Origin of the sequence: Pedobacter aquatilis, from assembly GCF_032678425.1 — a bacterium.
GTDB classification, from domain to species: Bacteria; Bacteroidota; Bacteroidia; order Sphingobacteriales; family Sphingobacteriaceae; genus Pedobacter; species Pedobacter aquatilis_B.
In genome coordinates this window covers 230,687-288,357 of the sequence record NZ_JAVTSG010000005.1, presented here as the reverse complement: position 1 = coordinate 288,357, position 57,671 = coordinate 230,687, and the positions used below count along the sequence as shown (strand labels likewise).

The 57,671-nt window shown below is 40.5% G+C and carries 57 protein-coding genes (2 of these 57 running past the window's edge); 6 read left to right on the top strand and 51 right to left on the bottom strand.

Features of this window, described 5'->3' with window-relative positions; all coding sequences use genetic code 11:
• A protein-coding gene (locus tag R2Q16_RS16355) for a site-specific integrase (protein ID WP_316738498.1) crosses the window boundary here: on the top strand, positions 1-246 show its final stretch. Its footprint begins 963 nt before the window's first position; the window shows 246 of its 1,209 coding nt (coding positions 964-1,209); the start codon falls outside the window, past its left edge; it ends in the stop codon at positions 244-246.
• A gap of 331 nt (positions 247-577) precedes the next feature.
• Positions 578-919, top strand: a complete 342-nt coding sequence (locus R2Q16_RS16350) for a helix-turn-helix domain-containing protein (RefSeq protein ID WP_316738497.1) — start codon at positions 578-580, stop codon at positions 917-919.
• 110 nt (positions 920-1,029) lie between these two features.
• Here R2Q16_RS16350 and R2Q16_RS16345 read toward each other — a convergent pair whose 3' ends face one another.
• From R2Q16_RS16345 to R2Q16_RS16325, 5 genes are all read right to left on the bottom strand, one after another.
• A complete protein-coding gene (locus tag R2Q16_RS16345; protein WP_316738495.1) occupies positions 1,030-1,329 on the bottom strand; it encodes a PAAR domain-containing protein in 300 nt (99 codons plus the stop codon).
• Positions 1,330-1,334: 5 nt separating this feature from the next.
• Entirely contained in the window at positions 1,335-3,074 is a 1,740-nt protein-coding gene (locus R2Q16_RS16340; RefSeq protein ID WP_316738494.1) for a phage baseplate assembly protein V, read from the bottom strand.
• A 235-nt stretch (positions 3,075-3,309) separates the two neighbouring features.
• A complete protein-coding gene (locus R2Q16_RS16335) occupies positions 3,310-6,555 on the bottom strand; it encodes an error-prone DNA polymerase (RefSeq protein ID WP_316738492.1) in 3,246 nt (1,081 codons plus the stop codon).
• A 17-nt stretch (positions 6,556-6,572) separates the two neighbouring features.
• Entirely contained in the window at positions 6,573-8,081 is a 1,509-nt protein-coding gene (locus R2Q16_RS16330; RefSeq protein WP_316738491.1) for a DNA polymerase Y family protein, read from the bottom strand.
• Between the two features lie 2 nt (positions 8,082-8,083).
• Positions 8,084-8,818 carry an Error-prone repair protein ImuA gene (locus R2Q16_RS16325; protein ID WP_316738490.1) on the bottom strand — a complete coding sequence of 245 codons (735 nt, stop codon included), beginning with the start codon at positions 8,816-8,818 and terminating at the stop codon, positions 8,084-8,086.
• Between the two features lie 251 nt (positions 8,819-9,069).
• Between R2Q16_RS16325 and R2Q16_RS16320 the strand changes: the two genes are divergently transcribed.
• The 3 genes from R2Q16_RS16320 to R2Q16_RS16310 all read left to right on the top strand — a co-directional run bounded on the left by R2Q16_RS16320 (position 9,070) and on the right by R2Q16_RS16310 (position 11,359).
• Positions 9,070-9,522: an MbcA/ParS/Xre antitoxin family protein gene (locus R2Q16_RS16320; RefSeq protein ID WP_316738489.1), complete on the top strand. Its 453-nt coding sequence runs from the start codon at positions 9,070-9,072 to the stop codon at positions 9,520-9,522.
• Entirely contained in the window at positions 9,522-9,989 is a 468-nt protein-coding gene (locus R2Q16_RS16315) for an RES family NAD+ phosphorylase (protein ID WP_316738488.1), read from the top strand. The genes R2Q16_RS16320 and R2Q16_RS16315 overlap by 1 nt, the downstream gene beginning before the upstream one ends.
• A 179-nt stretch (positions 9,990-10,168) precedes the next feature.
• The gene (locus R2Q16_RS16310) at positions 10,169-11,359 is read left to right on the top strand and encodes a WG repeat-containing protein (protein ID WP_316738487.1); all 1,191 of its coding nucleotides are present in this window, start codon (positions 10,169-10,171) and stop codon (positions 11,357-11,359) included.
• Positions 11,360-11,497: 138 nt separating this feature from the next.
• Here the strand turns inward: R2Q16_RS16310 and R2Q16_RS16305 are convergent, their stop codons facing one another.
• The 36 genes from R2Q16_RS16305 to R2Q16_RS16130 all read right to left on the bottom strand — a co-directional run bounded on the left by R2Q16_RS16305 (position 11,498) and on the right by R2Q16_RS16130 (position 43,568).
• Positions 11,498-11,638: a hypothetical protein gene (locus R2Q16_RS16305; RefSeq protein WP_316738486.1), complete on the bottom strand. Its 141-nt coding sequence runs from the start codon at positions 11,636-11,638 to the stop codon at positions 11,498-11,500.
• Positions 11,639-11,900: 262 nt separating this feature from the next.
• Complete coding sequence (locus R2Q16_RS16300; RefSeq protein WP_316738485.1) at positions 11,901-14,633, bottom strand: ATP-binding protein; 2,733 nt, start codon at positions 14,631-14,633, stop codon at positions 11,901-11,903.
• Positions 14,634-15,049: 416 nt separating this feature from the next.
• Positions 15,050-15,472, bottom strand: a complete 423-nt coding sequence (locus R2Q16_RS16295; RefSeq protein WP_316738484.1) for a helix-turn-helix domain-containing protein — start codon at positions 15,470-15,472, stop codon at positions 15,050-15,052.
• A gap of 618 nt (positions 15,473-16,090) precedes the next feature.
• Positions 16,091-16,489 (bottom strand): LytR/AlgR family response regulator transcription factor, encoded by a 399-nt coding sequence (locus tag R2Q16_RS16290; protein WP_316738483.1) that lies wholly within the window; start codon positions 16,487-16,489, stop codon positions 16,091-16,093.
• Positions 16,490-17,105: 616 nt separating this feature from the next.
• On the bottom strand, positions 17,106-17,924 hold the full coding sequence (locus tag R2Q16_RS16285; protein ID WP_316738482.1) for a DNA adenine methylase: 819 nt from the start codon (positions 17,922-17,924) through the stop codon (positions 17,106-17,108).
• A 10-nt stretch (positions 17,925-17,934) separates the two neighbouring features.
• On the bottom strand, positions 17,935-18,135 hold the full coding sequence (locus R2Q16_RS16280) for a hypothetical protein (protein WP_316738481.1): 201 nt from the start codon (positions 18,133-18,135) through the stop codon (positions 17,935-17,937).
• 4 nt (positions 18,136-18,139) lie between these two features.
• The gene (locus tag R2Q16_RS16275) at positions 18,140-18,991 is read right to left on the bottom strand and encodes a hypothetical protein (RefSeq protein ID WP_316738480.1); all 852 of its coding nucleotides are present in this window, start codon (positions 18,989-18,991) and stop codon (positions 18,140-18,142) included.
• Positions 18,992-19,014: 23 nt separating this feature from the next.
• Positions 19,015-19,335: a hypothetical protein gene (locus tag R2Q16_RS16270; protein WP_316738479.1), complete on the bottom strand. Its 321-nt coding sequence runs from the start codon at positions 19,333-19,335 to the stop codon at positions 19,015-19,017.
• 29 nt (positions 19,336-19,364) lie between these two features.
• The gene (locus tag R2Q16_RS16265) at positions 19,365-20,099 is read right to left on the bottom strand and encodes a DUF4099 domain-containing protein (protein WP_316738478.1); all 735 of its coding nucleotides are present in this window, start codon (positions 20,097-20,099) and stop codon (positions 19,365-19,367) included.
• A gap of 74 nt (positions 20,100-20,173) precedes the next feature.
• Entirely contained in the window at positions 20,174-20,638 is a 465-nt protein-coding gene (locus R2Q16_RS16260; protein ID WP_316738477.1) for a M23 family metallopeptidase, read from the bottom strand.
• On the bottom strand, positions 20,635-21,069 hold the full coding sequence (locus R2Q16_RS16255; RefSeq protein ID WP_316738475.1) for a hypothetical protein: 435 nt from the start codon (positions 21,067-21,069) through the stop codon (positions 20,635-20,637). The genes R2Q16_RS16260 and R2Q16_RS16255 overlap by 4 nt, the downstream gene beginning before the upstream one ends.
• Before the next feature lie 24 nt (positions 21,070-21,093).
• Positions 21,094-23,130 carry a type IV secretory system conjugative DNA transfer family protein gene (locus R2Q16_RS16250; RefSeq protein ID WP_316738474.1) on the bottom strand — a complete coding sequence of 679 codons (2,037 nt, stop codon included), beginning with the start codon at positions 23,128-23,130 and terminating at the stop codon, positions 21,094-21,096.
• A 153-nt stretch (positions 23,131-23,283) separates the two neighbouring features.
• On the bottom strand, positions 23,284-23,925 hold the full coding sequence (locus R2Q16_RS16245; RefSeq protein ID WP_316738473.1) for an RloB family protein: 642 nt from the start codon (positions 23,923-23,925) through the stop codon (positions 23,284-23,286).
• A complete protein-coding gene (locus R2Q16_RS16240; protein ID WP_316738472.1) occupies positions 23,909-25,273 on the bottom strand; it encodes an ATP-binding protein in 1,365 nt (454 codons plus the stop codon). Before R2Q16_RS16240 ends, R2Q16_RS16245 begins: the two co-directional genes overlap by 17 nt.
• Positions 25,274-25,376: 103 nt before the next feature.
• Complete coding sequence (gene traN, locus R2Q16_RS16235; protein WP_316738471.1) at positions 25,377-26,213, bottom strand: conjugative transposon protein TraN; 837 nt, start codon at positions 26,211-26,213, stop codon at positions 25,377-25,379.
• A 5-nt stretch (positions 26,214-26,218) separates the two neighbouring features.
• Positions 26,219-27,424 carry a conjugative transposon protein TraM gene (traM, locus tag R2Q16_RS16230; RefSeq protein WP_316738470.1) on the bottom strand — a complete coding sequence of 402 codons (1,206 nt, stop codon included), beginning with the start codon at positions 27,422-27,424 and terminating at the stop codon, positions 26,219-26,221.
• Between the two features lie 3 nt (positions 27,425-27,427).
• A complete protein-coding gene (locus R2Q16_RS16225) occupies positions 27,428-27,820 on the bottom strand; it encodes a hypothetical protein (RefSeq protein ID WP_316738467.1) in 393 nt (130 codons plus the stop codon).
• On the bottom strand, positions 27,810-28,430 hold the full coding sequence (traK, locus tag R2Q16_RS16220) for a conjugative transposon protein TraK (protein WP_316738466.1): 621 nt from the start codon (positions 28,428-28,430) through the stop codon (positions 27,810-27,812). Before traK ends, R2Q16_RS16225 begins: the two co-directional genes overlap by 11 nt.
• Positions 28,431-28,434: 4 nt before the next feature.
• The gene (locus R2Q16_RS16215) at positions 28,435-29,571 is read right to left on the bottom strand and encodes a plasmid transfer protein (RefSeq protein ID WP_316738465.1); all 1,137 of its coding nucleotides are present in this window, start codon (positions 29,569-29,571) and stop codon (positions 28,435-28,437) included.
• A gap of 2 nt (positions 29,572-29,573) precedes the next feature.
• Positions 29,574-30,350 carry a hypothetical protein gene (locus R2Q16_RS16210; RefSeq protein ID WP_316738464.1) on the bottom strand — a complete coding sequence of 259 codons (777 nt, stop codon included), beginning with the start codon at positions 30,348-30,350 and terminating at the stop codon, positions 29,574-29,576.
• Positions 30,350-30,997 (bottom strand): hypothetical protein, encoded by a 648-nt coding sequence (locus tag R2Q16_RS16205; protein ID WP_316738463.1) that lies wholly within the window; start codon positions 30,995-30,997, stop codon positions 30,350-30,352. Before R2Q16_RS16205 ends, R2Q16_RS16210 begins: the two co-directional genes overlap by 1 nt.
• Positions 30,998-31,016: 19 nt before the next feature.
• Positions 31,017-31,685, bottom strand: coding sequence for a hypothetical protein (locus R2Q16_RS16200; RefSeq protein WP_316738462.1), 669 nt, complete (start codon positions 31,683-31,685; stop codon positions 31,017-31,019).
• On the bottom strand, positions 31,682-32,344 hold the full coding sequence (locus R2Q16_RS16195) for a hypothetical protein (RefSeq protein ID WP_316738460.1): 663 nt from the start codon (positions 32,342-32,344) through the stop codon (positions 31,682-31,684). Before R2Q16_RS16195 ends, R2Q16_RS16200 begins: the two co-directional genes overlap by 4 nt.
• 21 nt (positions 32,345-32,365) lie before the next feature.
• Positions 32,366-34,819 carry a TraG family conjugative transposon ATPase gene (locus R2Q16_RS16190; protein WP_316738459.1) on the bottom strand — a complete coding sequence of 818 codons (2,454 nt, stop codon included), beginning with the start codon at positions 34,817-34,819 and terminating at the stop codon, positions 32,366-32,368.
• Entirely contained in the window at positions 34,791-35,099 is a 309-nt protein-coding gene (locus R2Q16_RS16185; protein ID WP_316738458.1) for a DUF4133 domain-containing protein, read from the bottom strand. The genes R2Q16_RS16190 and R2Q16_RS16185 overlap by 29 nt, the downstream gene beginning before the upstream one ends.
• Positions 35,100-35,411 (bottom strand): DUF4134 domain-containing protein, encoded by a 312-nt coding sequence (locus R2Q16_RS16180; RefSeq protein WP_316738665.1) that lies wholly within the window; start codon positions 35,409-35,411, stop codon positions 35,100-35,102.
• Between the two features lie 100 nt (positions 35,412-35,511).
• Positions 35,512-35,841 carry a DUF4134 family protein gene (locus R2Q16_RS16175; RefSeq protein ID WP_410478164.1) on the bottom strand — a complete coding sequence of 110 codons (330 nt, stop codon included), beginning with the start codon at positions 35,839-35,841 and terminating at the stop codon, positions 35,512-35,514.
• Positions 35,807-36,154, bottom strand: coding sequence for a hypothetical protein (locus R2Q16_RS16170; protein WP_316738456.1), 348 nt, complete (start codon positions 36,152-36,154; stop codon positions 35,807-35,809). Before R2Q16_RS16170 ends, R2Q16_RS16175 begins: the two co-directional genes overlap by 35 nt.
• The gene (locus R2Q16_RS16165; protein WP_316738455.1) at positions 36,151-36,492 is read right to left on the bottom strand and encodes a hypothetical protein; all 342 of its coding nucleotides are present in this window, start codon (positions 36,490-36,492) and stop codon (positions 36,151-36,153) included. Before R2Q16_RS16165 ends, R2Q16_RS16170 begins: the two co-directional genes overlap by 4 nt.
• Complete coding sequence (locus R2Q16_RS16160; RefSeq protein ID WP_316738453.1) at positions 36,485-37,120, bottom strand: ParA family protein; 636 nt, start codon at positions 37,118-37,120, stop codon at positions 36,485-36,487. The genes R2Q16_RS16165 and R2Q16_RS16160 overlap by 8 nt, the downstream gene beginning before the upstream one ends.
• 5 nt (positions 37,121-37,125) lie before the next feature.
• Positions 37,126-38,292, bottom strand: a complete 1,167-nt coding sequence (locus tag R2Q16_RS16155; protein WP_316738451.1) for a relaxase/mobilization nuclease domain-containing protein — start codon at positions 38,290-38,292, stop codon at positions 37,126-37,128.
• Positions 38,293-38,297: 5 nt separating this feature from the next.
• Positions 38,298-38,696 carry a hypothetical protein gene (locus R2Q16_RS16150; RefSeq protein WP_316738450.1) on the bottom strand — a complete coding sequence of 133 codons (399 nt, stop codon included), beginning with the start codon at positions 38,694-38,696 and terminating at the stop codon, positions 38,298-38,300.
• A gap of 439 nt (positions 38,697-39,135) precedes the next feature.
• Complete coding sequence (locus tag R2Q16_RS16145; RefSeq protein ID WP_316738447.1) at positions 39,136-40,068, bottom strand: hypothetical protein; 933 nt, start codon at positions 40,066-40,068, stop codon at positions 39,136-39,138.
• 651 nt (positions 40,069-40,719) lie between these two features.
• The gene (locus tag R2Q16_RS16140) at positions 40,720-41,586 is read right to left on the bottom strand and encodes an RteC domain-containing protein (RefSeq protein WP_316738446.1); all 867 of its coding nucleotides are present in this window, start codon (positions 41,584-41,586) and stop codon (positions 40,720-40,722) included.
• Between the two features lie 66 nt (positions 41,587-41,652).
• Complete coding sequence (locus R2Q16_RS16135) at positions 41,653-42,276, bottom strand: TetR/AcrR family transcriptional regulator (protein WP_316738445.1); 624 nt, start codon at positions 42,274-42,276, stop codon at positions 41,653-41,655.
• A gap of 35 nt (positions 42,277-42,311) precedes the next feature.
• Positions 42,312-43,568, bottom strand: coding sequence for an aminotransferase class I/II-fold pyridoxal phosphate-dependent enzyme (locus R2Q16_RS16130; RefSeq protein ID WP_316738444.1), 1,257 nt, complete (start codon positions 43,566-43,568; stop codon positions 42,312-42,314).
• Positions 43,569-44,068: 500 nt separating this feature from the next.
• Here R2Q16_RS16130 and R2Q16_RS16125 point away from each other — a divergent pair, with 500 nt between their 5' ends.
• Positions 44,069-44,296, top strand: coding sequence for a hypothetical protein (locus R2Q16_RS16125; RefSeq protein ID WP_316738443.1), 228 nt, complete (start codon positions 44,069-44,071; stop codon positions 44,294-44,296).
• 254 nt (positions 44,297-44,550) lie between these two features.
• On the opposite strand, the gene R2Q16_RS16120 is transcribed toward R2Q16_RS16125, so the two are convergent.
• The 10 genes from R2Q16_RS16120 to R2Q16_RS16075 form a co-directional block, all read right to left on the bottom strand.
• Complete coding sequence (locus tag R2Q16_RS16120) at positions 44,551-45,999, bottom strand: alpha-N-arabinofuranosidase (RefSeq protein WP_316738442.1); 1,449 nt, start codon at positions 45,997-45,999, stop codon at positions 44,551-44,553.
• 1 nt (position 46,000) lies between these two features.
• A complete protein-coding gene (locus R2Q16_RS16115; RefSeq protein ID WP_316738441.1) occupies positions 46,001-48,646 on the bottom strand; it encodes an alpha/beta hydrolase family protein in 2,646 nt (881 codons plus the stop codon).
• Between the two features lie 32 nt (positions 48,647-48,678).
• Positions 48,679-49,278, bottom strand: coding sequence for a hypothetical protein (locus R2Q16_RS16110; protein WP_316738440.1), 600 nt, complete (start codon positions 49,276-49,278; stop codon positions 48,679-48,681).
• A gap of 131 nt (positions 49,279-49,409) precedes the next feature.
• Positions 49,410-50,123 (bottom strand): hypothetical protein, encoded by a 714-nt coding sequence (locus R2Q16_RS16105; protein WP_316738439.1) that lies wholly within the window; start codon positions 50,121-50,123, stop codon positions 49,410-49,412.
• A 21-nt stretch (positions 50,124-50,144) separates the two neighbouring features.
• Positions 50,145-51,614, bottom strand: a complete 1,470-nt coding sequence (locus tag R2Q16_RS16100) for a RagB/SusD family nutrient uptake outer membrane protein (RefSeq protein WP_316738438.1) — start codon at positions 51,612-51,614, stop codon at positions 50,145-50,147.
• Between the two features lie 13 nt (positions 51,615-51,627).
• The gene (locus R2Q16_RS16095; RefSeq protein WP_316738436.1) at positions 51,628-54,993 is read right to left on the bottom strand and encodes a SusC/RagA family TonB-linked outer membrane protein; all 3,366 of its coding nucleotides are present in this window, start codon (positions 54,991-54,993) and stop codon (positions 51,628-51,630) included.
• 206 nt (positions 54,994-55,199) lie between these two features.
• Positions 55,200-56,345, bottom strand: a complete 1,146-nt coding sequence (locus R2Q16_RS16090; protein ID WP_316738435.1) for a FecR family protein — start codon at positions 56,343-56,345, stop codon at positions 55,200-55,202.
• Positions 56,346-56,457: 112 nt separating this feature from the next.
• Positions 56,458-57,054 (bottom strand): RNA polymerase sigma-70 factor, encoded by a 597-nt coding sequence (locus R2Q16_RS16085; RefSeq protein ID WP_316738434.1) that lies wholly within the window; start codon positions 57,052-57,054, stop codon positions 56,458-56,460.
• A gap of 242 nt (positions 57,055-57,296) precedes the next feature.
• On the bottom strand, positions 57,297-57,482 hold the full coding sequence (locus R2Q16_RS16080) for a helix-turn-helix transcriptional regulator (RefSeq protein WP_316738433.1): 186 nt from the start codon (positions 57,480-57,482) through the stop codon (positions 57,297-57,299).
• A 137-nt stretch (positions 57,483-57,619) separates the two neighbouring features.
• On the bottom strand, positions 57,620-57,671 hold the final stretch of the coding sequence (locus R2Q16_RS16075; protein ID WP_316738432.1) for a hypothetical protein. The gene runs 1,130 nt beyond the window's last position; the window shows 52 of its 1,182 coding nt (coding positions 1,131-1,182); its start codon lies off the right edge, out of view; its stop codon occupies positions 57,620-57,622.

The following is a 57,671-nucleotide window of genomic DNA, read 5'->3' as shown; positions in this document are numbered from 1 at the left end:
AGTAATCAGAAAATGAATATTTACCTCAAAGAAATCGCTGGCATTTGTAATATCCACAAGTCATTAACTTTTCACATCTCCCGCCACACTTTTGCAACTACCGTAACTTTGAACAATGGCGTTCCGATTGAGACCGTTTGTAAAATGCTCGGGCATAGCACGGTAAAAACGACTGAAATTTATGCAAAGGTTCTCGATAGTAAGATTAGCGAAGATATGGAGCAGCTTTTTCATAAACCGATTTAAGCTGGGCCTCTATTTCAAATTTACAGCCTGAAATAACCAATTATCAAATCAGCTTCAACAATGTACATAGATGCACACCATATCATCACCTTAAATCCCCTTAGGCTTGCAACCAAGCATTCGATTCGACAGGATACCAACGAAACAATATTTCGTATGATAGCTTGCAATCAGGTTATTTAACTTAAAGTAAATGAGCCGAATAGGTTTCAAATTGTTAATATCTAATTTTCATGCGACAATATTTAATCAAGGAATAGCCGCGAATAGTACTTCATTTGGGCTTGCAAGCTTTGATACTTATGATCACATTTTCCTTTAAAAATTTATTATGGAACCATTTAGTTTTGAAAAAATGCCTGAAGTCCTGCGTCAACTGTTTGAAAAAGTTGAACGCATTGAAGAACTTCTATTGGCAATGAGCCCTGCGCAGCAAAGGGAAGATGAGCTTCTGAATGTAAAAGAAGCAGCAGATTTTCTCAAAGTTACCGTTCAGTCATTATATGCCAAGGTTAACAGAATGGAAATACCTGTATGTAAACCAGGCAAAAGGTTATATTTCAGCAAGTCTGAACTCATCGCCTGGGTAGAGGGTTCAAGAAGAAAAACTGCAAGCGAGCTTATTGCTGAGCTCAAAGCAGATAAATCAAGAAACAAACATCGTTATTTTTAATTGGGCGGGACGTTATCCAGGAAAGATATAAATTCACCAGGTAAATAAATCGTATTTAAAGGGAATTAGCAAAAACACAAATCAAAAAAACACCCAGTCAGAATGACTGTCTAATCCCCAATGAGCACCGTCATACAACCCAGCGCAATATTGCCTCCATGCGACGTTGCATCACCCATCCTAGCTGCAGGCTTTCCGCCAATAAAAACTGTTGCGGAACCCTCGACAATTTCATCCGGTGGCCCCATACAAAGCGCCATATCCCCCACCGTTGCAGCCGCCACCCCACCAATGAGCACTGTTGGAACACCGGGCCCGATAACGGGTCCACCAACATGCGGAATAACTGGAATTCCCTCAACCTTCGGACAAAGATGCATATCATTTATTCTTGCAGCAGGCTTACCCATAACGATTAATTAATTTTAACAATAGCACCCTGAATACTCAGCTGTGCAGCAGCACTAAGTTTAGTTTCCATTCCCGAATCGGCACTAAAGCTCACTTGAGCAGCATTTTCAATATGTAAAGCTTTTAGGCTAATCTTTCCTTGCTCGCTTATCGCAGTAATCCCTTGCGCAGCAGAGAGGCTAATTCCCTTGGTACTTGTGATGGAAATACCCTCTCGTCCCAAGATAAACTGATTTCCATTTTGATCGGCAAATTTAAGGATAGCCTTCTCATCATTCATCTCAACCTTTGCACCCCCAGGCGTAGAGAGCGAAATAACTTTTTGCGCGTCGTTAAAACTTAAGGCAAGGCCAGAACGAGTAGAAATCAATTTGATATCATTATGTTTATTCTGGCTTACAGGCGCCGGATGAGCAGCACTGTAAAGCGAACCCAGGACCACAGGTGAAGCAAAATCTTCACCCAAAAAACCAACAAGTACCTCATCATCCACCTCCGGCATAAAAAATGCACCCGAACCTCGACTAGCATAAAATCCTGAAACCCTAGCCCAAAGCATCTCCAAGCCTAGGCCTGGCAGTTGCACTTGAATCCGGAAGGCTCCATCCGGATCGCTAGAAACTTCCAGCACCTTTGCGATACGCAATGTCTGCACCGAGGAAGCTTGCAAATTGGTAGCTTCGGACAATCTGTTTTGTAGCTCAGTCTCCGCAGACTTTGCCTGCTCCAAGCCAAAGCGGGCAGTTGTAATCCAATCACCTCCACCAAACTCCTGATAAACACCCGATACAAAAGCCTTACCGCTATATAGAGAGCCCAGTCCTCGAAGCGCAATGAGATCACCAGGGAGCAGTGAGGCCTCCCCGTAAAACTGAACTTCGCCCCTTAAAGCGCAAAGCCGCATCCGCAGTAACTCACTATCCGCCCTCTGCGCGGCATCCTGCACTTCGCTAATCGCAGCACTGAAGGCATTCCCGTTTTCAGAAAAAATGTTGTTTAAATTTTCTTGGTTCGGCCCAGCAAATCCACTGAGCACCGGCTCTGCAGCCGCCTCACTAAACTCCTCCTGATTGCTACTATCCCAGCCCGAAACGGATAATCCAGGTAGCTGCCCAGAGGCATCATAATGCGCTTTGAAATCAAGTATTGTCTCACCATAAGATAAACTTAGTCGCTCAGAAATATTTAAGTCAGCTGGCGTTATGCGAAGGCCGCCATCCGCCTCGCAAATGACATCAAAGCCCAGCCGCTGTGCCCGCTGGACGATAAAGTCCCAATCCGAACAATCATGCTGAACCAAACTTTCATGCAATAACGAGCTCGGTGAAACCTTTGCCTCAAGACCTGCAGCTGAGATTAGTGTCGCCCAGATTTCAGAATCTTTCACATCAGAAAACACGCGTGATTTATGCGGCAGGCTCATCAGTACTGCCTTATGCTTGCAGATTATTTTAAACTGAACGCCATTGCCACGACCCATGTCCATTGACTGTGCGGTAACAATGCCCGAAAAGATAAGGTCAGCCTGTGCTGTAGAATATCCGCACCGAACTTCTACCAAGCTTCCAACTTTAAAAATCCCGCTGTCACTAATCGCAAAAGGATCTCTTGCAGCGTCCGCTAAGAATAACAGCTGCGCTTCAGAAATTTTATTCAGCTCATGCTGAACACCCACTGATAAGAGATTAAAATCTACAGGAATCGCTGCGCCATCAATACTAATGTTTAAGAATGCTGTTGCCATCGTTGACCTTTTATGTTTTCAGCTACAATATCGCAGAATTTATGCAGAACGAAAAACTGAGTTTGATTTCCTTTGCATCACCCACTTGGGATAACCTTGCAATGCAATAGCCTTTATCTGGTTTTCTCGGCCTAGCTTACGGGGTCCAGTCCGCAAGAATAACTAAACTTTAATTCGGATAGCTGTCAACATTGTATTTCTTTGATGAAATAAAGTCGCCAATGTTAAAAATTTATCACCTGAAATTCCTTCCACTATGAAAAGCTCCTTTGGAAGCCTTATCTATTTCCTCACGAACCTGAGAACGTTTATCCTGGGCTGGATATGGCGCAGACGTTTCGTCCGCACGTGACAAGGTCATCACTGGCAACTCATCTAATTCCCGCTGAACCAATTTACCTAGCATTTTCGTCAAATCAACACATTTACTCACAATCACATGCACTACGCGGCCTTCCCGCTGCAGCCGACCTTCTACCATAAGAAGCCGTGAGTGCAAAATCTCCTTGCGGTAAGTTTCAAAAAGTTTTTCAAAGACCACAAGATTGGAATAACCCGTTTCATCTTCTATAGTGATAAAACAAACCCCTCCCGCGGTTCCCGGACGTTGCCGAACCAATACCAGTCCCGCCACTTTAACCAATTGCCCGGCGTTAGCCACCTCATTAATATGTTTTGCACTTTTAATGTTAAGCATATCGAGCTGGGCACGCACAAAACTTACGGGATGCGCCTTTAGTGATAATCCTGTTGTCTGGTAATCCTGCACCACATGTTCACCTTTGCTCATAAAGGGAAGCTCCACCTGAGTTTCCAGCTGGCTTTCTGAGACCTGCCCTTTGAAAATTTCTACCGGCATATCTGCAAGCGCAGTAACCTCCCATAGTGCTTTTCTCCTGTCGAGTCCTATCGAGCGGAAAGCATCTGCATCTGCCATGAGCTGCAAGGCAGCAAGCGAAACCCCTGCATCGCGTATAGCTGTGATGCCTTTATATCCAGCATTCCGCCCGCTAGTCAAAGCCTCCACATCATCTTCTCTAATACCTTTCACCTGCCTAAATCCAAGCCGGATAGCATAATAGTTGCCATTTTTTGCTTCCAAAAGGTTATCCCATTTAGAAAAGTTTACATCTACTTCGAGTACTTTTACCCCATGTTTTTTAGCATCAATCACAATCTGGGCGGGCTGATAAAATCCCATCGGCATACTATTGAGCAAAGCAGCCGCAAACGCATCAGGATAATAATGTTTTAGCCAGCAGGACACATAGACTAAGAGCGCGAAACTAGCGGCATGGCTTTCAGGAAAACCATAGCTACCAAAACCTTCCAACTGGCGAAAAATCCTTTTCGCAAATTCTACCGTGTAGCCTTTTGCCACCATGCCATTGATAAGCTTTTCTTCCCACTGATTTACCATCCCTTTAAACTTAAAAGTCGCCATACTACGGCGCAGTCCATCTGCCTCGGCTGGTGTAAACCCAGCAGCTACGATGGCAATCTTCATGGCCTGCTCTTGGAATAGCGGCACACCAAGCGTTCGTCCTAGGATTTCTTCAAGTTCTTTGGAAGGGTAACTCACATCCTCCTCCCCATTTCTTCTGCGTAAATATGGATGCACCATATCCCCCTGTATTGGACCCGGACGAACAATAGCCACTTCAATCACCAAATCATAAAAGTTTTTAGGTTTCAGTCTTGGCAGCATCTGCATCTGCGCACGGCTTTCAATCTGGAATACGCCAAGGGTATCCGCCAGCTGAATCATTGCATAAACCTGCTCATCATCCTGCGGAATATTTGCTAACGTTAAATCCTTGCCATAATGGTCCCGGCATAAATCAAAAGCTTTTCGTATACAGGTCAGCATGCCTAGAGCCAAGACATCTACCTTTAAAAAACCCAGCGCATCAATATCATCCTTATTCCACTCAATATTGGTTCTATCCGCCATCCTTGCATTCAGTATTGGGCAAAGATCTGTAAGCTTTCCATTAGTCACCACAAATCCCCCAGTGTGCTGGCCAAGCTGGCGTGGAAAGCCCATCATCTGCGATGTTAAGGAGAGCACCTTTTTTAAATGAGGGTCGGCGGGATTAAGGCCTGATTCTGTTACCCTTGCCCCTTCAAACCATTCATCCGTAAATTCCCAAAGAGAGCCGGATAATTTATTTATGGTATCTAAAGATATTCCCATTGCCTTGCCTACATCCCGGATAGCCCCCTTTTGATGAAGCTGGGTCACCGTAGCTACAATAGCTGCCCGGTCACGGCCATACTTTTGATAAATATACTGGATGATTTCCTCCCGCCTTTCGTGCTCAAAGTCTACATCTATATCTGGCGGCTCATTGCGGGCAGAAGAAATAAAGCGCTCAAAAAGCAAATCAAACTTCATTGGATTTACTGAAGTAATCCCTAAACAAAAGCAGACGGCTGAATTCGCGGCAGAACCTCTTCCCTGACACAAAATGCCTCTTCTTCTAGCTTCGCTAACAATATCCTCTACAAATAAAAAATAGTTCGCATAATCCATGCGGCGTACAAAATCCATCTCATGGTGAATCATATTCACTACCTTTTCCGGTACCTCTTCCCCATAAAATGCTCGGGCGCCTTTCCATGTTAGGTATTCTAGCTCTTCTAATGGAGCTCGTCCACTTTTATTAATTTCAATAGGATATTCATAGCGCAATTCATCCAGAGAAAACTGGCAGGCTTTAGAAATTTCAAGAACTGAGGATAATGCCTGCGGATATTTCTTGAACAGCCGGTGTATCTCTTCCACCGGCTTTAAATATCTTTCTGCATTTGCATGAAGGCGAAACCCGGCATCCGTAATAGTGCACTTTTCCCGCACGCAGGTTAGCACATCCTGCAGTTCCCGACGTTCCGCAGTATGGTAATATACATTACCTGTAGCCACCATTTTTACATTAAACCTATCACATAACTGCTGGGTACGGAAAAGCAATTTTTCATCATAGCCACTATAAGTCCTCGAAGCGGACAGATAGAGCTGCCCGGGCAGCTTAGCAGCATAATCCTCCACAGCGGAAATAAATGAAGGCTCATACTCAAAGCGCCTATTTAGGACATCAGGCATAACCAGAATGAAAATCATGCCCTGACGATGTGCAAACACATCAGACCTAGACAAATGGCATTCGCCTTTCTCCGCTCGCATATTCCCTAATGTTAATAAAGCAGAAAGTTGTCCATAAGCTTCCCGGTCTCTGGGAAATGCAAGTAAACTTGGCCCATCCAATAAATCCAGGCGGCAAGCGGGAATGAACCCCAAACCATGTTCTTTACAAGCTGCATGAGCACGGACTATTCCGGCCAGCGTATTGCGATCGGTTACTGCTATTTTATCATAACCCAATTCAGCTGCTGTTTTTACCAGCTCATGCGCATGTGAAGCCCCACGCAGAAAGCTAAAATTAGAGGTTATCTGTAACTCAGTATATTTAAATTCCATATCAAATCTCAATCCTTTTAAGCAAAATAACCGTGTATAAACCACTGAAAACCCGAAGACTGGCCGTAGTGTCCAGAGCGGTAAATCCAGAACCTACCACCCTTTTCATCCTCCACCCGATAATAATCTCTATGTTCCCCGGCATCTAGCCACCATTCCCGCTCAATCCGCTCCGGTCCATCTGCCCGAATTACCCGGTGCTGCTCGCCATTATGAATAAAAAACCTAGGTGGATGATCCGGTACCAATGCCATCACCTTCACAGCCTCAGGCTCAGCCAGCAGATGTGTTGGCCGTGGCTTATCAAGATTCCAGTCCAACACTTTTTCCTCAGCAATCGAATGTGTTAAAGCTATACTTCGCTCTGGCCAGTAGCGGGATACCGGTACATAACGGTGCACCACCCCAGGCCCAATTTTCCCCGTTACCCTATCAATTAACTGCAAGACGCTTTTATGATTTATTCCTGAATTTAGTGCCCATAGCGATTCCTGCGGAAGCGCAACACTATCCACCTTAACCGCCTCTAGCTCAAAAAGCTCAATCCCAAGTCCTGGCCGAATACTGTCAATCTTTAACGCAAATAACTTGAATAAATGCGCTACATCATTCGAAGCGCTACTGGTTCCAACAGATACCTGCAAAAGTTTTCCATCAACCCTATATGCATTCAAAGTGACAAAGCGCACCCCTTTACCCTCTGCTGCCAGGCGTTTACATAAAACTAAAAGTAACTTTTCAATCGCTTGCTCAATACCTACACGGGTCCGGATAGGTTCCATGCAGGCCAGTCTTTCTCTGAAATCTACGGGCAATTGTAAAGGCACTAGCTGCTCTTCAACATTACCCAGCGCCTGGGCAAGGCGGAGCAAAAAAGCTTCACCGAAACGTCGCCTGAGCACTGACCTTTGCATATTTAAAAAACTTTTGATTTTATAAAAACCGAGCTTCTCTAATTTTATGAGCGTCGTATTTTCCAGCCTTAATGCAATAGGACTTAATTCGCCCAGCACATTAACCATCGTCCCGGATGGCACGATTTGGCTACGTGTTCCGTATCTGGAAACCGCCCAAGCTGCTCCAGGGCTATCTGCAATAGCGCATCTTAGCGAATAACCTTTACTTTTTAAGCGGAAATTTATGTCTATCAAATAATTTCGTTCACCTTCCCAGAGGTGCGTACATCCGCTAACATCAAGCATCAAACCATCCATCGAAAAGCTGTCGATAGATACAATCGGCGAATAGCGGATGCACCATCGTCCGAGTCCTCGAAGCAACTTCTCTGCACGTCCAGGCTTATCGTCCAATACTTCAAGACCTGGGCAAATTGCCCTGGCATCTGCTGCCGGCATGCCAACCTTTATGCCTGCTTTTGCTGCCAAAGTGCTTACTGCCGTAACGATCATTCGGCCATGCACGGGCAATACGAAAACAAAAGGCGTCGCATTAAGCTCTGGCCTGCGGATAACTTGCCAGTCAGAGAGCAAATGATAAAACCATATCGATACAAAGCGGTGGCCCATGATTAACCAATATTTTCAAAAGGTAAATAAATGGGCTGAGCACTCTCAGGTTTAGCAAGCTGCGAAAAAATATCACCCGCCCATTCGAGAAAAAATATTCCCGGCTTCCCGCTACGTACCTTCAGCAATTCCACTTGCCAGCGAGGAAAACCAAGACCCGGAAGGGCACTTTCATCAGCAGAGGGAATTGGCGAAATGCGCCAACGTGCAGTCGACACGGTACTGGCCATTCGCCTGATGTCTTTACGGATAACAAAGCCAGGTATGCCGTTTTTCTCTACCGCAAGCTGTAGGCGCCTGGAATCAATAAGTGATAAGGCATCCACTTCGGCCACAACAGCCGCCAATCCTTCGCAAGCCAAGGCCTCTTCCATCACCCACAACGCTTCCCGCTCTGAGCTTACATCAATAAAAATAATCCGATCCGCCTCTACCCCAAAGGCTGCCAGCGAGGCCGGAAAAAGTCGTCGCTGCGTTGATACCCAGACGCAAGCCTTGCCATCTATCATCAAGGCAGAAAGTAGACCTCCGATAAAACCATCTGTTGCCGCTATCTCTTCAACAGAGTGACAAACGAATTCATGTATTGCCCTTCTTGGAAAGGCGCCACTAGGAAAAGCCTCTTCAAGCTCTCCCATCCCAATGCGCTCTATTTTTGCGGCTTGCGAAGGCTTGTAGCCCTGCATAGCCAGCAAATCCTGACGCAGACGCCCAATAACTTCCTGCTTACCTTCCATGATTCTTTATACATTAATTACTATTATTTTTAGCGAATAATAAGATTAACAAAATAAAGCTAATTTTGTTAGTAAATAAAATGTTGTGGAAAACATGAGCTATTTTGTGGATTAAAGGGAAAGCTCAATTAATATCTAAATGAATAAGAATCTATTATCTATAAACTTTATGAAAAAAGTTTATATAACATAATTAGTTCTACACAACATTATACGACATTTTTTGTTATATTTGATAAAAATGTCGTAAAATGAAATTTACATCTCATAAGAATTATCCAGATTTACATGATATTCTCGGTGGAAATCAGCTGAATCAAGATAATTTCAAATCTTATTATGATTTGGTTTTACTATCCATCGCTGGGGTCAGTAAAGCTACAGCTGAATCTGTGATTTCATTCTCCGGGATGACTAAAAAGAACTTTGTAGAGGATGTATTAAATCTTTCGATTAAAACATTAGAGCGAAAAAAATCTGAAGACAAACTTGACAAACGATCATCTTCAATAATTATTGAAGTTGCTAAAGTACTCGAGCATACCTATCAAGTCTTTGATCATAAGGAAAAAGTTGAACGCTGGTTATCTAAGCCAAATAAAGCGCTTCATGGGAATCCTCCATTGGCATTGTTATCCACTCCAACTGGCATTGGGATGGTTGAGGATGTACTTTATAGAATTGAAGAAGGTGTGTATAGCTAATGCGGGTTTATAGGATTGTCAAAAATTTAGCGCGAACGAGGGATTTAAGTGGTAATGGTGCATTTCGAGCTGGGGGAAGATGGAATGATAAGGGTAGTTATGTGTTATATACTTCTGAAACTTCTTCACTTGCGCTTCTGGAAAATGTAGTACATTTTGATAATGAGGAGCTTCCAGAGCAGCTTTATATTATGGAAATTGAAATTGACGATTCTAATGGTAAAATATTTACGCTTCCGCAATTAGGCTACCCTGAAGACTGGAAGGATCTCGATAATTTGAATAGCAAAAGTCTGGGGGATGATTTTTTTAAAGCACATAATTATTTAGGCCTGAAAGTGAGATCTGCATTAAACCCACTGGAGAGCAATATCTTATTGGATCCGCTATTTGCAGGCTATCATGAACTGGTTCAGGTAGTACTCATCACTGAAATTAAAGTTGATACTAGGTTTGGCAAGGCCTAAGGCTGCCCCCTCAGCTCACCCGCAATAATAGAAGCATCTATCTAATTTATTTTGCAGCGGGGATTCAAAGGGGAAGCAGTGAATTGAAAAACATGATGGCCTGAAAAATATTTAATCAATTTGCGCCAGCACATAGGTAGTACTTTGGTAATATTTATATTAGCTGAAAGATTACATCCATGAAGTCTAGAACGCTACTTACGCTATTCATCTTTATCAACTTGGCCACCGCCATATATGGGCAATCTAAAATAAAGCATACACCTGCCTCTGCTAATTTTTTAGTCCCTTATAGGATAAAAGATCTCTGGGGTTTTTCTGATCAGTATGGGAATATAGTTATTAAACCAATGTATTCGACTGTAGGAAAAATTTGCTTTTACTGGACCGATGGAAAAGCTTTTAAAAGTCTGATGGAGGTCGCTAAAGGCAATCGTAAATTCGTCATAAACCACCTCAATGAAACTATTGTTCCGATTGAAAAAGAATTCGATGCCTTCAGTTTTGATTCTTATAGTTATGAAACCGTTATAGCCTGCAAAAAAGGTAAAAAGGCGCTCTATTATGATAGTAAGGAACTATTGCCTGCTTTATATGATAATATAGAACGCATGCGGAACCTGAGCTTTAAAATAAGTAAAGGAAATCTCAACGGCCTCGTCAATAGTAAGGCAGAGCTCGTAGTGCCTCAAAGGTTTTATTTTGTTTTTCTGGAAAAAACTGGAGATCGGGAGGTCACCTGGGGAGCTAGTAGGGGTGCAAAGGAAGGGAAAGAAACATTCAGTGACAAAAAGGTTCTAGACACCTTACCAACCATTCATGACATGGGTTCGATAAGCCTAAATTCGACCTTATCTCTGGAGGGCGCTGGCAATATGCTCAATATTGATAGTGCAAAAAACGCTTTGTCTATTTCCTATCAGGATGTTAAAACAGATGACTATTATCCCTTTTTGATCCATATCTCTAAAAATGGAAAAAAAGGGCTCTATAATGCCATCACTAAAAAGATAATTATTCCGGCTGAATATGAGCTTGTAAAAATAGACCATGGGCTAAATCCTGAAATAATCATTCTAGTTAAAAATGGGACTTACGGTTTTTTCAATGACTTTGGAAAAATGATTGTTCCACCTATAATAGAGACTATTTACGATACCCGGCTACCCCTCACCCTAGTCAAAGGCAATCTAGTTGGCATGCTTACCGAAACTGCTCATTATATTAAGCCGAAGTACAAGAAAATAAACTATCTCACCTCTATTAGGGACTTTAAGGCTGGGCAGGTTTTTACATTATATGAAGTCGAAACCATGAATGGAAAGAAAGGATTCGTTAGTAATAGCGGAACTGAGTATTTTAAGGACTAATGACACGCCCCTATTCCAAATTTAGCTAACCCTGCACTATTGGATTAAATGCCGATGCTGGCTTTCGTATCAATATTATTTAAAGGCGTTTCTTTAGGCTTCTATCAAAGTCTAGTTAATCATGATCCTAGTTACAGGCTAAAAAACTAAAATACCTAAAATTAAGTATTTCAATTTGAATTGATTATCAGCTTCTGCAATTGCAAAGTCAGTGAAATTCCTTCGGATTAATGCTTCATCATGAGTCCACTCATACCTCTGACGGTGAAGCTCAATCATATCCTTGAGGTTATATTTATCCTGCACCATATGCAAATCGCAAAAGTCTTTTTTTCTATCAGCTTTTGACCATATCTTAAAACCCTTTCAAATGAGCCGCGAGCTACTGGCCAAATGGTTTATTGATCAGCTTTACGACGAAACTTATTACTTTAAAGCACCCATGCTCTCTGAGCTGAAATAAACTATTTGAAATGGAAAATTCAAGCCGATTGAAAAACCTTAAAGATATTGCCCAACCCTAGTTATTAAAATTAAGTACCTAGCTCAAAACTCTGGAAGCAATTCTTCTTTTAGAGCGGTCGTAAGGTATTTTATAATCACCGTTATAATAGCCCTCAAAAGCATCGATTAAACCAGGGATACTCAAATCCCCATCCCAAATAAAGCTATCTCTCGTTATTTTTAGGGCTGGACTTTTTTTCAACAATACTTCTTTATTCAAAAAATCATCTTCTATCGCAACCTTCTCATCCTCAATCTGTTTACTCAAAAGCTTTAATCTAGCCTCTGCATCAATCACCTCAGATGATCCACTCATCATTTTTTGTTCAGCTTTATAAACCGGATCGATAAAGACCAACTGTTGGCTATACAAACTTTTATATTTTTTATTAAACCTACCTAAGCTAAACCAGCTTCTTAAGCTATTTCCATTCCTACTTAACCTGTATGCGGAGTCTTCTAGAAATACATCATCAAAAGCTGGCTCAGGCCCAGCCTCGTCCATCATCATATTATATATTTTATCACAACCCAAGCCTTTAAGGATAAAGGGTAAATTAAAACTATAATGATCCTTAAAACAAACAATATGATCTGATATGCTAAAGGCAGGTGCAAAACTCAATTTTCTTTCTTTTGGCACCTTAAACTCTCCATAATCATCAAATTCCATAGCCTCAATATCCTCGATTATTCCACAAGCTATCTGATTAATTAACATACCTTGAAAAGGGAGCCTATCATTATAAATTGAATTTCTATCCAGAGAAAGCATAATCGCTGAATCCTTATCCTCAACATAAACGTTTGGCAAATACCATGAATATTTGCTAAGTGGCATATCATATCCACCCTTTATCTCAAAGCCATTATGAACCAGGCGCCCATTAACCCTATACGGTGCGGCGTCATCAATAATACCATAATTGAAATATACATCCACACCATTAGCCCTAAAGGATTTCCATCCCGCTCCTTCCCTGATTGCCGGTATTATTTTACTTTCCTCAAGAAAATCAAACGCTGGCTTCAATTCCTCAGCAATATTCGTATGGATATGATCGTTTTTGAGCACGTAGGATTTAAACCAAGAAAGGCGCTCAACTGGTGCATTGTCTAGGGCAGCGAAAATTTTAGTCTGAACCTCCGGTTTGATTTTAATACTTATTGAAGTGCCAACCTCCAATGTATAATCTTTATTTATGATAACCGAATCTTCGAAAGGGCGCATCGTAAAACTTAAACCATATGGGGCATTCATTGCCCTAGTACTGATCTTAACCTCATTACCCAATAAAAAACTTGACAAGGCACCTATACCAAACCGCCCAGTCCTTAAAACTTCAGAACCTTTACTGCCGCTATATAACTTAGCCCATTCACTACTATTCCGATACGATTTTCCAGAATTAAAATAATAATTTGTTAGTGTAGCCAAATCCATACCCACCCCATTATCTTCAATTCTAAAGTAAATCCCATCCACAGCCCCTTTTAAACTGATTTGGATTTTTTGCATATAAGAACTGTCCCCTTTCTCAAGGTACACTCTTTCCAGGCAAGCATCCAGTGCATTCTGTAATAGCTCCCTCACCCCAACACCCGGCTCATTATTATAGAGGGGTGCTATCAGCAAACCTAGTAATGATGGATCCGTTTTGAACCTTAGCGGAAAAGGGATATAATCTACCCCTTTGGCAAAGGTATCGGTATCCTGGATATTGGAAGCCAGGCGCCTATATTTCATCTTAAAAAGTGCACCGTAAACCTCTCCTAATACCGCCCATGTGGTATCGAGTTCTTTCTGTATATCTTTTAAAAGGCCATCGAGCTTCTGGAACTGGATGGGATCCTTTGGGGAGGCATGTACATTGAGTAGCTCCGGGTCATCTGTCTCTGGATCCACAAAATCTATACAATTATGCAGCTCCCACTCAGCCTTTGAAAATGGGCTTGAAAAAGATTTGATATTAAGCAATATTTTCGGTGCACGCTCACTCTCAATCTGTATGTAGTCGGCGATCCTTAGCACCGCCATCCAGAAAATTATCTTAACGCCGAAGGGCTTTTTCCAGCTCGCTGCATATTTACTTTTTAAAGGCTCATAACTGGCCCGGATATTCATTCCATGCGATCGAGCCACTAGGCCGCTTAACTCGCAAATATTTTTATCTATACCTGCATTCAGCTCATTATCACCTCCTTCGGAATAAGGATAACCGTTTATAGCGATCTCATGGGCCAACCTAGGATGGTGCCTTCTTATAAACTCGCCTATAAGTTTTCTATCGGCCTCATCTAGATTATTAAGGTTCGGTTCTTTGACTATTGCATTGCTGTCTCCCCAGATGTTTATTTTTTGCTGTTCGGTATATCTCTTTGCGTCCTTTAGAAAGTCTTGCCATTCCTCTGCCCAGGTTTTCTTATCAAAAGCCACAATCCTTTTGCTATCCCAAACACCATTTAATAAGCTTTTAAAACCTTCTGGTGAGAGGTGCAGTCCTATATCATGAAGCAATACAGAGAAAATGCCAACCAGGATATCTTTCGCATCAAGCAAATTAAATGTCTCCGGGCAGATTAAATTATCTGAGGACCTTAACACCCCGTTGATATGTTCTATGCCGTGGTCGGTGTAGTCCCGAAAAAAATACACATCATTTCGTTCTAAGAGCACTTGGTAATTTTGTATAATCCTTGCACCATCAGCTTGCAGTTTTTTATCTGCCTTATCTAATACAGCCTGGAATCGAGCGGGTAAGCGTATCATTTAAATAATTTGTTAAAATTTAGATCTGCTAAATATAATTAATTACATCCATATCCCTTGATGGCAACAATCGCTTTTTAATGCAGACTCTAAGAGCTCTATCTTCCTTTCTAATTTTCTCGGCATTATTTCAAAGATATTTCCAGATGAAGATTTTATCTTCTGGGTATCATTTTAGGGTTATATTCAAGAAAACTTAAAAAGTCAATATGATAGCGCGTTCGATATGAACGGGCTATTTCTTCCTGAAGCGGTCATTGCTCTACGAGATTGCGGCATGCGGATCCCGCCCCCCTCTAATTCTATAGTTGGTATTTACGGAGAAAATGATTGGAGTCTCGAAGTGTTTTTTTGCAATGCTTGGATCATAGCTGAAGCTTGTAGTTAGTTTTATGCGAATGTTTTTTGGCCTAAGATTATTGCGGTGTGTTTTGAAGATTGGCCCTAAATTGACCTGGGCTTTTCCCTTTGTAAAGGCGAAAGTATTGGGTAAAGTGGGATTGCTGGGCAAAGCCTAGCGAGTAGCTTATTTCTTTGATTTGCATGCTGCTGTCCGCCAAAAGGTGCTCGGCTTCTCTGAGGATGCGCCTGAGTAAATATGCAGATGGGCTAAGACCGCTGTTTTGTTTGCATAGCCTTTCAAGCTTTGAGGGGCTGATGTTTAACTTATCGGTATAGAATATCTTTCTCCGCTGTTCCTTGAAATGATTTTCAATAAGGTTTTCAAAACGGAGCCAAATGCACCGGTTAGTTCTGGAGACATCTGGCGATTCAGGTTCCAAGGCTGCATAGATAATATAATTTCGCCCCTCGTGTGTTAATTTCCCAATTCGCTTCATTTTTAGAGTTTTGGTTTTTTTCAGCCTTTTGCAAAGATGATCATGTACCAAAAAATTAAAAAGCAATACTTAACATTCAGTCAATTGGCCTGAAATAAGTGTGTAAAACAGAATTATATTTTACTACCACGCCTATTCCACCTGATTGTCTTTTCAGTTGGATTTTCGTGCTAATGGAGTAGCGTTCTTTGTTTGTATTGATTATTATCTTACACAAGCTTAATATAACCTTTGCAAAGTCTGAGCATAGCTTTACTAGACGACCATCCACTATTAAAATCGCGGCCTGCGGACCCCGCCCCCTCATTTTTTCAATTTTGGTATTTACGGAGTTTTGAAGGATTGATGTCTGTGTTTTAGAACTTTTTTAATTCTATAGATTAGGCTTTAATTTATTTGAATTGGCTAAAGCAATTTATATGTTAAATATGATGGCTCGCTGGGCTCAAAGCATTAGCCAATGCACTTCTAATGTGCTGTTGTTGGGAAATTATGCCTAGACTGAAAGGAAGTATTTACGTGCTTTGATAAAGCTACTAGCCTGGCTGATGGAGGAAAATCTGATTAAATAATTAATTTATTTTTATTATGTGTAAAGTCTGATGGTGAGTTGCTATACTATAATCTAAGCGCGGATTGTTTTGCGGACCTGGCGGTGACATGTTTAATTGCTCGGAGCAGTGTTTTAAAATCAACTGGCTTTACCAAATAGGCGTCGCCATTTTCGAATGCTTCGAGCGCGAATTCTTTGTAACCGGTTACGAAAACGATGAAGCGGGCTTTGTCTCTGAACATTCTGGCGATGTCTAGCCCTGATACTTCCATTTGTATATCCAGAAATAAAAAGTCAACCATCTCATAATCCAGGAAAGCGGCTGCTGCTTCAACAGGCTCGGTAAAACTTGCTGTCAATTCCATCGTCTCAATCCTGGAGATGTATTGCTTGAGGATTTCCACACTCATTGCATCATCGTCTAGGATGACGCAGCTATATTTTGCAGCGGTGGCTTTTTTCACGGGGCGCTAGTTTTAGATTAAACAAACATAACATTTCGCACGCACCATGGATCAGGGAAAACAGGAATGAGCAAAATGGCTTAGACCGGGTGTTGGTTTTATAAATAAGGAATAATCTGGGATGATTTATATTAGTAAGCCATTTCGTAATGCATATGCAATGAGATGCGCGGTATTTTTTGTTTTTGTTAAATTTATTAATCCCTTCCTTACCCCTTCAATTGTCCTTGGGCTTTTGAAAACTTTATTTCCGATTTCTTCACTTGTATATCCTTCTGATATCAATCTGAGGATCTTCTCTTGGTAAACTGTTAAAACACACATCATCGTTTTAATTTTAGGTTTAGCAATAAAACATCAACCTTCGCCTATTCATTTTGTAGCTCATTATTTTAATCTAGTAGAGCTAGATAAAAACTTATACGCTTTGCTTGTGACATTCTTTGCCTACATCCAAAACTTGCTCAAGTATCACGGTCGTTTATAATACAACCATGATACTCAGAACTTACAGGGACAGCTAAGATTCTAATCCGATTCCCAAGGCATTCGTATATTGAAAATTAAGTAGCGAATAAACCACTATATAAATTTAGCATCAGATGAAAAAACATCGCTAAATGTCTGCTGTTTTATCAATGGGATAATTGGCCGTTAGTACCTCAATTTTTAATTTTTCTTTACCTGCTTTTGCATTGACTGATACTCGCTGCTCAATTGACCAGGTAGACCAAGCATATTCCTTTGTGTATTCAGTAAGTAGCGGGGATGGATATGAGGAAAGCAGAAATTTACCTTTAATCTTAGAGAGCAGAAAAAGCAAAGCTTCAAAGTCTGCCTGGGAATAGCCATCGTAATGGCCGCAGTTGGAATTATAATACGGCGGGTCGCAATAGAAAAAGCTATTTTCTGTATCGCGGCTACCGATAATATACAAGGCGTCGGCACATTCAATTTGGCAGTTCTGGAGCCTAATGGCCAACTCTTCAACAAAACCTTCTTTTTTAGACTGGATTTTCTTGGTAGTCGTATTTGATTTCTTATCATATCCCCAATTACTATCCAGCTGGGAAGAAAAACTCTGGGAACTGCTTAGCCACACTGCCCAGGCGCGTTTGATATCTGAAAACATATCCGGGTTATTATAAATAACCGATGCCTTCCGATGCAGGTCGCGGCTATGCAGGCTAATCCTAATTTCCTTTTCCAAAGAAACAAAATCATCTTTTGCAACCCTGTAGAAGTTAATAAGCTCGCCATTGGTATCGTTAATGACCTCCACATTTGATTTTTCTTTAGCAAAAAACACTGCTGCTCCTCCGATAAATGGTTCGCAGTATAATGTATGTTCCGGTATGAGGGAAATAATCTTTTTAGCCAGTTTTTGCTTTCCTCCATAATAGCTTATGGGTGTTTTTATTCCAATTTTACTCATAAAAATATATTTAATAAACCTGGTCGATGGTAAAATCAATCTCCTTTCCGGCGATGATTAATGTTATCCTGCACTTAATATCCGGAATACCCATGCTGGAAACCTTAAACCGCTGATCATTTAAATGTGCATGGGGATTTTCCTCATCGACCTTTAAAGACACGTATCCGCTCTCGCGGATACGGTCTATCTTTTGAAATAGCTTTCTCATTGGATTACCTGCCCATCCCTTGCTGCTGCTGGTTAGCATCTCTATCCTGCTCCCAAGGCATTCGCTCATTAGCGGCCTCAGCTGCGCTTTCTGCTTTTTGCTGAGGACTGTTCTTCTTTGAATAGTCTTTATCAGGAAATATAAGCTCATCACGGATGGGGAGCATTTTTTCCGAAAACACATCAAGCGCCTTTATTTTTGGATTTGCTGAGACGTATACCGGTATGATACGCTTTTCAACTGTCATCGCCAGAAGGGCTGGTGTACCATGTGACATCTGCTCCATCGCCTTTTCTTTTTCAGCTGCATTAAGGTTCGCCAAGGGGTATTTATCCATAGCTTTTTCTAAATTAAACTGATATTCTGGATAAAAGCGGTTTAAGGGATGATTGCCATAAGCATCAGTGATATCCTGCTGAAGCTTTAACCATATCTTGATTTTTTCAGGCTGAGCCTCGGTTTTCTCTCCTGAAGATTTAGCGTAAATTTCTTTTTGCAGCGCGTAGCCTGACAATAACTTATAGGCCTGATAAGCTGTTATGCGATGATCTCTTTCTAAATCAAAAGTATGGCGGCGCAGATTTGGGTCATTGTAGCGCTTCAAGGCCACCTGATAATCATTTAGAAAATAGGTGTCATTTTCTTTAGCCTTATTAAAATTAAGCTGATAATTCATAAAATCTGTACCCTTTGCCGGATCCGCTTTGAATTCTATCGGGGTAAATCGCTGGGTGACGCCAAGGGTAAACTTTGGAATCTCTTTTCTGATGGCAGATTCCAGAATGTCGTTAAGGCGGGTGCCAAAACCTAGGTAATCTAAACTCTTTTTCAAGTACTCTAAATTTTGTTCATTCATTTCGATAATAAATTATAAGTGATTTAAAATAAACTAAGCTGATTGGTAGGCTCGGGTGGTTTGTAGCCATTTTCTTTAGCGATGTACTCAGCTGCAGCAAGCGCAAATTCCTCGATGGTTTTATAATCCCCATTTTCAAGAATTTTGGAATGGAAAAAGTAGGAATAGTAGCCGGTCTCGCTAATAGGGCCGGGGCTTGCTCTAAATTCAATATGGCAAATTAAAGGATCCTCTTGCTGCCCTACCCTTTTTTCAGGCCAGTAGAAGCGGTAGTCGACCTGGACCGGCTTGTGAAATGGGCTGATTTCGAAACTGATGTTTTGTTTAAACTCTTCAGGAATCATGTTTTATTGCTGATGTTTCCCGTATCAAGTTATCTGGATAGCTGCTCCCCAAATTTGCCGGACTCAAAATCTAGCCATTGTGCAGCCCTGGTAAAGCCGTTTGTTCGGAAGGGTTTCTGCTCTTCCCCGCTTCCAGGCATATTTGCTATCCCTTCAAAAAGTATATGCGAAGCACCGTCCCTGCCGTCATAAAAGAAATAAAGCTTTTCCCGGTTTGATGCGATGCCTAATCGCTCAGTTGCCCGATGCTGCACGATAGTTCCATCGCTAAGCTCGATTGCCATCCCTCTTCTAAAATCCTCTTTCCGCTCTGGGCTTAAGTAATCGGCATTGATGATGCTCGGTGCCTGTACGTTTTCAGGGCTGTAGCTAATAAATTCTTTTGTCTGGGCATCGTATTCCACTACGAGCGCTTTACCTTCTCTATCCGGATCTTCAATGGTAACATTGGCAATCGATGGTTTAAGTAAATGCTGCTCATATCTTTCGGTCAAAAAAGACAAACGTCGTGGCAGATTATATACAGGATGAACCAGTAAAGCCGCCTTACCAGATTCTTCTCTCTGTAACGAAATTTTAGCTTCCATTGCGGCAATTTCAAAACTACCGAAATCAAGGTTTTTAATTAAAATAAGGCCACTTCTTCTGCCCAGGCGCATGGACATGATATCAGCGTCCTCGAGTAGCAGCGCACCCTGCTTTGCCAAGCCTAATTTCCCAAGGTCATCGACCGGGAATTCATTCTGATGAAATAAGGTTTCCATATGATTATCTATTTAACTGATTGTTTTTAATGTAGTTAAGGGATGGATGAATTTATATTAGGCTCGAGATTGAGCTACCAATGATTATTGGACTCCAGCGCATAAAGAAACCTGATGGGATTGATATAGACTCCCCCAAGGCTGATGGCAAAATGCAAATGTGCTCCTGTTGTTCTACCGCTTTCTCCTGAAATGCCAATGAGGAAACCTGCAGGTATTTTCAGGCTCGCCTCCACCAATACCAAAGAAAGGTGTCCATAAATGCTAACTAGATCCCCATGTTGCATTTTAACGTAATTTCCCAAAATAGGCTGATACCCACAGGCTATGACCCTGCCCGGTAAAATGGCAAATACCGGCTCGGATTTCGCCCGCAGGTCAACACCTCTATGAAAATCTCTTATGCCTGTAACTGGATGTATCCGGAATCCAAAACCGGAAGTAATGTGTAAGCTGTTAAGAGGCAAGGCCATTTTGATCTGGGCTCTAGCCTGAAAGACTAGAAGGATAGAAAAGAGGATTGCAAAGCATGTTTTCATCTTCCCACATCCAATCTATTGCCTTGCCCTAGAGCTGCATCCCTAGACTCCTCTAGGCCTAGTTTGTCTTCCAGACTCAATAGGCTATAGGACATAAGCTCGGGTGAATTTTTGGATAGAGAAAGTGCGTTTGCCATTCTACTGACATTGCCGCTTTCCTGATCCATACTCATGCGAAGTAAGGAACCAAATGTCTCTGAACTCATTTCTTTAACCTTAGTCAAGGCTAACTTTAATAGCTCATTATGGTCTTTTAACACCATTAGCGCATCTGCACTATACATCCCTAGTTTAGCATTCCCAAAACTAACGGCGATTCTATCTGAGGCTACGTCCGCGCTCATGATAACCCCTACTTGGCCTTGTTTGTTAACCGGGTCGCTCGTGAGCTCCGGATGTACCAATACCAGATTTCCAGTAATATTTTCCATAAAATTTAAATTGTAGAATAAGACTTATTTACTTCTTTGAGCCTTCATCGAAGCCTTAGGCTGGCTAGGCACCTGCTCTGTCTTAGTGGTAAAAGCTTTCACTAGCTGCGATACTTCAAGATTAATTCTTTTGAAATTTTCTTTAAGTATCTCTTCCTTCTTTCCACCGAAATCATAAAATACGGGCATCAGGGGGTAATTCGCTTCCTCCTTTTTTAGTGCCTGCATATCCAGATTCACCCGGCAGTTTATAGCAGAGGTTTGGTATTCACCTGAAAAATCAGCACTGACATCGCTTGCCAACATCCCTACCAGTTCTCCTGCTTTCAGAGAAGCAATTTTTCCAGCAGGAATTAGCGGCTCTAACCGCTCGCTCAATGAAAGCGATGTTTTTGATCTGTCTATAGAAAGGCTCTCTGATTCTTGCTTTACCTTACCAAATAATCGCTCTAGCCATTCCAGGGTTTCTTTATTTCGTACTGAACCAGAAAGAATGTTTCCAATAACTGCGCATATGGTACTGGCGGTATCTTTCCCATATTGCTGCTGGAACTGTGGCAATTCCTGCAAACCCATAAGAACGGCTACCTTATTACTTCTTGCTGTTGCAATAAGGTTTTCAATGCGGTGGACAAAAAGCGTTGGGAGCTCATCGATAATTAGCGCTGAGGGCAAATTGCCTTTGGAATTAAGCAGCCTGGTAAGCCGGTTTAAAATCAATGAATAGCAGGCAGAATTAATGTTCTGCGTATTGGGATCATTTGCCAATATCAATAAAGCCGGACTGTATTCTGATGAGATTTTTAAATTAAAATCATCACCCGAGAAAATCCAATAGGTCTCTTTTGTTGCAAGCCTTGAAATAAAAATTTTTAGTGTTCCGATTTGCCCCTCAAGCTGATTGTAAGCTTGGGCCTTATATGCTGTCATAAATGGCGAGAGCAATGAAGTGAGCTCCTCATTTTTGGTAAGCACCCCAAATATTTCCTCATAGGAACAATTCAGAAAAGAAAGGATGTGGGCGAATGTAGAATATTTGCCTTCCTGGTGGCTTGCAAAGAAATAAATGCAAGCCGCTAAAAAGTTGACCGCACTCTGGGTGAAAAACTGGTCACTGCCGCCAGATTTATCACCTTTTTTCAAAGCTTCCACTAAAGCTTCAGCCGTCTCAGATGCATCTGCTAAACTTGTGATGTAATCTTTTCTCAAGACATTTATCCTTCTACTCTTCTCAACCTCGGTAAGGTTGATGACATGGAATTCATGTTTTAAGCATTTACCATTTTGCTTAGCAAGCAGGTAATGGTAATAAGCTACTTTTGCTAAATCAGGGTTTTTAAAATCATACAGGCAAATACAAAATTCTTTTGCGATAAGCTCCCGGAGAAATGGCAATACTACGCCAAAGGATTTTCCCGAACCCGGTGTGCCGATTAACATCGTTCCCCGGAAGATATTCTCTAGATTGATATATCCTTTATGAACTTTTTTCTGATAATAAAAGAGTGAAGGGATGGCAACTGAATACGGTCCAGTGACCGGCTTTTTCGCCTGCATAAAAGATTCCCCCTCAACATTCCATTTATCCTCTCCAAGTTTTGCGGAGATAATTTTGGAGATATTATCAAGCGAAACATGAAGCAGCACCGTCCCTAAGATGAGCGTAATCAGATACCCAATATCACCACCATTCAAATGAAATAAGATTACTGTTCCTTTGTCCTGATATAACCAAAAGCCAATTCCATAACAGAGTAAAGCCATTAGCAAGGGATAGAGAATTTCTGTTTTGGAATTTAAGTTTCTTTTCTTTTTAGCTAAAGTCCCGAGCGCAGTCAATACGATAAGCGAAAGGGTAAAACATCTGCTATAAACCGGATGCCCGTAAATAATTATCCGGTTCATTTTGTGAAAAATTCTCTCAAGCCCATATTGATGAACCCAGATGAGGAAACTTAATTTATGCTGATAAATAAACATCAGGATATCCAGTGCTAGCGATAGGTAGATAAAAAACTGGAAGAACCTATGGAGGCTTTGCTGTTCTTTTGATTCTTCCATGGTAGAATATTTGGATATAAAAAAACCACCTCGAAGGGTGGTTTATATTTTAATTAAAGAATATCGAGATTTATCCTGAACTGCTTGGGAGCTACACTCATTGAAATTTTTGAGATTAAATTGCAGCGATGCTCAACGGACAAATTTTTGAGATTAAGGCAGCTGAGCTAATGCACCATCGATTTCAGTCTTTATCAGGGAAATAAAACGTTCGGCAAGAATATGAACCTCTGTACAGGATGCAACATTGATATCCGTAAAATTCTTTTTAGCATATTCAATTGCCGTCTGAATAAATATTGGATGTTTGGATAGATGGAATCCACCATTTATTAGCTTCGCTAGTTCAGGCTTCCAGTTTGATGATTGCTCGTGTCCGCTGAAACTTGGACTAACATCATAAAAATGATAGTACAACCAAACTTCAAAGCAGGGATTACTCTGAGCCACCTGCCAGTTAAAATTAGCAGCATCTGCCCTAAGCTTATCAATCTTCGCTCCCCATTGGTCAGTATCGATAACAAACCAAACTTCGTCCTCAGCATTAAGCTCGTATTCTGGATTGGGATTATCTTTCGATTTAACAATTGCCAGCATTGCTGAATCCATTAAGCCAGATGGCGAGTTATTTCCCTGACTATCCGCAGGAACTGCCTCAATCCTGATCCTAGAATTTAAAAGATTAAAATAATTGAAATACTTTGGTTCTGTTTTACTCCCTTCGCAAAAAATCAAGAATAGTTTCGCATCCTTGTCCGGATCTTGCCGAACGTATGTTCTACTCCTGCTCAGCATATTTATGCCAATTTAAGTCCTGGAGATTTGCAATAAATGGAATTGCCCCATATCTACCATTCAGGTACCCTTTACGTATATCAATTGTACTATGTTCTTTGTAACTACTCAAAGAATATATCTGGGTAGCACCTTGATTATTTTTCTGAGCAAACCAAATCTCATCTGTCCGAAGAATATACTGATCTAAAAGATTAGACTCATGTGTACTGAACATCAACTGGCCTTTAGTCTGCCTATCAAGTGAAAACTTAGTCAATAACTCTTTAATTATGATTGGATGTACACTCCGCTCTATCTCATCTATCAAATATGTTTTCGGTGAATTGACCAAATCATACCAAGCGGGAATATATTCTATTAAACGGCGTGTTCCATCTGATTCTTCATGAAAGTTAAACGCAATTTTTTCATTGTTTTCTGAAATATGATTGAAACAAAGCCTTTTTGCAATTATCTCACCATCTTTATTAACAACATGAACTTCCTCCCCTGTCGTATCATTTACAACCTTTGCCACAGTTTCAGGGTTTTCTGTCAACTTATCGGTAATCCTTTTAATCCTTTCATGCTCATTATCTCCGAAATACTCTTTCGCAGACATATCTAAAATAAAAAAATCAGAAATCCCAGTTCCAAAAGAACACATCATATCAGAAGCGAAAGCCTTAAAGCTTGTATCCTCATCAAAGAGCACAGGCAATGATGTTACCCGGGTTTCTGGAAAAATGATAACAAGGAATTCATCAAACCATTCAAAAGCCTCCCTGGATAGTCCAAATGCTTCGTGAGATAAACCATTGAGTAAAAAGAGCAATGATTTATTAGCTTTCAGCAAATCCTTTGTAATAAGATTAGCGTAAACCGAATTATCCCTTTCATCCATAAATCCTTCATGGAAAAGGACCTTAGTCTCAGCTCCTTGAAGCGTCCTATTAAAAATAACATTGTCAATATTATCTTTCCCTTCAACATTACAAAGATACTCCTCTACGACCTTTCCTTCATTTATAGCAATCGAATAATAAAAAAGCTTGTGCTTAAAATAAAATTCAATTCCCAGTTCTACCGGCAAAGAAAGATTTTCTACAGCTAGCTTATATTTTTGCTCCCTTAATTTGAAATGAATATTTCCTGTGGTTACAAACTCTCTGAGTAAGGCGACTGATTTGATAAGATTGGATTTACCTGAGCCGTTAGCGCCATACATTGCAGACAACTTTAGCACCTCTTTATCGCCTAAAGCGTATCTATGAAATTTTAGCCTTGAAGCTTGGCTTGGAAGAAAGTTAAATTCCGTTTCATCGTTAAATGAATAAATATTTTTTACAATTACTCGAACTATCATTATCGTGATATTTTCACAAAAATAACATATATTATTTAATTATTACGAATTAAATATCTTTATTGATAATATTATCGTGAAATTATCACGATAAATTAATTATCTAAAAAGTTTCTGCCTGCATCACATCCTTATATTTTATCGGTAAAACAACACTCCTCCCCGATATCTGCCTCTCATTTAAATAAACATTAAGCACCTTACTCTCCGGAAAGGACGCCTTTTTTATTGCATAGATATTCCGATAGGCCTTTCTAAATTCTTTTAAGGGATAGAGCTGGAATACTGGTTTCACTTCAATAGACTGAACATTTGTAGCATTATTGATTTTTCTATCTTCAATCTTAAGCCTAAGTTCATCCACACTATAAGATAAATTTGTACTGTTGCTAAACCCCAAATCAAGAAAGACATAATCTCCGACAGTATATATCTGATTGAGGGCCAGACCAATTCCATTTCTTTTTTCTTCTATCAAAGGCTTTTTACTGCGATTTTTTAATATAGAGAGTGCATTTCGCCTTAACTCATTTCTAGAAAGTTCGACAGCAGATATATCCAAGGGCTTCATATATTCTGGCAGGATATCAATCTGCGAGCTAATAAATTCAATCTTATCTGTAGGCAGATAACAAAGGCGGTACTGGGCAATATACTTTTCTCCGACAATTGTAACTGTTCCTCCATCTTTTGAATCAAGTAGCTTGCCCACAGAATCCTTTAAGACCTGTAACCTCAGGATATTATCAACTGGCAAATCGCCTTTGATAGCCGGACTGGACAGATCCACATATTGAATCGGTTCAGGAGAGATAAAATGCAAAGAAACTGACTTTGATATCCCGATAACAGGTAAGTCAATTAGCTGTGTAGCGCCAAATGATTGCGCCTTAGCAGAAAAGAAGGCGATTAAAAGAATTATAAAAAGATAATTTTTCATAATGATTAATAAGAATTTTGTTTTTTCTGTAACTGTTCAGGGTCTATAAGTAGCACCTGGGTATTGTATTTGATTTTAGCTTTATTGGACCGTATTAGCTTTCCAACAGCCGAAGTTGTGGACTGAAACATTTTCTGTAGCATACCCATCACCAGCTGATTATTATTCTCAGCCATTTGCTGTAAACTTATCCCCTGGCTGCTGCCTGCCCCCAGGTCTCGTGAAAATTCCCGGAATGCAGATGCAGGGACGTAAATTCCTTTTAACCCATCCTTATCATAGAGTTCTAAATTGACAGGGATAATATTATCCGACAGCATAATTGAGCTAACATTGAGCAAAGCTCTCTGACCGGTAAAGCCAGTAATGACCGCATATAAATAATTACCTTTTGGAATTAGTATTTGACCAGCCATCATATCATCGAGCAGACGTATCCTGAGCCTTGAGCCAGAAAAACCTGTTATATCTTCATCGATAACAGCTGAAAGAAAAGCACTTTCGCTCTGATTCTTTACCATGTTAAATCCATGATACTTAAGCGCCTTTGTAGCCGGGACGGTGACTTTCGTAGCGAGTTTTGCCTCGGCTTCTTTTTTATTTTTTTCCTCGATAAGTTTTTTTCTGTACTCCGGATCATTCGCCTTACCCATACTATCTACTAAAGCCATCTGGGCTCTGAATATTTCCATAGCTCCGGGCTCGTTTTTTGGAAGTCTGGAGGGTTGTGCGGCCGGTTTATTGATTTTTGAAAGGGCTTCTGCTAGCGCCCTATCCTGGGCATAACTATCCTTTTGCCTCTTATCTGATAGGGCTGCTGGAAAATTTGTCTTGGTAGAGGCTGGACTAGCCTCCCCATACCTTCGTTTCATCACCTTATCAATGGAATCCAGCATTCTTTTTTCGCGCTCATTATAGAGGCTGCCGGCACTACCTCTTTTCTCTTCTTCATCATTCAATCCAGTAACCGCTGTGTATCCATCGGCATTTTTATATTCTGAACGGTAAGCCTCGAGCTTATCTGATAAGTGGCTGGATTTAACCTGTCTGGACACCCCTGCGACCTCCACCTGCAGAGAATCCTTGCCAACAATTTCCTTTTTTTCTTTAGCAAAACTATCCTGATAGACATAGAACAAAATGAAAAGAAACGGAAATATGAGGAGGGGTATTACGTACCGGGGCTTTTTAAAATTAATTTTCGTTTTCATATTTTATTTAGACTTTAAGGCGGACAGCTCTTGGAGAATTTTTCTAAAGGCTACACTGTCAGCAACGGTTAGTGAATCCCTTTTTAAGATTGCATCGAGTGAGTTTTGGGCAGCAATAACTCTATCTATCCTGTAAAACGTATGACTAAAACTCTCACCTGCCATTGTTAACGGCTTTGATACTGATGTATTTTGCAATGGTTTAGATGGTTTAACCGGACGGATAAATAAACATATTCCCAATGAAGCCATCATAAGCACCAGCATTAAAACGAAGATTGCTTCGGGCTGGGCTTTAATACCGGCTTTTAATATTTCAATCGGCTTATCTAAACTTTTATGAAATTCCCTTTTGATTTCTAAAATCAAATCAGGGCCTTTAGATTTAAAAAGCATTTTTATCCTTCGTTTCCAAATCTTTATTCTCTAAAGTTTTCCATCTGGTAATCAGCACCGCATGGGGATTATTATCAGAGCGAAGCTCTAAATCCTTTAAATATCCTTCTGTAATCAAGGACCGGATGATGGTGGAACTCCGCCTATCAATCTTTTGATGCCCATAGTAGCGGAAGTATTTTCTTTCCTTATCCAGGTAAATTGAATCCATCCGAATGCTAAGCACCGCAGAACTGGAGAGAATGCTGTTAAAAAAGCCTTTTTCTTTAAGGTTATTATACTGGGCTGCCCCACTCTCATCCACCAGATACATCGCTTGCTTCATCTGATACTCAATAAATTTATCATCTGGAGTGAGTGAAAAAAATAGCGAGTGAAACCTTGCTATATCTGCCCGGTATTCCGCTTCTCTATTGGTTTCGACCTCAACCCTTGAGGCGAGCAATGGCAAGTTTCCGGCACCCAATATGTATATGTTTTTCCTGGCATCACTCACCTGCCTATAAGCAAAAAAGCTTGTGACTGCGATAATAGCAAAGGATAGCAGTAGACTTCCGACCGCTAGCACAGTAGCCAGGCGGATTTTCGATTCAATTGATTTTATGATCATTCTTTTATCCTCCTAAAACACTTGCAGCCATACGTCCCATATTCGATGCATTCCTTCCCATTGATGAAGCGGCTGAACTCACTCCCGATGTAGACACTATCCAGGTAGAGATACTCGGAACTGTTAGCATGGTAAGCGCACCAATAATGAATGTTACTATCACCATGCCAAATGAAAGAATGCCATTTCCAGCAAACCAGCTTAATTTTTCCATTGAGGCTCCGGCCTCTCCAACCAATTCCTGGTATCGGGTTATTTCTGCCTCTAGGGCATAATGCTGAAACAGTGAAGCCACATACATTACCAGATAGGCAATACCTGAGTATAAATTAACTGAAATGAACCTTGCAATCCATGTAGAAAAAGAATCCCTAAAAGCAGGCAGGATACTGACGGCAACTGAAAATGGCCCAAGGATAATTAATATGGTAGAAAATATAATCTGAACAATGAAGATAATATAAACGCATATTCTAAGCAACCATATCGCAAGGGTTTCAAGCAGTGAAGTTGCCAGGAGCTGTAATCCGACCTGGAGCCTGTTTCTCATTTCCACAATTGGATTCCAGACCTCTGAAAAACCATCTTTAACTGAAGATTTGACTGAATCCCAGGCTTTCTCATACCAGGTATCCGCTTCTGCTTTTGCATTCTCTGTTTCTGCCTGCATGGTGAGAAGCTGATCTGAGACCTCGACCATAAGCTTTGCCCTCTGAAGCCTTAAGTTATTGATCTCCACCTGACTACCATCAAACATTGCTTCGGTTTTTGCTGCCACCACATCTGTTGGATAAGCAACAACCCTGGTAAATATTCCCCACCAAAGAATTATCATAGTAAGGGCAAATGGCCTCAAAAGCGGCATCACTTCCAATCCCTTATCTCCTGAAATCATCTCATAGGATTTGATAGCAAAATATATCAGCATAAAAATAGCTGCCAGCGCCTGGGCATCGCCAATAAACGCATCATAATGTGTCCAGATGGTATTTTTCATCTGTTTAAGAAAATGCATCATTCCTTCTTCATATACTCCATTCCCCTGCAGGAAATTGAAAGTATCTTTAAAAGAATCCGGCACAGAAACCGGGGCAGCCTGAAGAATAATCCCTAAAGGCTTAAATAAATTAAGATATGCCATAGCTATAATTTTGATTTTTTTAAGATTTCATCAGCAATAGCGATATCGCTTTTAGATCTGGATGAGCCGCCAATCTTTGATGCCCTTGATTTCACACTCTCCGCCTTCTTTTTTGCAGCTAGGTATCGCCGGGCTTTTTTTTTATTATCTTCCCAGAGCGCATCGAGTTTGCGCATCTCCGCTAACATGCGATGATAAGACATTATGCGGCTTCCTTTCTCTAGGTTTGTTTTCCTTGCGAGCTCCAGCCGCTGAGCAAGACTGGCGCGTTCGGTTAAATACCAGTCCAGTAGACCAGCGTCTTTGAGATAATCCTTTTCTTCTCTAGAAAGCCCCGAGAGGGGATTTACCTGTTCTGGATTTATCAGCCGCTCAAACTCATTTTTATAGTACAGCTGCCATAAGGGGTCTAAATCGCTAAGGTAGCCTAGGTATATTGACCCCTCTGATATAGCCGTATTAGAAACCGTATCCGCCTCCTTTTTATAAGCGTTATCCACCGTTTGCATTGCTGCAGCTAAAACTAGCCGCTGGCTTTGTGGTCCGACAGGTCCTAATGGCCGCAAGTCCGTTTTTGGATAATTAGGGTGCAATCCCCAGGTCAGCCAGTACTCTGGATTAAGCCCAAGGAAACCAGATGTAGGCGTAAATTTATCCTGGTCCCATTGTTTAAAAACCATCCTCTCCTGCTGATGGGTAATATGTTTATCCCTGATTTTCTTTTGCGCTATTAACTGCGTGGAAAGCACAAGGGAAAAGAGTGCAATAAATATTTTCATTATTTTTTTGGATTAAGTAAATGATATTGATTGATGATGTTATTGATGAGCTGCTCATCCCTATTGATAAAATTTTGATAAGGATTCAGGCTTCTGAAGATTCCTTTGAGCCGCGCCCAGTACATGGATTTTTCCATACTAAAGACCAGTGCACGAATAACCTTGAGTTCTAAGCTGATTTTTTTAAGTAGTGCATCCCGCTTTTCGAAATCCATTAGTAGGTTATCTCCTTCTTTTAGCACTAGCGTGGACACTTCTAAAAGCAGGTCATATCCCCTTCGCTTAGCATCAGCCGCTACACTTTCAGCAAAGAGCAATAAAGCTGGATTAGATTTAGCCAGCTCAACAACTTTAGCTGTACTAGCGGTTATTTCTATACATAAACCACCTATCTGCTGAACGGCGATGGCGGATTTCAAACCATCGTCAACTTCGCTCAAAGAGCGGAATATGATATCCTGAACCAGGACCACGGCTGATAAATTAAGCTGGATATCCGATAAGCGGCTGTTTATGGTATTGAGCAGACTATTATGAGTAAGCTCTGAACCCAGGCGGACGGCACCATTTTCATTTACGATATTAAAATGATCTCTATCAAAAACTACCCGCTGCGCTTTAGCTATAATGGGCAAAAGCGATAGCATGATTATTAGCCTTAACACTTTATGGAATAATTATATTTTCCCTTCGGATGATATTATCAATTAATGCCTTATCCCGGTTGATAAAATCTGGAAAGGGATTGAGCCTCTCGCTAGTCTTTTTAGATTTAGCATAAGCCATACTCATCAAAAGACCTTTTGAAGCTCCCGCAATTTGCCTAAGCTCAATTATGACCTGCCCGAAAAGTAGCTTTCTATCCGAGGACTTGATCTGGTGGATATCGCTGATGCTAAGCATTAGCGCATAGAGATAATTCAGCAGGTCATAAGCCCGCTCGCCCATATCAATTTCAGCATCATAGGCCAGCAGTAATAGCAGCGGGTCACTGGACACCAGGCTAAGCATTTTTTGCTGGTTTGAAATAATCTCCTCGACTAATGGGCTGGCTTCAAAACCAACCTTTAAGGCATCGACCGCGGTACCGATTATTTTAAACCTGGACATATTTTGCCGGTACTTTGATTTAAAGCTGCCCATTTCAGATTTATTGAGCTCTTCGTTTAACATCGCTGTAAGCTGCTTATCCCTTGCCTGATTTTGGCGCTCATTTTCCTGCTTACTCTCTTCAACCAACTGGTGCAGGAGCTGCACATTAAGCTGGGCTGGACTTGAAAAAGATATTCCAAGCAGCAAGGCCAATACTAATATTAGCATGATGTATTTTTTCATTTCTTAATTAATTTGGAATTGTTTAAGATGTCTTCTGCGATACGGTTATCGATATTGATGAAGCCCGAATAAGGATTTAAGGCGTTTAGCAAGCCCCGCTGCTTTGCCCAGTACATGCTTCTATACATACCATAAGCAACTCCCCTTAATATACTAAGCTCAGAGACTATACGGTTAAGCAATTTTGCCCGCTCGCCTGAATCCATAAGATTGGATTTACCACCTTGCAGTACAAAACTACTAACCTCAGTAGCTAGGGAAACTGACCTGTTTTTGAATTCTCTTGCGCCCGATTCAGCAAAAAGCAATAGTAAGGGATTATCTCGGGCGAGCAGCGTGGCTTTATTGATATCGATCACAATATCGTCAGAAATTTCGTAAATATCTTTTACGGCTAGCAGTGAACGCATAACAAAAGAGACCTCGGAGAGCCCTTTATAAATAGCCGCCTGCAAGTCGTTTGCCACCAGTAACTGGCCCGTGACCGCCATCTGCCCTCTCTGTATCAGCGTCAGGTTATCGTTAGTCTTATTCAGCTGGTTATTGATGACCCCTGAATGGGCGGCCATGGCACCAGCGGTCGCTGGATCAACATAAATCTGGGCATAAGAGTAGCTGCCCATGCTAAAAAGCAAGGATAATAAAACAATTGTTTTCATGATTATTTAGCTAATATTTTTTTAAGTAGTGGTATTATTAATAGCCGTTACGAATGCATTTAGTGAAAGTCCAGAAGCCCTGAAATCCTGAACAAAGGCTTTCACAGCCATCTCGAAATCGCCAAGCTTGTCGGCATATTTCTCTAGGGCCATTTTTTCAGGTTTTTCTGTGGTGTAGCATATATACTGCTCTAAAGACACTTCCACCCCATAAACCTCTCCATAAGCTCCGCGCTTGATGTATACTTCTTTGAATTTCCCTCTGCCCTTTTTATTATCAAGACCGTTGATGGTGAATATCTTTTTTTGTTCGACCTCGCTAAGCGAAAGCAATTTGGCGACTTCTGAATAATTGTCCTTGAATTTGGATTGATCCAATAAGCAGACTGTATCTGAATTATTGAGGATGCTATCCTTAACTACGGCGTTTCCCAATATATCTCCTAGTTCCTGGGTAACGACAATAGCCTCTCCCCAGAATTTCCGGACTGTTTTATAGAGGTATAGCAGATAACCACTCATCAGTGGCGATGCAATTGCCTTCCATGCCTCCTCGCATATCAAAGCTTTACGCTGGCTGCTTCGGTGTCTCATTTTTTGTAAAAAGACATCCATGATAATTAGGGTGACTATTGGGAAAAGTATTTTATTTTCTTTGATCGCATCAATTTCATAAACAATAAATCGCTGCTGGAAGAGTGAACTATCACTCTGCTCATTTAATAAGCTTCCAAACTCGCCACCCCTGCAAAACTTCCTTAGAACATAGCGGTATTCATCCAAATCAAAGCGGATACCATCCTGCTGCTTTATCTCAGCAATTTTATGAATGGAGAAATTGTAAAAGCTATCAAAATCTAGACGCAGTAATCCTCGTTTGTTCCCCCCGGTGAAATAATCTGCGTAGAAAGCTGTTATCACATTAGAAAATACCGCATCCTCAACCTGGGAGATTTCTCCATCCACCCCTTTTAAAAGTAAGCCTAAAAGTGTTTTTAAAAAATCCTTCTTTTCGACATTATACTCTTCTTCGCTTATCACAAAAGGGTTCATGGTAATGGGCTCTTTTTCCGAATATGTTTTATAAATACCTTTGAAATATTCGCATAAACCAGAATAGGAATGCCCTGTATCAATAATGACCACATCCATATTATAGCCCATCATCTGCTCTATCAGGGCATTCATGAAAAAACTTTTTCCAGAACCCGATGGGCCGAGCACAAATTTATTTCGGTTATTTATCCTGCCCGTGGTCATGGGTAAATCCGCGGGGTCTATGCCGATAGGTATGCCCTGCCTATCTGTGAAATGGATAAGAAAATCTGAACGTTCGGTCTTTTTAAGGCTCTCTTTAAAGAAATAGCACAAAGCCGCATCACATGTGGTAAGGAACCAATCATATTTTTTAAGTTCTGTAGCATTTCCGGGCAAGCAGCACCTGAAGAGCTCTAGCTGATTATAGGCATTTCTTGATGGAATGATGCCCAGTAGGAAAAGCTCTGATTCAATAAAGTTTGAAGCCTTGGAAATTTCATCCGCTTTTGCGCAGACTAGTAAGCTATAATGAACATTTACCAAAAGCTGATTTTCTCTAGCTACATCAACCATCAACCTGTCGATATCCTCCACGCACATTTTATTAGCGGGATCTGGAATTCCGGAATGCCTTTTGCGCTTAAGCTCGAGCTTATTGAGGATAATGGCCTGACTAGGAATTTCAATAAGCTGGTTATAAACCATGCAATCATAATTTTCCAGCCTATGCAGGAATGATAGATTATCCTGTGGAAAGTCTTTAAAAACCTGTCCGTCATTTCGGTTCTTAAAAGTTTGTATCTGCTCTGGGAGCTCAACTACATCTGTATCGACCAATGAAATTACCCTGCAAACCCGCTCCCCAATATTTAACTGCTTATCTGTAACCCTGAAATTATCCAGGCAAAGCTTACCAGATGAAAAATCCATACACAGCAGGCGGTGAATATATCTATCGATTTGCTGCTCATTTAGTACTTCTGGAGATAAGCCACCGCCCTTTAGTAAATCCAGCACTTTGTGAATAAACTCTAGATAATCCGCTAATATTTTAGCATCGTAAACATAAAAAGCTCCTTTTTTAACCTGGCGCGTGATGACTAGGTAACTTGAAATTTCGGTATAGGCTCGGTCTCTAAAATGCTGCTGAAAACTATTTGCAAGAAAAGAATGCTGGGAGGAAGGCTGAAACTTTTTTCTAGCAAACACATCCTGCTTTTGGATAATGTATCCTTCTCCTAAAACTTTTATAATATTGAGCAGCAAATGATGGTAACTTTCATAACGCTCGATACTAGCACTATACTCCTCTACTGGGTTTTCGATTTTTACGATGCAGGAAAACTCTCCATTCTGGCCATATAATAATGGGATATCTTTTTGCCGGGATATGCCAATATAGGGCAGGTTAAACTCCTTCCTTTTTTCCTTTTTCATAATGAATTTTTAATTTAATCGGATGAACGATTAGCCCTTTGCTTATGGATTTTGCATGCAATCCACCTTTCTGAGACTGGAATGTAATGGATAAGCCGGCTATGATGGAGATAATGGTAAAAAGCCCGCCCAGATACATATTGATTAGCGCACCTACAAGGCCTCCTGCAACTAATCCAACTGCTAAAGAAGCTATTGCCCAGAAAATGAACTTTCCCTTAAAACCGCGGTATACAAGGGGCTTTTGCAAGCCCTTGTATACTGAAAATGATTTCGCCATTTAGATTCCAAAAAATGCTTTAATGACCACTGATACCAATACAAGAAACAGGCAGGAGCCACCCCAACCCATAACCTCTTTATTGATGTCCTGATCGCCATTATTCCATTTAATATAAACCCTAACGCCACCGATAATCCCTACTACCGCCCCGATGGCCAGCGTTAATGAGGAGACTGGGTCGACATAGGCGCTTAAAGATGATGTCGCCGCGTTAATGCCCGTTGTACCGCCCGCTGTCTGGGCTTGAACGCCGCTGCTAAATAGCAATAGCAGGGCTAGGGCGTAAAGTTTGTTTCTTCTGCCTGTCATAACATTAAAAATTAATTTGAATAAATATTGATTTTCGGATTTAAGCCGAGGGCGTTTTGATGGTTGGCTGATTTCATTTAAGCTGGCATGCGGACTGATATTACAGTCCAAATAAACTTTTTAGAAAGGCACTGATTAAGGAAAGAAAAATGCAGGAGAAAAACCAGGCCATAACCTGGGCATCGATATGGGATTTTCCCATCTGCCAGTTTGAATAAACGCGAAGGCCTCCAATGATACCCGCTATAGCGCCAATGACCAGAATAAGATCTGAAAGGCTATAATACCATCCTTTGACCTGAGCGCCTGCTGCATAAAACTCAGCAATTCCGGGCTGGGAAAAGCCGTAAACGGGTAAGCTCAAAGCAAAAATTACAATGCATCTCTTGAGCATATTAATAAGGAATGGCTTTTGTAAATTCAAATGCATTTGCTTTAGCCAGGCCAATCATCTCTTTCATGGAAACGCCGCCTGATGCTTGGATTGGGCCTGAAGAAAAGCCTGGGATAGCGACACTTTCTCCGTTTGAGATATTTGCTGGATTATCTGATTCTGCTTCTGATGCCTTATCTTCGGACGGGAGGATTAACTCTGGCGGGATGTGCTCTGTAAAATATAGAGCCTCATCTCCTAGGGCTTTTTCTTCCGCTGTGGGAGTGCAGAGTAAATCATAAATAATGTTCATGGTGTAATACACCAAATAAAAAGCAGCTATAGCTACCAGAAATTCTCTCCAAGTCATATTTTCTTATTTTTTATTTCTTCTTTTATATACTCGACCACCCATGGATTATCTTCGATGTAGGCTCTCAATGAAAATACAATAAGCCTGGTCATCTCTATTCCGCTGACCATTTTGAAAGCCCGAATGATGTCCAGCGTTGACTGGTCTAACCTGATCATTATCTTTTGTTCTCCAGTAATCTCACAAGCCCGGATGGTATTTAATTTTTTCTCTATTTTACTGCTAATGGGCGTTTTGGCCTCCGCGCCGATTTTAGCTATTTTTTGAGGACTAGCACCTTCCCTTTCTTTAATGTTCTGGCGCAGCTCATCTGCCAGGGATTTGATGCTATCCATCTGCTGCTGGGTTAATATATTCCTTATAAACGCGTTCCAAAACTCTCTCGACTAATGGCCGGAGTATTAGGGGCGTTTGAATTGTACTTACCCTTTGGAAGTCAATTCGATCTGGAATCTCTGGAAAGACTACTCCAAGATTTTCCAAAGCTTTATCTACTTGAGCGCGGGTCTCATACCTTACTGTTGTCTTTATCCGGTTAGGCAGGAATATAATTTTAGCACAGCAATTTATCCGGGCACATACCATGGCAAAAATCAGCGAAGAATCAACTGAAAATTCATCATAATTAAACGGGCAGATAATAAGATCGCCTGATAGGATTACCGGGATTAAGGCATCATCATCCATCTTGCCTGGTAAATCGATTATGACCAATTGGTTATGGTATCGCTCTAAGGTTTTAAGCATTTCGGGATAACTAGCGAGCTCCCCATGTATCACCTCATACGGTGCAGGATTTTCCAGCAGCTTTGCTTTCTCGGATTTTACTGATATCGAGGCCTGGTAATCTAAATCTAATACCAGCACTTCTTTTCTTTTTTCAATGGCCAGGTAATTGGCGAGCAGCAAAGTGAGTGTGGATTTACCAGCACCGCCTTTCTGATTTCCGATAAGTATTCTCATAATTTTTACCTTCTGTTTTTATCCATACCTTTTTGTTTCTTTCTCTTCTGGCCATAAACCTGTTCATCATCAACATCGCTTGCGATATCGATATCCATCCGAAGGGTGCCTGTCCAATCAAGCTCTTCACTCTCTTCAGAATTGGTGAGCGAAGGGAATATTCCTGACGCTAAAATTTCTTTCAACCGTTCTGCAGTTTTGGAGGCTGCTGATATTGATTCTATTTGGCTGATTTCTATTCCGGTTACGAGCTGATTAAGCTTCATAATTTCTGAACCTTTGTACACCTGTTTTTTTGCTTCATCAATTAATGTATATCCATAAGGAGGTCTTGAGCCAGAAAAATGGAATATGAATTTTAAACCAAACTTCTCTCCCAGCATGTCGGTAAGCGCAGAGTGGTACCCGGTAAGCTTTCCGTTGACCGCGCCGGGTAGCTTTTCATGGACTGGATTAAGCTCCCTGTTAAATGTTTCTTTGTATTTCTCGATTATAGACTTGATTTGTAATTGCCTTTTTTTATCAATTATTCTATTTTCAGCATGTATTAGGAGCTTTTCCTTTGATATTTCAAACTGCAAGAGGCCATATTTAGAAAATCTGATGTGTTCATTCTTTTCTGCCGTGGAATAACCTTTAAGCTCTAAAAGCAGCCTAGCCTGGGCGATGGTAGAAAAGCCGTAATCAAAAATCTTGTTCCTATCTTTTATGGCAACATCTTGGTCTTTTACCTTTTCGATGGATTTTAACACTTCATATGCCCTGATGCGCTCGAAAGAATCTTTAATTTTTCTTCCATCTATGTCAACGCGGGTACTAACCATATGGATATGGTTATTGGCTGTATCGGAATGAAATATCAGTAGGTAAGGCTGCCTTGCATAGCCCATGCCCTCGAGCCATTTCTCGGCCATTTCGGTAAGTTCTACTTTATCCATACTCCTTCCCTTGCAAGAAAGTGCTGCATGGAACTGGGGCAATTTAATTCTGGTATTTTTAGATGAATAGGCTTTCAGGTAATTGATATAATCTGCTGGCTTTGGATTTGACAGGCCTTGCACTAAACTAAAATTTACGGCTTTGATAAGCTCGCCTTTTTTCTTTTCTATTTTGTTGTAGTTATAACTAACCCCTTTGAAGCTAGCTGCATTCCGAAGGATTTTAACTATCATTTAGCTTAATTTTTGACGGTCTTCAGCAAGCCGCGCAAGGCCTTCTCTAATTCAACCCTTAGCCTATAATGTTTGGTAAGCAGCTTTATGAAGTATTCATGATCGAAGCTTTTTATCTCACCCCTTTTGAATAAGACATTCGTATGCCTGGATAACTGGTTGATATTATTTCCACTTCTGCCGAGCTCAGCCCCTATTTTATTCAAGGAATCCAGTAACTCAGAGGAGTCAATAAGCAATTGTTTAGACTGAGAAAAAAGCCTGAACCTGATTAAATCCGACCGGTTCATCCCAAGTTTATCCTCGATTTTTTGCAGCTCAATAAGCTCATCTCCTGTAAGTTTTGCTTTAATAATATGCACTCTTTTTTCTTCTCCTAAACCTGGTCTACCTTGTTTTTTCATTAGCTTAGCGTTTTGGCTTATCTAGATATCCGGACTCATAAGAAGGTTTATAGCATTGTTTAAAGCTGCTTTCTGGAACAGCAATTATGCGCTTTGCATCCTGCAAGTTGTGTTTTTGGGTACCCCAAAAACATTCAACTTGCCAAACCTGGCGGCCTTTGATAGCCTGCCTGTTTGGATGAAAAAATCGTCGCAACTAGATTTTTTTCTTTCGGTGGAAATTTGGCTTATCTAGATAGTTAGATATCGGAATATGTAGATATCCCGCATGACCTGACTTAAAGCTTAAATTAATTATGGCAAGAAATTTCTAGAATAATTATTTTCTTTGGGGATAAACAAATTGCCCCTGCACTAGTCTAAATAGCTAGCTATTTGGATATATAGCTATCTAAATAGTTGAATAGATGAATATCTATCATGATAGCTATTAAACTATCTAAAGGCGGTTTAAATTAAATCCACCCCCCGTTATTTTTTTTATGCTGCTCATGAGCATTTCATTGTAATTATTGTAACCTCTATATTCTAAGGAACAGTCTTTTGCGCTGGGGTAAATTCCGGTAACTTTAAGGCTAGCCTCTTTTCCACTCACATCATTAGAAAAATAAATTTCTATTTCTGCGTAAGCTTTACACCGCTTGATAGCGGCACCTAGCAGAGATAAACTGTTTAAAACAATAATATCAGCAGGCTCGTCTTCATGATAAAATCTCCAGGTCAAATAATCAAAATAGTCTTCGAATAATAGTAATCTTGAGCTATTTGATGCAATAAATGTTAGCCCCCTGGTGCCCAGGCAGCCTTTAAAATACTTATTTCTAATCTCCCAGCCTCCATTTTCATTTTGCCATCCAGCGGCATAAAAACTCTTATTTGATTGAGCCAATCCTGCTACCTGGTAGTGTATTTCCTTTAAGCATTCATCTGCAACAGTCCATACACCCCGGCATAGTAGAAAGCTAAATATTGATGGGTTCCGCGTAATCTCTTTAATCTCCCGTATAACATATCTCCTATTCAAGACGGGTAATTTTTTCCGGTGTCTGGATTTGACTTTTTTTAGCGTAATATCAGCCATTGTCTCTTTTATTTTTTGAATTGCAATCTCCAGGGAAACCGGATACCAATAGGCTAAAGCTATATCTATTATTGTCCCTCCCCTTATCCCGGAGGCATTGCGCCCGCCCCGGTCAAACCAGACTTCAAGTTCTTCATTGACTACCAAAGAATCTGTATGCTCATTCCTGAAAATACTTTTGAAATAATGTTCTTTGCCTATCTGTTTAACTGGTTTATGACCTAAATTTTTCAAAAAGCTTAGGATAGATATCTGGTCTTTAATTTCTCTTATAGTATTTTCAATATTCATAGTTAGCCAGATTAGAACCTCTATAAAACAGAAAAGGGGCAATTGCCCCTTTCTATAGATTGACCTGCCAAAATGCTTATGCAGGTAATCTTTATAATTTCCGGAAATACTCAAGTAAGATCCTACGATCCTGGCGCTTTGGCCTGCCCATGCGTTTTCACCTTTTTGACGTTATCTCAAGGCTTCGCATAATTTCCACCTCTCGATGGATAATAATTCTTTCCTGTATGTCAAAGACCTTTAGCGATTTGCTACAGGTCAAAATTCCATAGATGCAGAAATCTTATTTCACAAAGTGAAACCATTGTGAGCGTTTTTTAGGAAAAGCATGCTCTGAGTATGGCAAGAATGAATATTGGCTGTGATTTGGGATATAGGAAGCTGAAATACTTGAAAGCTATCTTTGAGCATGATTCAAGGACTGAAATATTTAAATATCATCCCAAAAAAATTAGCTCGACAACCGTTTTAATGTATTAAATGTCAAGATTAAATTTTGAGCACCAAAACCCTTAAAAACCGCAAGGCTCGGTGCATTTCTTGATGCATCGAGCCTTGAAACTCAAAATCTCCTATTCTGGAAGGATGAGCTGAGATAAAGATAAGGTTTCTTTGATATCCTATCAACAATATTGCTGATATCCGAAAATATTATTTCACCTTCTGGCCACTTCCATACCGGCTATTATTATCAATAAACTCTTCCACCGCATCTCTTAAGGATTCAATATAATTGGCCTTTCGAGTGAGTTTTCGCCTAGAGATGTCGATAAACTTTCTATTATAATCATCTAAGCTAATGTTTAACGATTGCTCGAGCCAGGCCACTATATCACAAAGGTCCGCTTTCCCGTCATTTATACTGCCACTTAAATACAGGGCATATACCAACTCAACCAAATGGACTTTGGAGTCTGTCCACTGTAATATCTTAACCTCAGAAGCGCGGATAAGTGGCGCTTGCAATTCAATATCAATAGATTTTAATTTTCGAAGGATAACTGCCCGCAGGTTTTCAAAAGCAATAAACTTTGAAAATGCATAATCTTCTCTTGTAGAAAACTCCCTATCTGCAATTCCGGTAGCCAAATCAAATATGCTGTTAAAAGCTCTGGTAAAGTATTTTAAATCCATAGACGTCTCTCCCCTTTTGAAATATCCATACAGAAAAGACTGCTGCTCAAAATGGCGATGGATATATTCTAGCTCTTTCTGGTAATAATCCCTTTGGACTTTTAAGGTATCCTGGGGTAATGCGTTTATGATATTATGTTCTTCATTGTAATATATAGACAGGGAATAAAATTTTGGTTTAAGCTCTTTGAAGAATAGGATTTCTTCTTCTTCGGACTCAAATCCTTTTTCCAAAATATGGGATTTTATTTGGCCTAAAGCTTCTGCAACTGCTGAAAGTATTTCTGCCAGTATACTTTGGCTGGATTTTGTACTTGGTGATTTAACGATTTCAATCTTTTTCTCCAATTTTCTGTAGAGGTCATTTATATAACTTAGCTTCATCTTCTCTAAATTTAAAGCATAAAAAAACCGGGCCCCGAAGGGCTCCGGTAACCAAACAAACATCTTTCAACTCTTTGCAGCGCTCCAGGCCCAATCCAGTATCTGACCGATAGTTCTGATAAAATCATTACGGTCTTCTTCCCTTTTGATATCCACTCCGCAAACCACACTTTTATTTTTATCTGAATGCAGTATGATGTAATAGCTGCCGCCGAGGATAATAGCCATCAGGCACTGGAAATTAATGCCCGTCCCTTTAAATATCGGGTCTGTCAAGGCCATAAGTTTTGCTCCAGCTTCTTCTCTTTGGTCTGAGATTTCTTTCAAAACTTTATTCTCTTCTGAAATCTGCCAACGTATGATACTCTGCATCTCCTCATCCCTGCCAAAAATCTCAAAGTTTTCCTGCATCATGGATATAAACAAATCTTTAAGCTCTAAAGAACCAAGGTTTGGTTGATTGAAATTTTCAAAGAGCTTAGACCAATAATCTTTGTCCTTAATAAAGTCTTTGACTAGACCATTAACCCCATCGAAATGATGCGAGAGTAATCTTTTATCCTTTTCAATCTCTTTAGCTATTTTATTGTTCTTAATATAGGGGAAGCCTTTGGTTCTAAGCATTCTCGATACTGCATCTTTGAAATCTTCTTTGGTTTTAAGCTTATTTCTTTTTGAAGGTTCCTTCATCTAATGTTTATGTTTTTCGTTTAGGTAGATGTATCTTATTTATTTAGCGGTATCTCTTTCTTCGAGATCACCCACTCCCATGCATTAAGTACTTTGTTTAGCTGACTATGGTCATGGCTGGCCATTACGCTCATTCTAATCCTTGCATCTTTTTTGGATACTGCCGGGTAATTGATTTGATTTGTGTAAACCCCAGCTTCAAGTAGCATTGAGCATATCTCTGAGTTAAGCACATGGTTTCCAATCTTAACTGGTATTATAGCAGATTCTGTTGGCCCAATCTCTAGTCCTAGGGAACTTAGTCCTGTTTTTAGGTAATCGATATTGTCCCATAACTTATCCATCCATTGCGGCTCTTCATCGATAAGCTCTATGGCTTTGCTGATGCAGGCTGATGCCGGTGATGCTGTAGCTGAGAAGATATGCTGGCGGGACTGGAATTTAAGGTAATGCACGAGCTCTGGGCTTGCGACCAGGTATCCACCAACATGGGCGAAGGTCTTCGAAAATGTACCGGTAATGATATCCACTTCCTTATACAGGTCGTGCATTTCTATCACCCCTCTTCCTGTCTTACCCACCACTCCTGTTCCATGAGCATCATCGACCATTAAATAGGCGCCATACATTTTACAGAGTACATTGATTTCTTTCAAGGGTGCTAAATCACCATCCTGGGAATAAACGCCGTCGATAACGACCATTCGTGTTCTGTATTTGTCTTTTGATGATTTAAGTACATGTTCCAGGGCTTCTAAGTTGTTATGTGGGAATGTTTTAACGTTTGTAAGCTGGCAACCTTCATAAACGCTGGTATGTACTGCCATATCTAAAATAGCCAAGTCTTCTTTTTTGAGCATGCACTGAAGCGATGCGCTATTAGCGGTATATCCTGTGGTAAAGGTTATGGCTGCATCGCGTTTAAAAAAGCTTGCGATCTTCTGCTCCAGGTTTTCATGGTAGGAGAAATGTCCTCCGATGGCTGGTGATGCGCCAGCGCCTGATCCATATTTCTCGATACTCGCCAATGCTGCCTGTTTAACTTTTGGATGCTGGGTAAATCCTAGATAGTCGTTTGATACCAGGGAGACAAAGCTCTTGTGTTTATTGCCCAATAAATCCATTTCCATCTCTGGTCCGCATCCGCTTAGGGCTTTGAAGCGGTAGTTGAGCTGTCCGCGTTGTCTTTTAAATCTTGAGTAGTTGTCAAATAGTTTGGCCCTTTCGAAAGGATCCATGCCGGCGATGTTTTCAAATTCTTTGAATGTCGCGGTCTCGAAATTAATCTCCATAGTTTGTTTTTATTTATTTGAAGCAAAGCTATGGCAGATATATTTCACAAGTGGGGAATTAGCTGGGGGCTAAAATTGGACAGGCTTGTTTCAGGTTGTTGACATTTGTCAAAAACATTACTGAATTGTATTTAGAGACTGCTTTTACCTAAAAGCAAGTAGCTGGTGTATTCTCGGTGTATATTGCGAACTTTTGTTTCTCTAGGCCAAAGATTTGTATATTTGCATCGACCAATATTAAAATATGGCATAAAAAAGAAATTTAAATACATATAAAGTACCTGTAGTGGTAGCTATTTAACTTGTCACCTGAAATCGCTAAATCAAAAATGACAAATGAGATAAATATGCTAACCGCTCCTCGCAATAGCGTGTGGGCGTTAGTTTATCTTGTTTGTCGGGCTTTAGCGAGCCTCAGGTGACGGATGGCTAATTGCCCCGCGCTATTTTTGCATGATTGAAACCTTCAGTAACGGGGCGCTGAACAAATGAAAACTAATATGCCCTGTAATATCCAATCAACCACAAATTTTATCATCTGCGAAGAAGAAAGCTTTTCTTTAGAATTTAAATCGCTTTGTAACGGGCTTATGCTCATCACCACCTCTCAACTTTTAGCCCTAAACGGCAGGCAAATCCTAAACCTTGAAGGATTTAACCACCGAATGCTTTATGAATACGTAAACTTTATGACCGATAGGGGCATGGGGAAATATGTCAGACCGTAATTCTCGGTCTGACGATAAATTTCTTGTTGTCAAGAAATATAGGTGTTATTTCTTATAGGAACTGTAGGGTATGAGCTCGTTTCTAAATCTTTTGATAATTGCGAGCATAGGTTTCATCAGTTGTAAACTATTTCAATTAAATAATTTAAAAGGGCCTGTGCAATCCTGCAACTAGGCCCCTTCATTTTCATTATAACGGTACCAAAAACTCAAGTTTAATTAAGCTCGTTATGAGCCAACGTCATAGGCAGTAATTATTTCAAGAAACTCATCTGCACGATACTCTTTGTCGGTAATCTAATTATTAGCTCTCCGTCTTTCTTCTTGAAGTCTGTAAACGTTATCAATTTAACAGCCTCTGCTTTACCGAATTCATTCATTGAAGTGAAACTGTTACCAGTAAGTAATTTGGCACTGACCTTGGATTCTCCAACTGGTACTGCAATTTCAATGGAATGTTCTGGATCAGCATTTACAAGGGTAATATTCAATATACCCTCTTTTAATGATGCGGAGGCATTCACCGCATCCATGGATTTCCCATTAAATGCATATTTCGGACTTGAAATTTTCAATGGCACTAGTTTGGCATCCTGATGTACCTTCATCAGGTTGAATACATAATATGTAGGGGTCTTTAACGTCTTATCCCCCTCGGTCAAGATCACCGAGTGGAGCACATTAACTGTCTGTGCGAGATTGGCCATCCTCACTCTATCCGAATTATTATTGAACACATTCAACATGGTGGCCGCACAAAGTGCATCACGCAGGGCCCCGTATTGAAACACGTTGCCATGTTTCGCCATCGCCAATGAGTCCTTCACTCTCACACCCCATTCACCTATCACCAGTGCAACTTTTTTATCGGGATCATATACATCCATGATATTGGTGTGCTGTTTGATTAATGAATCCATACCGAGGCTCTGCGATATGGCACTAAAATACTCCTGTTCATCAAAATCCGAGGAAGATTTGGCATACTTGCCGCTAGCATCCATTGGAAAAACATAGTGGTGGAACGATAATCCCCAGACCTCATTTAGGGGCAGCCTTATCATCATCGCTTTCGTCCATTTCACATTATCACGCCCGGGACCAACAGCAATTAATTTCAGCTTCTTTCCACCTACCATATTCCTAGAGGCCTTAGCGTATTCTACAAACTTTGACACATAGCCCAGTGAATCAGTATATGCCCAACTCTGGTTTCCTATATGCCAATAAGCAGTTCGCCCTTTAAGGTATCTTAGCCATTCCACCATCTCTTTAGTAGTTCCGGTCTGTACGTTAGCCACAATGATTGGCTCGGATCCAACTTTCTTGCAGAATTCTAGATACTCTTCGGTTCCGAAACGGTTACTCTCAAATACATTGCCCCAATGCTTATTGACGCGTATTGGACGCGACGAAATATTACCAATTCCATCCCTCCAGTGATAGTCTTCTGCAAACCTGCCACCAGGCCAGCGTATATTGGCTGGAGTAATCTTTGATAGAGCATCTACAACATCTTTCCTTGCCCCTTCTCTGCCATAAAAGCCATCATATACCCCTCGACCGATGTGCTCTGTGAAAAATCCATAGATATGCCGATTGATTACAGGTGCATCAGCATCAGCAAAAATTTCTATTTTGGCGGTCTGAGCAAAAGCTCCCAGCCCTAGCGCACAAAGAAAAGTGCTTAATATACTTCTCATATCAATCCTTCAATCGTTTAAGTTTTTCGCTCAATGGAATCTTTGAATATTCGTCGATCAATTTCTGTTCTACATCACTGACTAAGGGACTCTTACCAGGGGTTCGTCCAAGTGTGCCGAGTTCAAGCCCGGTCTTTTTTCCTCTATCTTTGAATGGGATGCCGTCAAGCATCCATAAGGGTGCGGGAGCACCTTTTAGGTAATGATCAAAAAACTGAGTAACTCTAGTTGTGAAATCAAGCTTAGTTTCTTCATTACCACCCTGATTTAAAATGTGCCCAGTTCCCTCATATTGTAACAGCCACGCTGGCTTACCCAAACGATACAATCCAGAGAACATTTCTAACCCTTGAGAAAAAGGAACTGCATTATCTTTATCATTATGCATCATAAGGACCGGGGTAGTCACCTTATCCAGGTTGAAAATCGCCGAATTCTCGATAAACTGCTCAGGTCTGTCCCATAGTGTGGTCCCGATACCACCTTGCGACCACTCCACAGTCTGAGAACCAGATTCGCTTCCCAATCCTCCCGATGGATTATTATATCTAGCTATAACATCAGTGATTGCTGCGCTTACTAAAGCGGCTTTATAGCGCGTTGTATGGGTAACAAAATACGCGGATTCGAAACCTCCGAAAGAATGTCCTGCGATGCCAATATGTTTTTTGTCAATGTAAGGCCTTGTACAAAGTTCGTCCGTACCTGATTCAAGTGCTTCCAGAGCGCTCTTCCCTGCCTCACCAAGCCTAAACTTCATATCGGGCAGAAAAACTAGGTATCCCCTACTCACCAGCCATGGAATGTCAATATCAGCAAAAATGTATCCCGGCTTATGGAATTCGTGTAAAAGATCGGATTTCATCTCATAGAAGTTGATAATCATAGGATACTTTTTGTTGGCGTCAAAATCTTCCGGTTTATACAAAATCCCTTGAAGAGGAAAACCGTTTTCTGATTTCCAGTTGATCAATTCTGAAGTCATCCAGTTATAATTTTTCTCTGGGCATACATCACTGATCTGCTGTTCAATTTTTCCATCAGTAATAAACCAGTTCACAGATTTATTTGCATAAGATTTCGCATATAGCAGCACATTCGCATTACTTGCCTTTACAGGATGAATAGGCCCTGTCGCCATCGAAATCATTGCATGATCATAAACAATCATTTCAGGTGTCATTGACTTTTCCAAGGATAACGCAAAAAAACCATCTTCTTTAGTTAAAGAATTAAAACCTCTGAATAAAATCTTATCGCCCCATTTAATAATCTTTCCGGTTAATCCTTCAAGGGTAATTCGAAACACAATATTATTTTTTCTTCCATAGTGATTGGTTAAGCAGATCGGAGCATTTTTTCCGGAAGGATCCAGTTTCCAGAAGTCATAGCCATCACTAATAACATAACGGCTCCTATCATTAGCCGTGATCGTAGAAATACCAGATACTGGATCAGGGTCATGGAAGTTAATGTCATGTGAAGGACGGGAATTATAGGTATCAACGCCTGCTTTAGATCTAAACCCTAAAAGGCCTTGAGTAAGGTTAATTGTTTTCCGGTTACGAACATCATAGCTGTAATAGTTCCCTACAGTATAGTTGAAGTAAACCAAATATCTACTATTTGACGAGATCATATAAAACTCTTTATGAGCTGTAGAATCTAAATTACTGAGCTCGATCTTCTTACCGTCACTAAAAACTAGGTGACTATAGTAGTGTATCCGTTCTCTGAAGGGGTTAGTGGAAATGTTTTCGATGTTACGCTTATCATAAACTAACCAGCCTACCCCACTAATATCTTTACAGCCAAACCTTTCATCTTCAACCTGCACAATTTCACCACTTTTGCGTAGCATGAATGCTTGATAGATTTTTGGCTTTTCGACATAGCTTTTCTCCTGCTGTGCCTGAAAATTTCGGTCGGTGTAACTCCATAGAGTCAGTTTCACTTTGCTACCACTTTGTTTCTGCGATTCTGAAATAAGATCTTTAGAAACCCTAGATAGCGTTAGATTCAATGCGCCGGATGGTAGGATTCCATTCACCGCATTTATTTTTAACCCCTTAGTTGCCTGAAGTGTTCTGTCGTCACCTGTCTTTATAAGGTTTCCACTTTTATCACTTATCCACACAGAATTTATTCCCTGAGCATTCGTTTTTAATAATAAATCTTCGTCTCTTCGGATTGCGTTAGCCACTTGTCTACGGATCCCGGTTTTTAAGTCTAGAATAACCGTCTCGTTTGTTCCATTCGCTGAAATTTCCCGCAATCTTACCTCATAAGTGTTACCAAATTGTCGTTCTACACTGCCGGTCAACAACGTAAGGTACTTTATTGAAAATGTTCTAAGGTCTAGAACAAATAGGGAGTCTTGTTTTTTGAACAGAAAATATTCATCCCCCACGAACATGCAAGGTTGGTAAATAGAACCATTCATTGATTTCACTTGATCATTCTTAATTGACTTTGTGATAAGCTCAGATTGAAATTTTGAGCGGACAACATAGGATACATATTTACCTCTAGCGCTGATAAAAACCTCATCTTTTGAGACCTCTGGCCAAATTTTAATTGCTTGCACATCAATGATTGGCTTTCTTTGTGCAAATGAAACAGAACAATTTAGAAGAATGAATGCCATAAAAAGCATAAATGAGAAAATCCTACCGTTCATTACCATGTCCTCTCACCTTTTTGCATTTTTTTTAGGTTGGCATTAAATTCCTTTTCATTGCCATTTGTATACCTAACAGCTTTCTTTTGCCATTTGATAGCTTGTTTCAGATTACCTGCCTTGTACAAGAGGTTTGCATAGGTATCAATATTGTTTGCTGAATATTGTTCACTTGGTTCTCCTGGCTTGACTGAATTCGGATTATCAACAATTTTTCTTGATTGCGTAGCACTACGGAGCAGCAGTTTTTTCTTGCTTACATTTTTGAAAATACTATATAACGTATTATTTACGGACCAACTTAGCTGTCTATGGCTGACCATTTTGTTAACCTGTTCATATTTCTCAAGATTAGTTAAATAAGCATCCGCAAATTGATCCCAGTTATTTTTGATTTTGTAGAATCTTATTTTGCTACCATTTATTACCTTTACTGCATCAATATCCTTGTATTTTTTGGAAATACTTTTCTGTAATTTTTTCCAATTTGGCTCAACCGACAAAGGTTGTTTGAGTGAAGTATCAGTATAAATTAGTGGGTTGATTTCCTCATTTATAATCTTTTGCTCATTTGTTATCACTTTTTGTGCAAAAATCATTACCGGAAGTAAAACCAACAGCATTATTAGTTTTAGTGTTCTCATTTCACGCTTCATTTATGTGTTTATCTTTTTTCAAAGAAGTAGCTAAAGCAGGTCAGAAAACCTGCTTCAGCATGCCTCAGTTATTATTAATAATGTGGTACGCCCAATACGGCTAATGCATCAGTGCCCGTTCCGCCTATCATTCCGCGAATGACCAATGTGATATTCCTATGTCTGGATGAAGTTGGACTTACAGCGCCGCCGAGTACATAGGTAAATAGTAAAGCGTCATTAGAATCACGAATTTGAAATCTATCTGTGCCAAATGGCACTGTTATAGGAAGAGGTAGAGTTATAAAATCTGTTACATTCTTGTAACTTATGTTACTAAAAATTTTTACGGTAGGTGCTGATACGAGAGTTACATTGACCGGTCCAGTATTTGACGAAAGGTTAACGATACGCACATTTACCACATCCTGTTTTGGATACGGAGGAATATTGTCCTTTACAAATACTGCTTCTGGAGCGATGTGTGTACCAGTCAGGTAGAGGGAATAAATCCCTCCGCTGACAACATTCGGGCTTTGTTCAAAATATGGCGTATTAGGAGAGCTACTTGCATAAGCTTTTATCTGTGATGAACTACCCGCTAATAGCGTAAATATTTTATAGCTGTTCAGAGCGCAACTATCCATCACATTGTTGTTCAGGCGCACAAATTTTCCTTGGGAAATGGCATTGGTAATGGTTAGCGCGGCGAGTGGTTTGACCGGAATGTCATTGGGACTATTTTTCTTGCATCCAGCCATTCCAGCCACAACTAGGAAGAATAGCAATAATTTTTTGTATTTTCTCATGATTTAAATCTAATTTGAGTGTTAATATCCAGGTGTTTGGGCTACATTCTGGTTAAGGTTCAACTGTGTGGGCATTATTGGATAATACGCCTGATATGGTTGCCACTCGCCTCCATCTTTTAGCGGCATAGCAATTCGCATCACCTCATCTACCTTACCCGTACGCTTCAAATCAAACCAGCGATGTCCGAATTCAGAAAACAATTCTACTCGTCTTTCAGCTAGGATTGCATCTAAAAGTTTTTCCTTCGTATCAGCTGGCGTGTCACTAAGTCCAGCACGGTGACGTACAGCATTCAACATAACCTGTGCTTCCGAAATTTTATTTTGTTTAGCTAGCGCTTCAGAGCAGATCAGATATTGCTCAGCTAAACGCAAGACAGTAGAATATTCTTCAACGGCGGCATTCAAGTTGGCAATCTTGTACTTATATGGATAATAATAGGTGGTTGTTCCGATGACTCTCGTATTAATCCAAGAAGTTCGACGTTTATCTCCACTCTCGAATGCCGAAAGTAATAATGGATTTATACGAAATGGATAATTATCTGGACTTGGTCCACTAGTCGGAATTATAAATGCTCTCGCCTCCTGCGTATTCCATCCAAGGGACACTGGTTGTAATTGCCAGATTGCCTCGAAGCTACCTGCCTTAAAAATTTCGCCAAGGTTAGATAGTCCATATAAGTTCGTATTTCCTATTACAGCTTTAGATTCTCGTTCAGCATCTGCATCACTATTTCCAATGTACAAATATACCCTAGCTAAAAGTGCTTTGGCGGCCCATTTTACAGGTCTAATTCTGGGTGTATCACCATGCGATGTTATGACATCGGCCTCAACATAGGAATTTGAAAGATTGTTTTCTGCCTCTTTTAAATCACGTACAATCTGCTGATAAACAAAATCTTTATTTGTCCTGCCAGCGGTGGAGTTCGTTTCGTAATTACTAGTAGTCAACAAAGGTACATCACCGTACATTTGTATCAAATAGAAATATGAAAATGCCCTTATAAACAGAGCTTCCCCCATTAGTTGTCGCTTTACCGCTGCACTAAGTCTTGAGCTCGGATCCTCTTCTGAGGATTTCTGAGCTTGCAACCCCTCAATAATGCGATTGCTACGGTAAATATATTTACCGTATAAATCGACCCAGAACTGGTGCGCTGAACTGGTACTTGCTATTGCAGAGAGAGTATTTCGGTTATAATTCGTTAAGTGCTGGCCAGTCGAGCCTGCGCCTCGAAAATTAAGTAACTCATCTGAGCTCAGCCCAGGAATTCCAGAAAGCCCCAAGAAGCTAGCCTGAGTGATATTTGAGCTTGACGCTTGCGCATACAATTGGGTCATTGCTGAAATAGCTGTTTCATTGCTAGAAAAAACAGCTTCTGCTGATAACGAAGTTTGAGGTGGAGGTATCTCCAGTAACTTTTTACAGCTGAATTGAGAGGAAATAATTAATACTGATAAAATGGAATATATTTTTTTCATTTCTTTCTATTTATTAAAAACTTGCAGTGAGATTCATAACGATGGTTCTAGTAGGTGGAATAGCCGCTGCTCCTGTAATAGGACTCGGGCCGGAGTACCTAGAAAATGTGTAAATGTTCTGCGCGTTAAGACCTACACTCGCCCGTTTCAAACCTAGTTTGGTCGCCCAACCTGTAGGAACACTCCAAGAAAGCGCTGCGTTATTAAGTCTGATATAGCTAGCATCTTCATAGTTTTGCCTTGTGCCTATAAGCACACCACTGGTGTGCGCAGTCGAATATTTCTGAATCACTGCGATGTCACCTGGAAACTGCCATCGGTCTGCCGAATAGGCAAAATTAGGTTGATTGTAAGCCTCTGAACCAGGGCGACTAACTTCATAAAAATAACGTGGCTGTAAACCTTTGAAAAAATCGAAAGATAGGTTGAGACTGAAGCTTCCAAATATAAAACCAGTTTGTATGCCGCCATAATATGGCAAGGCATTAATGATACGGCTGGTAGCTATTTGCGATTTATTACCGTCCCTATCAACAGGGTTCCCGTTAATATCCTCTAATACTTCCAATCCAGTTAACGGATTAACACCAAGATAATTCCTTACCACTGGAGCACGTAATGGTTCACCAATTTTATAATCGGCTCCGAAACCGATGCGATTTGAGTTAGACAGTGATATCAGTTTGTTTTTTGGGATGGTAAGGTTGCCAGTAAGTGTCCATTGGAAATTCTTGGTTTTAACCGGAATACCCGTCAGTACTAATTCCCATCCAGTATTTTGTACCACAGCATCAAAATTAACCAGTACTGTTCCAGCCGTCCCACTAGTCACAGGCAAAGATAAAAACTCCAAAAGGTTAGAACTCCTGTTCCTATTGTAATTCATAGTAAAGCCCACTCTATCGTTAAGGAAGCTGGATTCAAGACCCACATTTAAAGATTTCTTCTCTTCCCATTGTAATCCTGCATTGAATAGTCCCCCACCCGCGAGTCCAACAATTCCTTGGTAGGGAACACCAACTGGAGCTGAAGTAAACAAGTCCATAAAACTATAATCACCAATTCCATCACTACCAGTTATACCGAAACTTGATCTAATCTTTAAAAAATTAATCCATTTAGCTTTGTCTTTTAGCCACTTCTCCTCTGAAACTATCCACCCGGCGGCAATTGATCCAAAATTACCGAATCGGTTTTCTGGCCCAAAGCGAGTACTACCATCTCTGCTTGCCGAAAGATTAATAAGGTACTTGTCTCTATAGCTGTATTCTACCCTACCTAGGATTGAATTACTCCTATATTCCTGGTAAAATGCTCCAGTTTGGCTGAAACTGGACGCAGCAGCCAAATTTTTTATCTGCGCATCACTATTCTGCCCTTCACCCATAATTCCGGATGTTTCACCTTGTCGACGAATATAAGTGGCTACCAAAATGGCGTTTATTCGATGTGCACCAAATTGGTATCGATATGATATTTTCGGCTCAACGTTAATCGAGTTTGATTGGGTATAACGATATGAGCCACTTCGCTGAACATCAATCTGTTGAGAAGGTGGGTAGGCAGCAAGTAAACTCCCGGAAAACTCTTGTTGTTGGTTTCGATTATAACCTACACTGGTAGATAAGTTCAAACCAGCCAGAATGTTATAGGAAAGGTTAAGGTTGCTGGTCAGATTGTTGGTTTTAACTTCAAACGGATTAGTAAGATACCACGCTAATGGGTTTGTGAAAGTCGCATTCCCACTTTGGTCCAACTCCCAATTTAGAGATCCATCAGCTTTATAGAGACTTGGTGCATTAGGTGTTAGAATTGGAATAAAGCCGCCGCCAGCCAAAGCTGTTCCCAAAGAAGGGAGGTTATTGTGTCCATTTAGATAATTGGCTACTAGTGCCATTTTAAATTTTTGATTGGAGGAAGCTGAATTCAATGAAGTACTCAAGGCAATATTATCATTTCTAAAATCCCTGCCATAGGGGCTTCCTTGACGATTTGCAGTCAAAGCTACCCTATAATTTGAAGTGATTGTTCCTCCAGATACCGAGAGATTGGCATTACTGTAATTCTGCGTTCGAATTAATTCCTTTTGCCAATCGGTATACTTATTCTGATCCCAAGTCCCGTCAAGATCATAAATACCTGGAGTAATTGCCTGGTTGGCATTTGCAAACGCCTCTCGTCTTAACTCCAGATATTGCGTTGTATTCACGAATTCAGTAACCTGAGGCACTTTATCCCAACCGCTTTGAGCGGTGAAATCAACTGTTAATGCGCCTGGCTTACCTTTCTTTGTAGTAATGATAATCGCACCGTTCGCTGCTCTGGATCCGTAAATCGCGGTTGCGTCAGCATCTTTCAAGACCTCGATGCTTTCAATGTCGCTAGGGTTAAGATAGGTCAACGGATTTCCGCTAGATTCTGCCTGCAAAGAAATATTTGTTGGATTACCCCAGACTTGGGAATTTCCAGTACCGGGCATTGTTGATCCAGGGTACGGAACACCGTCAACTACATAAAACGGAGTTGAGGATCCCTTCAAACTACTTAACCCCTGAATGTTTACATCTATTGACGCACCAATGTTTCCGTTGGATTGTTGAATTCTCAATCCCGGCACCCGGCCCTGTAATGCCAATATAGGATTGCTAATCACTTGATTTTCTATGTCTTTTGCTTTTACAGAAGTAATATTTGCAAGGCTTAAACGTCTACTAGTTGTTCCGTAACCTTGTATCTGGACGGCATCCAAATCATTTGTTGCAACGCTCAATCTTATTAACCCCAATTCCCTCGATGCTTTAAGTTCCTTTTGGTTAAATCCAATGTACATCACGACCAAAAATGCTCCGTCTTCAATTCCCTTTAATATAAAGGTTCCGTCAGCAGCAGTTATGATACCCTTTCCGTTGGATTTTAATACAACACTAGCCCCTCCGAGGGGCGCCCCATTCTCATCCACCACCTTTCCCTTTACTTCAATAACATCAATTATATTTGTGATGACAGAGGTTTGCACTTCTTCTTTAGGTTTTACTGTTACCACTTTATCTTCAATCGAATAAGTCAGTGGCTGGTTCCTAAAAATCATTTTTAGGGCTTCACTGAGCTCAACGTTTTTGATGTCGATACTTACAGGAGTGGTCGCTTTCAGGATATCACTATTGAACCAGAAGTCATAGCCGGTTTGCTTGCTGATTTTGATGAATACCTTGGATAGTGGCGTCTGCTTTTCCTTAAGGGAGACTTTCTGTCCGAAGGTAGCGGCAGTCACATGCATGACACTAATGATTAGGAATAAGGTAGTTATCCTCATGATTCTCCATAGTTGTCGGTAATGGTGGTTTGGCCATTGCCTTTGTTTGGTAATTTGTTTGATCATTACATCTAGTTTGCGACAAGACCTAGCGGCAGATGAAGCCGTTCAATATTGTTTTCTGTCACAATATTGCCTAAGTTTGCTTGTCTGGTTTATTTTGTTTGTTTGTTCACTACTAATAAACATGATCCGACATCCGGCCAGTTAGTGTCCCACCACTACTGGCCTTCTTCATTTTTGGACCATGGACTATTTTTTGTTTGAGTTATTTATCTGACCATGATCCTCCTTCCCTGAAATGTTAAGTTGACATCTTTATAAGATTGCACAATCTGCAATACTTTACTGATGTTTCTGTATTTAGAGATGCGTCCTGTAAAGGTCTTTTTTGTAGTTGGGCCTTCGAAGCTGACATCGACATCATACCATCTGGATAACTGTCTCATCACTTCATGGATATCAGCGTCGACAAATTCGAAGTAGCCCTCTTTCCAGGCTATGGCCTGCTCGGGATCTACTTCATGAATACTGATCGAACTGTTCTTAAGCTCTGCTTGTTCGCCGGGACGAATGACTTTTCTTGCTGATCTGGTTGCCACCGCTACGGAGCCTTGAAGTAAAGTAGTTTTGATGCTGCTTTCGTTATCGTAAGCATTGATATTAAAGTGTGTTCCTAATACCTCGACCGTCTGGTCTTTGGTTTTTACCCTAAAAGGTTGCTTGGCGTTATGTGCAACTTCGAAATAGGCTTCGCCACTGATTTCTACTTCTCTTGCAGATCCAGTGAAGGTAGAAGGATAGGTAATGCTGGAGGCCGCATTGAGCCATACCTTGGTACCATCTGCTAATTCAAGCGAATATTCCCCTCCTCTGGGTATATTAATGGTATTAATGGTGGCTTCCGCTTGTGTATTATTTTGATAGGTCACATTCCCATCTGTTTTGGTGATGACCGCCCCTCCCTCAGAAGCTAGCTGCCCATTTTGGGCATTATCTAATATGATTTTTTTACCATCGGCGAGTATCAGTGTAGCTTTATTGCTTCCAGGTTTGAAGTCTTCTTTAAGTACTTTGGTAATTTCAATAGTTTCTGTATCTCTTGTCCAGAAATATCCTCCAACAGTAGCTAATAACAATATGCTAATACTAGCTGCGACCATCCACTTCTTCCAAAGATTGCTGCGAATGCTTGGGGTATATATAGCATTATCTTGTCTTTCTGATACTTCAGTAGTGATCCTGTTCAACATCGCAGATTTTCTTCCCATCTTTTGCATTGGGGTGAGTCCGGCTAGGATGTCCGGATTATTTTCAAAAGACAGGTACCATTGCTCCAGCTCAGAAAGCTCCTGGGGAGTTGCCTGGCCTTGCTCATATTTGTCTAATAAGCGGAGTATATGTTGGCTTTGGTTCATAATACTGCTGATATATATGACAGTACCCTAACTCGGCTGTAGGTGTTACTCTAAGTGATATAAAAATGCAATTATTTTATAAATAACTGATTATCAGATATAAAAAATAATTTTATTTTCCAAAAAGGAGGAAAATGCCGACTACAATCAGCTCAAGCTTATGCTCTCTAAGCTCGCTATGCAATATGCTAGTTGCTTTATTGATGTGGCGTTTAACTGTATTGATGGATATCCCTAACTTATCTGCGATATCTTTTTGGGAAAGTTGTTCAAAGCGGCTGAGCATGAAGACTTCGCGGCATTTCTCTGGCATCTTTTGCGCAACGTTGTAGATCTGCTCTCTAAGTTCCTTGGCTTCTATCAATGCATCTGGAAGATGTGGCTGCAAGGGTTCTATAAACTGCTGGCTATCTACGTATTTTTCACGGATCTTGAGTGAACGGTAGGCTTTAAAAACTTGGTGCTTGAGGGCAGACATTAAGTAGCCTTCGACAGTTTGGCTGAGCTGGATTTCATGTCGACGTATGAAAAAGCTTAGAAAAATATCTTGGACAAGCTCTTCGGCAGTCTCCAGATCGGGAAGGCGTTTTCCGGCAGCGGTAACTAGTTTTTCCCAATAGCGGTTATAGATTTCTGTAAATGCTGCATAGTCGTCCCGCTTGAGCAGGTCGACCAGTTCGAAATCCGATAATGCATTAGAGGTAGCCATGATGCTGATTTTCCCTTCTGTTAGTTTATTTTGGAAGGCTTGTTGTTCTCTTTAAATTTAAGAAAATCATGTGACAATATTAAATATTCCATCTCGGATTCTAAATTAATTTATGGAGATATTTATTTTGACAGAAGCCTAACTGGCTGTGCTCCTATTGTGGTAGTAACCTTTTTACGATTAAAACTGATTTATCGGCTTTTTCTGGCAAGAACTGGAATTTATTAACGCTTGATTTCGGATTAATCAAATCCTTCACTGAAGAACTCTTCAACAGTAATACCAAAAGCCTTGATAATTTTCAAGAGACTTGAATATCTCAAATCTTCTCCTCTTTCATATCTTCCAAACTGGGAACGAGGAATTTCATGAGCATATGCAAAATATTCGTAATTGCTATATCCGGCTTTTATTCTAAGTTGAGGCAAATCTTAAACCTTGAAGGCTTTAACTATAGGATGCTTTATGAATACGTTAACTTTATGACTGATAAAGGTTTGGGGAAGTATGTCAGACCATAGGCTGGCCTGACAATAAACTTCTCCTTGGGACGACTTGAATATCACTATTTCTTACTAGAACGATAGAGTGCTAACTCATCTCTAAATCTTTTAATA

Bases quoted from the DNA above. Each gene is read 5' to 3' on its own strand.
- R2Q16_RS16350 (WP_316738497.1), top strand. From the start codon at position 578: ATGGAACCATTTAGTTTTGAAAAAATGCCTGAAGTCCTGCGTCAACTG.
- R2Q16_RS16345 (WP_316738495.1), bottom strand. From the start codon at position 1,329: ATGGGTAAGCCTGCTGCAAGAATAAATGATATGCATCTTTGTCCGAAG.
- R2Q16_RS16340 (WP_316738494.1), bottom strand. From the start codon at position 3,074: ATGGCAACAGCATTCTTAAACATTAGTATTGATGGCGCAGCGATTCCT.
- R2Q16_RS16335 (WP_316738492.1), bottom strand. From the start codon at position 6,555: ATGGAATTTAAATATACTGAGTTACAGATAACCTCTAATTTTAGCTTT.
- R2Q16_RS16330 (WP_316738491.1), bottom strand. From the start codon at position 8,081: ATGGGCCACCGCTTTGTATCGATATGGTTTTATCATTTGCTCTCTGAC.
- R2Q16_RS16325 (WP_316738490.1), bottom strand. From the start codon at position 8,818: ATGGAAGGTAAGCAGGAAGTTATTGGGCGTCTGCGTCAGGATTTGCTG.
- R2Q16_RS16320 (WP_316738489.1), top strand. From the start codon at position 9,070: ATGAAATTTACATCTCATAAGAATTATCCAGATTTACATGATATTCTC.
- R2Q16_RS16315 (WP_316738488.1), top strand. From the start codon at position 9,522: ATGCGGGTTTATAGGATTGTCAAAAATTTAGCGCGAACGAGGGATTTA.
- R2Q16_RS16310 (WP_316738487.1), top strand. From the start codon at position 10,169: ATGAAGTCTAGAACGCTACTTACGCTATTCATCTTTATCAACTTGGCC.
- R2Q16_RS16305 (WP_316738486.1), bottom strand. From the start codon at position 11,638: ATGATTGAGCTTCACCGTCAGAGGTATGAGTGGACTCATGATGAAGCA.
- R2Q16_RS16300 (WP_316738485.1), bottom strand. From the start codon at position 14,633: ATGATACGCTTACCCGCTCGATTCCAGGCTGTATTAGATAAGGCAGAT.
- R2Q16_RS16295 (WP_316738484.1), bottom strand. From the start codon at position 15,472: ATGAAGCGAATTGGGAAATTAACACACGAGGGGCGAAATTATATTATC.
- R2Q16_RS16285 (WP_316738482.1), bottom strand. From the start codon at position 17,924: ATGAGTAAAATTGGAATAAAAACACCCATAAGCTATTATGGAGGAAAG.
- R2Q16_RS16280 (WP_316738481.1), bottom strand. From the start codon at position 18,135: ATGAGAAAGCTATTTCAAAAGATAGACCGTATCCGCGAGAGCGGATAC.
- R2Q16_RS16275 (WP_316738480.1), bottom strand. From the start codon at position 18,991: ATGAATGAACAAAATTTAGAGTACTTGAAAAAGAGTTTAGATTACCTA.
- R2Q16_RS16270 (WP_316738479.1), bottom strand. From the start codon at position 19,335: ATGATTCCTGAAGAGTTTAAACAAAACATCAGTTTCGAAATCAGCCCA.
- R2Q16_RS16265 (WP_316738478.1), bottom strand. From the start codon at position 20,099: ATGGAAACCTTATTTCATCAGAATGAATTCCCGGTCGATGACCTTGGG.
- R2Q16_RS16260 (WP_316738477.1), bottom strand. From the start codon at position 20,638: ATGAAAACATGCTTTGCAATCCTCTTTTCTATCCTTCTAGTCTTTCAG.
- R2Q16_RS16255 (WP_316738475.1), bottom strand. From the start codon at position 21,069: ATGGAAAATATTACTGGAAATCTGGTATTGGTACATCCGGAGCTCACG.
- R2Q16_RS16250 (WP_316738474.1), bottom strand. From the start codon at position 23,130: ATGGAAGAATCAAAAGAACAGCAAAGCCTCCATAGGTTCTTCCAGTTT.
- R2Q16_RS16245 (WP_316738473.1), bottom strand. From the start codon at position 23,925: ATGCTGAGCAGGAGTAGAACATACGTTCGGCAAGATCCGGACAAGGAT.
- R2Q16_RS16240 (WP_316738472.1), bottom strand. From the start codon at position 25,273: ATGATAGTTCGAGTAATTGTAAAAAATATTTATTCATTTAACGATGAA.
- traN (WP_316738471.1), bottom strand. From the start codon at position 26,213: ATGAAAAATTATCTTTTTATAATTCTTTTAATCGCCTTCTTTTCTGCT.
- traM (WP_316738470.1), bottom strand. From the start codon at position 27,424: ATGAAAACGAAAATTAATTTTAAAAAGCCCCGGTACGTAATACCCCTC.
- R2Q16_RS16225 (WP_316738467.1), bottom strand. From the start codon at position 27,820: ATGCTTTTTAAATCTAAAGGCCCTGATTTGATTTTAGAAATCAAAAGG.
- traK (WP_316738466.1), bottom strand. From the start codon at position 28,430: ATGATCATAAAATCAATTGAATCGAAAATCCGCCTGGCTACTGTGCTA.
- R2Q16_RS16215 (WP_316738465.1), bottom strand. From the start codon at position 29,571: ATGGCATATCTTAATTTATTTAAGCCTTTAGGGATTATTCTTCAGGCT.
- R2Q16_RS16210 (WP_316738464.1), bottom strand. From the start codon at position 30,350: ATGAAAATATTTATTGCACTCTTTTCCCTTGTGCTTTCCACGCAGTTA.
- R2Q16_RS16205 (WP_316738463.1), bottom strand. From the start codon at position 30,997: ATGCTATCGCTTTTGCCCATTATAGCTAAAGCGCAGCGGGTAGTTTTT.
- R2Q16_RS16200 (WP_316738462.1), bottom strand. From the start codon at position 31,685: ATGAAAAAATACATCATGCTAATATTAGTATTGGCCTTGCTGCTTGGA.
- R2Q16_RS16195 (WP_316738460.1), bottom strand. From the start codon at position 32,344: ATGAAAACAATTGTTTTATTATCCTTGCTTTTTAGCATGGGCAGCTAC.
- R2Q16_RS16190 (WP_316738459.1), bottom strand. From the start codon at position 34,819: ATGAAAAAGGAAAAAAGGAAGGAGTTTAACCTGCCCTATATTGGCATA.
- R2Q16_RS16185 (WP_316738458.1), bottom strand. From the start codon at position 35,099: ATGGCGAAATCATTTTCAGTATACAAGGGCTTGCAAAAGCCCCTTGTA.
- R2Q16_RS16180 (WP_316738665.1), bottom strand. From the start codon at position 35,411: ATGACAGGCAGAAGAAACAAACTTTACGCCCTAGCCCTGCTATTGCTA.
- R2Q16_RS16175 (WP_410478164.1), bottom strand. From the start codon at position 35,841: ATGCATTTGAATTTACAAAAGCCATTCCTTATTAATATGCTCAAGAGA.
- R2Q16_RS16170 (WP_316738456.1), bottom strand. From the start codon at position 36,154: ATGACTTGGAGAGAATTTCTGGTAGCTATAGCTGCTTTTTATTTGGTG.
- R2Q16_RS16165 (WP_316738455.1), bottom strand. From the start codon at position 36,492: ATGGATAGCATCAAATCCCTGGCAGATGAGCTGCGCCAGAACATTAAA.
- R2Q16_RS16160 (WP_316738453.1), bottom strand. From the start codon at position 37,120: ATGAGAATACTTATCGGAAATCAGAAAGGCGGTGCTGGTAAATCCACA.
- R2Q16_RS16155 (WP_316738451.1), bottom strand. From the start codon at position 38,292: ATGATAGTTAAAATCCTTCGGAATGCAGCTAGCTTCAAAGGGGTTAGT.
- R2Q16_RS16150 (WP_316738450.1), bottom strand. From the start codon at position 38,696: ATGAAAAAACAAGGTAGACCAGGTTTAGGAGAAGAAAAAAGAGTGCAT.
- R2Q16_RS16145 (WP_316738447.1), bottom strand. From the start codon at position 40,068: ATGAATATTGAAAATACTATAAGAGAAATTAAAGACCAGATATCTATC.
- R2Q16_RS16140 (WP_316738446.1), bottom strand. From the start codon at position 41,586: ATGAAGCTAAGTTATATAAATGACCTCTACAGAAAATTGGAGAAAAAG.
- R2Q16_RS16135 (WP_316738445.1), bottom strand. From the start codon at position 42,276: ATGAAGGAACCTTCAAAAAGAAATAAGCTTAAAACCAAAGAAGATTTC.
- R2Q16_RS16130 (WP_316738444.1), bottom strand. From the start codon at position 43,568: ATGGAGATTAATTTCGAGACCGCGACATTCAAAGAATTTGAAAACATC.
- R2Q16_RS16125 (WP_316738443.1), top strand. From the start codon at position 44,069: ATGCCCTGTAATATCCAATCAACCACAAATTTTATCATCTGCGAAGAA.
- R2Q16_RS16120 (WP_316738442.1), bottom strand. From the start codon at position 45,999: ATGAGAAGTATATTAAGCACTTTTCTTTGTGCGCTAGGGCTGGGAGCT.
- R2Q16_RS16115 (WP_316738441.1), bottom strand. From the start codon at position 48,646: ATGGCATTCATTCTTCTAAATTGTTCTGTTTCATTTGCACAAAGAAAG.
- R2Q16_RS16110 (WP_316738440.1), bottom strand. From the start codon at position 49,278: ATGATTTTTGCACAAAAAGTGATAACAAATGAGCAAAAGATTATAAAT.
- R2Q16_RS16105 (WP_316738439.1), bottom strand. From the start codon at position 50,123: ATGAGAAAATACAAAAAATTATTGCTATTCTTCCTAGTTGTGGCTGGA.
- R2Q16_RS16100 (WP_316738438.1), bottom strand. From the start codon at position 51,614: ATGAAAAAAATATATTCCATTTTATCAGTATTAATTATTTCCTCTCAA.
- R2Q16_RS16095 (WP_316738436.1), bottom strand. From the start codon at position 54,993: ATGATCAAACAAATTACCAAACAAAGGCAATGGCCAAACCACCATTAC.
- R2Q16_RS16090 (WP_316738435.1), bottom strand. From the start codon at position 56,345: ATGAACCAAAGCCAACATATACTCCGCTTATTAGACAAATATGAGCAA.
- R2Q16_RS16085 (WP_316738434.1), bottom strand. From the start codon at position 57,054: ATGGCTACCTCTAATGCATTATCGGATTTCGAACTGGTCGACCTGCTC.